General features: G+C 52.5%; 69 protein-coding genes, 2 rRNA genes and 2 other annotated features (1 of these 73 only partly in view). Of the genes, 69 read left to right on the top strand and 2 right to left on the bottom strand.

Features of this window, described 5'->3' with window-relative positions; translation table 11 throughout:
• From B1A75_RS08320 to B1A75_RS07995, 65 genes are all read left to right on the top strand, one after another.
• Positions 1-199 carry the end of a PIN/TRAM domain-containing protein gene (locus B1A75_RS08320; RefSeq protein ID WP_074043610.1) on the top strand. The gene continues 896 nt to the left of window position 1, outside the view, so only the last 199 of its 1,095 coding nucleotides appear in the window; its start codon lies off the left edge, out of view; it ends in the stop codon at positions 197-199.
• A 21-nt stretch (positions 200-220) separates the two neighbouring features.
• Positions 221-907, top strand: coding sequence for a 2-C-methyl-D-erythritol 4-phosphate cytidylyltransferase (gene ispD, locus B1A75_RS08315; protein ID WP_074043609.1), 687 nt, complete (start codon positions 221-223; stop codon positions 905-907).
• Between the two features lie 14 nt (positions 908-921).
• On the top strand, positions 922-1,398 hold the full coding sequence (gene ispF, locus B1A75_RS08310; protein ID WP_012820473.1) for a 2-C-methyl-D-erythritol 2,4-cyclodiphosphate synthase: 477 nt from the start codon (positions 922-924) through the stop codon (positions 1,396-1,398).
• A gap of 199 nt (positions 1,399-1,597) precedes the next feature.
• Positions 1,598-3,070 carry a glutamate--tRNA ligase gene (gltX, locus tag B1A75_RS08305; RefSeq protein ID WP_074043613.1) on the top strand — a complete coding sequence of 491 codons (1,473 nt, stop codon included), beginning with the start codon at positions 1,598-1,600 and terminating at the stop codon, positions 3,068-3,070.
• A gap of 72 nt (positions 3,071-3,142) precedes the next feature.
• Positions 3,143-3,378, top strand: a binding site (T-box leader).
• Positions 3,376-4,113 carry a serine O-acetyltransferase gene (gene cysE / locus B1A75_RS08300; RefSeq protein WP_074043608.1) on the top strand — a complete coding sequence of 246 codons (738 nt, stop codon included), beginning with the start codon at positions 3,376-3,378 and terminating at the stop codon, positions 4,111-4,113. (Overlaps the previous feature by 3 nt.)
• Positions 4,091-5,491 (top strand): cysteine--tRNA ligase, encoded by a 1,401-nt coding sequence (cysS, locus tag B1A75_RS08295; protein ID WP_074043607.1) that lies wholly within the window; start codon positions 4,091-4,093, stop codon positions 5,489-5,491. Before cysE ends, cysS begins: the two co-directional genes overlap by 23 nt.
• Positions 5,492-5,497: 6 nt before the next feature.
• Complete coding sequence (locus B1A75_RS08290) at positions 5,498-5,923, top strand: Mini-ribonuclease 3 (RefSeq protein WP_014194591.1); 426 nt, start codon at positions 5,498-5,500, stop codon at positions 5,921-5,923.
• Complete coding sequence (rlmB, locus tag B1A75_RS08285; protein WP_074043606.1) at positions 5,923-6,660, top strand: 23S rRNA (guanosine(2251)-2'-O)-methyltransferase RlmB; 738 nt, start codon at positions 5,923-5,925, stop codon at positions 6,658-6,660. Before B1A75_RS08290 ends, rlmB begins: the two co-directional genes overlap by 1 nt.
• Before the next feature lie 3 nt (positions 6,661-6,663).
• A complete protein-coding gene (locus tag B1A75_RS08280) occupies positions 6,664-7,176 on the top strand; it encodes an NYN domain-containing protein (protein WP_012820478.1) in 513 nt (170 codons plus the stop codon).
• Between the two features lie 36 nt (positions 7,177-7,212).
• Entirely contained in the window at positions 7,213-7,896 is a 684-nt protein-coding gene (gene sigH / locus B1A75_RS08275; protein ID WP_013143979.1) for an RNA polymerase sporulation sigma factor SigH, read from the top strand.
• Between the two features lie 61 nt (positions 7,897-7,957).
• Positions 7,958-8,137, top strand: coding sequence for a 50S ribosomal protein L33 (rpmG, locus tag B1A75_RS08270; RefSeq protein WP_074043605.1), 180 nt, complete (start codon positions 7,958-7,960; stop codon positions 8,135-8,137).
• Positions 8,138-8,177: 40 nt separating this feature from the next.
• Positions 8,178-8,360, top strand: a complete 183-nt coding sequence (gene secE / locus B1A75_RS08265; protein ID WP_074043604.1) for a preprotein translocase subunit SecE — start codon at positions 8,178-8,180, stop codon at positions 8,358-8,360.
• Between the two features lie 113 nt (positions 8,361-8,473).
• Complete coding sequence (nusG, locus tag B1A75_RS08260) at positions 8,474-9,007, top strand: transcription termination/antitermination protein NusG (RefSeq protein ID WP_012820482.1); 534 nt, start codon at positions 8,474-8,476, stop codon at positions 9,005-9,007.
• Between the two features lie 235 nt (positions 9,008-9,242).
• On the top strand, positions 9,243-9,668 hold the full coding sequence (rplK, locus tag B1A75_RS08255; RefSeq protein ID WP_011229608.1) for a 50S ribosomal protein L11: 426 nt from the start codon (positions 9,243-9,245) through the stop codon (positions 9,666-9,668).
• A gap of 202 nt (positions 9,669-9,870) precedes the next feature.
• Positions 9,871-10,572, top strand: a complete 702-nt coding sequence (gene rplA / locus B1A75_RS08250) for a 50S ribosomal protein L1 (RefSeq protein ID WP_074043603.1) — start codon at positions 9,871-9,873, stop codon at positions 10,570-10,572.
• Between the two features lie 47 nt (positions 10,573-10,619).
• Positions 10,620-10,783 (top strand) — a sequence feature (ribosomal protein L10 leader region).
• Positions 10,784-10,830: 47 nt separating this feature from the next.
• A complete protein-coding gene (gene rplJ, locus B1A75_RS08245; protein ID WP_033017249.1) occupies positions 10,831-11,331 on the top strand; it encodes a 50S ribosomal protein L10 in 501 nt (166 codons plus the stop codon).
• A gap of 54 nt (positions 11,332-11,385) precedes the next feature.
• Positions 11,386-11,754: a 50S ribosomal protein L7/L12 gene (gene rplL, locus B1A75_RS08240; protein ID WP_074043602.1), complete on the top strand. Its 369-nt coding sequence runs from the start codon at positions 11,386-11,388 to the stop codon at positions 11,752-11,754.
• 111 nt (positions 11,755-11,865) lie between these two features.
• Complete coding sequence (locus B1A75_RS08235) at positions 11,866-12,468, top strand: class I SAM-dependent methyltransferase (protein WP_074043601.1); 603 nt, start codon at positions 11,866-11,868, stop codon at positions 12,466-12,468.
• Between the two features lie 408 nt (positions 12,469-12,876).
• Positions 12,877-16,449 carry a DNA-directed RNA polymerase subunit beta gene (gene rpoB / locus B1A75_RS08230; RefSeq protein WP_074043600.1) on the top strand — a complete coding sequence of 1,191 codons (3,573 nt, stop codon included), beginning with the start codon at positions 12,877-12,879 and terminating at the stop codon, positions 16,447-16,449.
• 92 nt (positions 16,450-16,541) lie between these two features.
• On the top strand, positions 16,542-20,141 hold the full coding sequence (gene rpoC / locus B1A75_RS08225; protein ID WP_074043599.1) for a DNA-directed RNA polymerase subunit beta': 3,600 nt from the start codon (positions 16,542-16,544) through the stop codon (positions 20,139-20,141).
• Positions 20,142-20,275: 134 nt separating this feature from the next.
• Positions 20,276-20,524 carry a 50S ribosomal protein L7ae-like protein gene (locus B1A75_RS08220; RefSeq protein ID WP_011229615.1) on the top strand — a complete coding sequence of 83 codons (249 nt, stop codon included), beginning with the start codon at positions 20,276-20,278 and terminating at the stop codon, positions 20,522-20,524.
• A 96-nt stretch (positions 20,525-20,620) separates the two neighbouring features.
• Entirely contained in the window at positions 20,621-21,043 is a 423-nt protein-coding gene (gene rpsL / locus B1A75_RS08215; RefSeq protein WP_011229616.1) for a 30S ribosomal protein S12, read from the top strand.
• 39 nt (positions 21,044-21,082) lie between these two features.
• Entirely contained in the window at positions 21,083-21,553 is a 471-nt protein-coding gene (gene rpsG / locus B1A75_RS08210; RefSeq protein WP_011229617.1) for a 30S ribosomal protein S7, read from the top strand.
• A 180-nt stretch (positions 21,554-21,733) separates the two neighbouring features.
• Entirely contained in the window at positions 21,734-23,812 is a 2,079-nt protein-coding gene (fusA, locus tag B1A75_RS08205) for an elongation factor G (RefSeq protein ID WP_074043597.1), read from the top strand.
• Positions 23,813-23,940: 128 nt separating this feature from the next.
• Positions 23,941-25,128 (top strand): elongation factor Tu, encoded by a 1,188-nt coding sequence (gene tuf / locus B1A75_RS08200; protein WP_011229619.1) that lies wholly within the window; start codon positions 23,941-23,943, stop codon positions 25,126-25,128.
• A 297-nt stretch (positions 25,129-25,425) separates the two neighbouring features.
• A complete protein-coding gene (rpsJ, locus tag B1A75_RS08190; RefSeq protein ID WP_008881945.1) occupies positions 25,426-25,734 on the top strand; it encodes a 30S ribosomal protein S10 in 309 nt (102 codons plus the stop codon).
• A gap of 20 nt (positions 25,735-25,754) precedes the next feature.
• On the top strand, positions 25,755-26,396 hold the full coding sequence (gene rplC, locus B1A75_RS08185; protein ID WP_074043595.1) for a 50S ribosomal protein L3: 642 nt from the start codon (positions 25,755-25,757) through the stop codon (positions 26,394-26,396).
• A gap of 29 nt (positions 26,397-26,425) precedes the next feature.
• Positions 26,426-27,049 carry a 50S ribosomal protein L4 gene (gene rplD / locus B1A75_RS08180; RefSeq protein ID WP_074043594.1) on the top strand — a complete coding sequence of 208 codons (624 nt, stop codon included), beginning with the start codon at positions 26,426-26,428 and terminating at the stop codon, positions 27,047-27,049.
• A complete protein-coding gene (rplW, locus tag B1A75_RS08175) occupies positions 27,049-27,336 on the top strand; it encodes a 50S ribosomal protein L23 (protein ID WP_011229622.1) in 288 nt (95 codons plus the stop codon). Before rplD ends, rplW begins: the two co-directional genes overlap by 1 nt.
• Positions 27,337-27,365: 29 nt before the next feature.
• Positions 27,366-28,196 carry a 50S ribosomal protein L2 gene (gene rplB / locus B1A75_RS08170; protein ID WP_011229623.1) on the top strand — a complete coding sequence of 277 codons (831 nt, stop codon included), beginning with the start codon at positions 27,366-27,368 and terminating at the stop codon, positions 28,194-28,196.
• 33 nt (positions 28,197-28,229) lie between these two features.
• Positions 28,230-28,508, top strand: a complete 279-nt coding sequence (gene rpsS / locus B1A75_RS08165; RefSeq protein WP_011229624.1) for a 30S ribosomal protein S19 — start codon at positions 28,230-28,232, stop codon at positions 28,506-28,508.
• An 18-nt stretch (positions 28,509-28,526) separates the two neighbouring features.
• Positions 28,527-28,868: a 50S ribosomal protein L22 gene (gene rplV, locus B1A75_RS08160; RefSeq protein ID WP_011229625.1), complete on the top strand. Its 342-nt coding sequence runs from the start codon at positions 28,527-28,529 to the stop codon at positions 28,866-28,868.
• 3 nt (positions 28,869-28,871) lie between these two features.
• Complete coding sequence (gene rpsC / locus B1A75_RS08155) at positions 28,872-29,528, top strand: 30S ribosomal protein S3 (protein ID WP_011229626.1); 657 nt, start codon at positions 28,872-28,874, stop codon at positions 29,526-29,528.
• Between the two features lie 2 nt (positions 29,529-29,530).
• Entirely contained in the window at positions 29,531-29,956 is a 426-nt protein-coding gene (rplP, locus tag B1A75_RS08150; protein WP_011229627.1) for a 50S ribosomal protein L16, read from the top strand.
• Positions 29,956-30,156: a 50S ribosomal protein L29 gene (gene rpmC, locus B1A75_RS08145; RefSeq protein ID WP_011229628.1), complete on the top strand. Its 201-nt coding sequence runs from the start codon at positions 29,956-29,958 to the stop codon at positions 30,154-30,156. The genes rplP and rpmC overlap by 1 nt, the downstream gene beginning before the upstream one ends.
• Positions 30,157-30,182: 26 nt before the next feature.
• Entirely contained in the window at positions 30,183-30,446 is a 264-nt protein-coding gene (gene rpsQ / locus B1A75_RS08140) for a 30S ribosomal protein S17 (RefSeq protein ID WP_011229629.1), read from the top strand.
• A gap of 49 nt (positions 30,447-30,495) precedes the next feature.
• Positions 30,496-30,864, top strand: a complete 369-nt coding sequence (gene rplN / locus B1A75_RS08135) for a 50S ribosomal protein L14 (RefSeq protein ID WP_011229630.1) — start codon at positions 30,496-30,498, stop codon at positions 30,862-30,864.
• A 36-nt stretch (positions 30,865-30,900) separates the two neighbouring features.
• Positions 30,901-31,212 (top strand): 50S ribosomal protein L24, encoded by a 312-nt coding sequence (gene rplX, locus B1A75_RS08130; protein ID WP_011229631.1) that lies wholly within the window; start codon positions 30,901-30,903, stop codon positions 31,210-31,212.
• A 27-nt stretch (positions 31,213-31,239) separates the two neighbouring features.
• Positions 31,240-31,779 carry a 50S ribosomal protein L5 gene (rplE, locus tag B1A75_RS08125; protein ID WP_011229632.1) on the top strand — a complete coding sequence of 180 codons (540 nt, stop codon included), beginning with the start codon at positions 31,240-31,242 and terminating at the stop codon, positions 31,777-31,779.
• A gap of 29 nt (positions 31,780-31,808) precedes the next feature.
• Complete coding sequence (locus B1A75_RS08120) at positions 31,809-31,994, top strand: type Z 30S ribosomal protein S14 (RefSeq protein WP_003247599.1); 186 nt, start codon at positions 31,809-31,811, stop codon at positions 31,992-31,994.
• A gap of 33 nt (positions 31,995-32,027) precedes the next feature.
• Positions 32,028-32,426 (top strand): 30S ribosomal protein S8, encoded by a 399-nt coding sequence (gene rpsH, locus B1A75_RS08115; RefSeq protein WP_012820490.1) that lies wholly within the window; start codon positions 32,028-32,030, stop codon positions 32,424-32,426.
• 32 nt (positions 32,427-32,458) lie between these two features.
• Positions 32,459-32,995 (top strand): 50S ribosomal protein L6, encoded by a 537-nt coding sequence (rplF, locus tag B1A75_RS08110; RefSeq protein WP_011229634.1) that lies wholly within the window; start codon positions 32,459-32,461, stop codon positions 32,993-32,995.
• Positions 32,996-33,028: 33 nt separating this feature from the next.
• Positions 33,029-33,391: a 50S ribosomal protein L18 gene (rplR, locus tag B1A75_RS08105; protein WP_011229635.1), complete on the top strand. Its 363-nt coding sequence runs from the start codon at positions 33,029-33,031 to the stop codon at positions 33,389-33,391.
• A gap of 19 nt (positions 33,392-33,410) precedes the next feature.
• On the top strand, positions 33,411-33,911 hold the full coding sequence (gene rpsE / locus B1A75_RS08100; protein ID WP_011229636.1) for a 30S ribosomal protein S5: 501 nt from the start codon (positions 33,411-33,413) through the stop codon (positions 33,909-33,911).
• Between the two features lie 13 nt (positions 33,912-33,924).
• Positions 33,925-34,113 (top strand): 50S ribosomal protein L30, encoded by a 189-nt coding sequence (gene rpmD, locus B1A75_RS08095; protein ID WP_014194602.1) that lies wholly within the window; start codon positions 33,925-33,927, stop codon positions 34,111-34,113.
• Between the two features lie 24 nt (positions 34,114-34,137).
• Positions 34,138-34,578: a 50S ribosomal protein L15 gene (gene rplO, locus B1A75_RS08090; protein ID WP_011229638.1), complete on the top strand. Its 441-nt coding sequence runs from the start codon at positions 34,138-34,140 to the stop codon at positions 34,576-34,578.
• Positions 34,578-35,870 carry a preprotein translocase subunit SecY gene (gene secY / locus B1A75_RS08085; RefSeq protein ID WP_074043593.1) on the top strand — a complete coding sequence of 431 codons (1,293 nt, stop codon included), beginning with the start codon at positions 34,578-34,580 and terminating at the stop codon, positions 35,868-35,870. The genes rplO and secY overlap by 1 nt, the downstream gene beginning before the upstream one ends.
• 44 nt (positions 35,871-35,914) lie before the next feature.
• Complete coding sequence (locus B1A75_RS08080) at positions 35,915-36,568, top strand: adenylate kinase (protein WP_074043592.1); 654 nt, start codon at positions 35,915-35,917, stop codon at positions 36,566-36,568.
• Positions 36,565-37,332, top strand: coding sequence for a type I methionyl aminopeptidase (gene map, locus B1A75_RS08075; protein ID WP_074043591.1), 768 nt, complete (start codon positions 36,565-36,567; stop codon positions 37,330-37,332). Before B1A75_RS08080 ends, map begins: the two co-directional genes overlap by 4 nt.
• Positions 37,333-37,427: 95 nt before the next feature.
• Positions 37,428-37,646, top strand: coding sequence for a translation initiation factor IF-1 (gene infA, locus B1A75_RS08070; protein ID WP_031406191.1), 219 nt, complete (start codon positions 37,428-37,430; stop codon positions 37,644-37,646).
• A gap of 35 nt (positions 37,647-37,681) precedes the next feature.
• Positions 37,682-37,795: a 50S ribosomal protein L36 gene (gene rpmJ / locus B1A75_RS08065; protein ID WP_003247619.1), complete on the top strand. Its 114-nt coding sequence runs from the start codon at positions 37,682-37,684 to the stop codon at positions 37,793-37,795.
• Positions 37,796-37,815: 20 nt separating this feature from the next.
• Positions 37,816-38,181, top strand: coding sequence for a 30S ribosomal protein S13 (rpsM, locus tag B1A75_RS08060; RefSeq protein WP_015373728.1), 366 nt, complete (start codon positions 37,816-37,818; stop codon positions 38,179-38,181).
• Between the two features lie 25 nt (positions 38,182-38,206).
• Positions 38,207-38,596 carry a 30S ribosomal protein S11 gene (rpsK, locus tag B1A75_RS08055; protein WP_011229644.1) on the top strand — a complete coding sequence of 130 codons (390 nt, stop codon included), beginning with the start codon at positions 38,207-38,209 and terminating at the stop codon, positions 38,594-38,596.
• Between the two features lie 150 nt (positions 38,597-38,746).
• Positions 38,747-39,691: a DNA-directed RNA polymerase subunit alpha gene (locus B1A75_RS08050; protein WP_011229645.1), complete on the top strand. Its 945-nt coding sequence runs from the start codon at positions 38,747-38,749 to the stop codon at positions 39,689-39,691.
• 100 nt (positions 39,692-39,791) lie between these two features.
• Complete coding sequence (gene rplQ / locus B1A75_RS08045) at positions 39,792-40,154, top strand: 50S ribosomal protein L17 (RefSeq protein ID WP_011229646.1); 363 nt, start codon at positions 39,792-39,794, stop codon at positions 40,152-40,154.
• 117 nt (positions 40,155-40,271) lie between these two features.
• Entirely contained in the window at positions 40,272-41,111 is an 840-nt protein-coding gene (locus tag B1A75_RS08040; protein ID WP_074043590.1) for an energy-coupling factor ABC transporter ATP-binding protein, read from the top strand.
• The gene (locus tag B1A75_RS08035) at positions 41,087-41,959 is read left to right on the top strand and encodes an energy-coupling factor ABC transporter ATP-binding protein (protein ID WP_079936043.1); all 873 of its coding nucleotides are present in this window, start codon (positions 41,087-41,089) and stop codon (positions 41,957-41,959) included. Before B1A75_RS08040 ends, B1A75_RS08035 begins: the two co-directional genes overlap by 25 nt.
• Positions 41,952-42,749, top strand: coding sequence for an energy-coupling factor transporter transmembrane component T family protein (locus B1A75_RS08030; protein WP_074043588.1), 798 nt, complete (start codon positions 41,952-41,954; stop codon positions 42,747-42,749). Before B1A75_RS08035 ends, B1A75_RS08030 begins: the two co-directional genes overlap by 8 nt.
• 12 nt (positions 42,750-42,761) lie before the next feature.
• The gene (gene truA, locus B1A75_RS08025; RefSeq protein WP_074043587.1) at positions 42,762-43,538 is read left to right on the top strand and encodes a tRNA pseudouridine(38-40) synthase TruA; all 777 of its coding nucleotides are present in this window, start codon (positions 42,762-42,764) and stop codon (positions 43,536-43,538) included.
• A 179-nt stretch (positions 43,539-43,717) separates the two neighbouring features.
• A complete protein-coding gene (rplM, locus tag B1A75_RS08020; protein ID WP_011229651.1) occupies positions 43,718-44,155 on the top strand; it encodes a 50S ribosomal protein L13 in 438 nt (145 codons plus the stop codon).
• A gap of 20 nt (positions 44,156-44,175) precedes the next feature.
• Positions 44,176-44,568, top strand: coding sequence for a 30S ribosomal protein S9 (gene rpsI / locus B1A75_RS08015; RefSeq protein ID WP_011229652.1), 393 nt, complete (start codon positions 44,176-44,178; stop codon positions 44,566-44,568).
• Between the two features lie 119 nt (positions 44,569-44,687).
• Entirely contained in the window at positions 44,688-45,128 is a 441-nt protein-coding gene (locus B1A75_RS08010) for a YbaK family protein (protein ID WP_074043586.1), read from the top strand.
• A gap of 66 nt (positions 45,129-45,194) precedes the next feature.
• The gene (gene cwlD, locus B1A75_RS08005; RefSeq protein ID WP_074043585.1) at positions 45,195-45,911 is read left to right on the top strand and encodes an N-acetylmuramoyl-L-alanine amidase CwlD; all 717 of its coding nucleotides are present in this window, start codon (positions 45,195-45,197) and stop codon (positions 45,909-45,911) included.
• A gap of 100 nt (positions 45,912-46,011) precedes the next feature.
• Positions 46,012-46,161, top strand: coding sequence for a zinc ribbon domain-containing protein (locus B1A75_RS08000; RefSeq protein WP_371878447.1), 150 nt, complete (start codon positions 46,012-46,014; stop codon positions 46,159-46,161).
• Positions 46,162-46,457: 296 nt separating this feature from the next.
• Positions 46,458-47,474, top strand: a complete 1,017-nt coding sequence (locus B1A75_RS07995; RefSeq protein WP_074043584.1) for an Mrp/NBP35 family ATP-binding protein — start codon at positions 46,458-46,460, stop codon at positions 47,472-47,474.
• Between the two features lie 85 nt (positions 47,475-47,559).
• Here B1A75_RS07995 and gerD read toward each other — a convergent pair whose 3' ends face one another.
• Positions 47,560-48,189: a spore germination lipoprotein GerD gene (gene gerD, locus B1A75_RS07990; protein WP_074043583.1), complete on the bottom strand. Its 630-nt coding sequence runs from the start codon at positions 48,187-48,189 to the stop codon at positions 47,560-47,562.
• A gap of 149 nt (positions 48,190-48,338) precedes the next feature.
• On the opposite strand from gerD, the gene B1A75_RS07985 reads away from it, so the two are divergent.
• Entirely contained in the window at positions 48,339-48,938 is a 600-nt protein-coding gene (locus B1A75_RS07985) for a KinB-signaling pathway activation protein (protein WP_074043612.1), read from the top strand.
• A 137-nt stretch (positions 48,939-49,075) separates the two neighbouring features.
• Here the strand turns inward: B1A75_RS07985 and pdaB are convergent, their stop codons facing one another.
• Positions 49,076-49,831 (bottom strand): polysaccharide deacetylase family sporulation protein PdaB, encoded by a 756-nt coding sequence (gene pdaB / locus B1A75_RS07980; RefSeq protein WP_074043582.1) that lies wholly within the window; start codon positions 49,829-49,831, stop codon positions 49,076-49,078.
• A gap of 672 nt (positions 49,832-50,503) precedes the next feature.
• On the opposite strand from pdaB, the gene B1A75_RS07975 reads away from it, so the two are divergent.
• From B1A75_RS07975 to B1A75_RS07965, 3 genes are all read left to right on the top strand, one after another.
• A 16S ribosomal RNA gene (locus tag B1A75_RS07975) occupies positions 50,504-52,061 on the top strand.
• Positions 52,062-52,207: 146 nt separating this feature from the next.
• The gene (locus B1A75_RS19850; RefSeq protein ID WP_079936042.1) at positions 52,208-52,513 is read left to right on the top strand and encodes a hypothetical protein; all 306 of its coding nucleotides are present in this window, start codon (positions 52,208-52,210) and stop codon (positions 52,511-52,513) included.
• A 201-nt stretch (positions 52,514-52,714) separates the two neighbouring features.
• Positions 52,715-54,744 (top strand): 23S ribosomal RNA (locus B1A75_RS07965); the annotation flags it as partial.

Raw genomic sequence — 54,744 nt, 5'->3', positions numbered from 1 at the left:
GCTGAACGTACACGTCATTAAAGATGGGAAGGAGCATAACCAAGGCGTCGCCTATTTGGACGACGGGACGATGATCGTCGTCGAAGATGGCAAAGAATATATCGGCAAACGGGTTGACGTGTTAGTCACCAGCGTGTTACAAACATCTGCAGGGAGAATGATTTTTGCCAAATTGAAACTGCTGCAAAAAGCGTTGTAAAACGAATAGGGGAAACGGCCAATGAATTACGAAGCGATTGTCTTGGCGGCCGGGCAAGGAAAGCGGATGAACGCCGGCATGAACAAGCAATTCCTTGAGCTTGGCGGCGAGCCTCTCATCGTTCGGACGCTGGAAGTGTTTGAGCGCGATGAGCGGTGCGTTCGCATTGTGCTTGTCGTCAACCCGGCCGAGCGAAGCCGATTTGAGCAGCTGCTCGCCCGCTTTCGCATTCGAAAAGTCGCCGCGCTTGCCGACGGCGGCGAGGAGCGGCAGCATAGCGTCTATAACGGATTGCAGGCGCTCGAGGGGGAGGAGATTGTTCTCATCCATGACGGCGCCCGCCCGTTTGTCCGCGTCCATCATTTGCACGAGCTAGTGAACGCCGCCGTTCAGTACGGGGCGGCGATCCCGGCAGTGCGGGTGAAAGATACGATCAAAAAAGCGAACGGTTTGTTTGTCGAACAGACGATTGATCGTTCCAGCTTGTGGGCGGTGCAGACGCCACAAGCTTTTCGTCTGTCTTTGATCATGGAAGCGCACAAAGCGGCGAAACAGGCTGGCTATCTCGGCACGGATGACGCCAGCCTTGTGGAGCGAATCGGCAAGCCGGTGAAGATCATTGAAGGGGATTATCGCAATATTAAGCTGACGACGCCGGAGGACCTTTTGTTTGCTGAGGCGATTTTGGCAAGCCGCATGGCCGAATAGATGGGGGTGGAGAGATGTTTCGCATTGGACAAGGGTTTGACGTCCATCAGCTTGTTGAAGGGCGTCCGCTGATCATTGGCGGCGTCACCATTCCGTATGAAAAGGGGCTGCTCGGCCACTCAGATGCCGACGTGCTGCTTCATGCGGTGGCGGACGCATGCCTTGGGGCGATCGGCGCCGGCGATATCGGCCGACATTTTCCGGACACAGATCCGCGCTTTAAAGATGCCGACTCGGCTGAGCTGTTGGCGCACGTATGGGCGCTCGCTCGGCAGGAAGGGTATAGGCTCGTGAACGCCGACTGCACGATCATCGCACAAAAGCCGAAGATGGCGCCGTATATTGAAGAAATGAGGGCGGTGATCGCTCGGTTGCTGGAAGCCGAGCGCTCGCAAGTCAATGTGAAGGCAACGACGACGGAGAAGCTCGGATTCACTGGGCGGGGGGAAGGCATTGCCGCCCAGGCGGTCGTCTTGCTGCAAAAAAGCTAATGGAGCGGCCTTTGGCAACATCATTTGGGAGACCTCGTTCCTTAATACATAAGCGCTTTGTTCGCCGTCCTGGCTAGGAGGTGTAAAGGGGGCGTCGGCGGCGTGGCGCTGCCTAGGCGAGAGCCGTCTGTTTTGAACTTTGCCGCTATAAACGGTACAATAATAGCACAAGCTTTGATGGAAGTGGAGGGTTTGGATGATGGCAAAAGAGGTGCGCGTGCGCTATGCGCCGAGCCCAACCGGCCATTTGCATATCGGCGGTGCGCGGACAGCGCTGTTTAACTATTTGTTCGCCCGCCATCACGGTGGAAAAATGATCGTCCGCATCGAGGATACGGATATTGAACGGAACATCGAAGGCGGCGAAAAGTCGCAGCTCGAAAACTTAAAATGGCTCGGCATTGATTATGATGAATCGATTGATAAAGATGGCGGCTACGGGCCGTACCGGCAAACGGAGCGGCTCGATATTTACCGAAAATATGTGAATGAATTGCTTGAGCAAGGGCATGCGTACCAATGTTTTTGCACGCCGGAAGAGCTCGAGCGCGAGCGGGAGGCGCAGCGGGCGGCCGGCATCGCCGCTCCGCAGTATAGCGGCAAATGCCGCCATTTGACGCCGGAGCAGGTCGCGGAGCTCGAGGCGCAAGGGAAGCCGTATACGATCCGCCTGAAGGTGCCGGAAGGGAAAACGTACGAGTTTTACGATTTAGTGCGCGGCAAAGTGGTGTTTGAATCGAAAGATGTCGGCGGCGATTGGGTGATTGTAAAGGCCAATGGCATTCCGACATACAATTTCGCTGTTGTCATCGATGACCATTTAATGGAAATCAGCCATGTGTTTCGCGGTGAGGAACATTTGTCCAATACGCCGAAGCAGCTCATGGTATACGAGTATTTCGGCTGGGAGCCGCCGCAGTTCGCGCACTTGACGTTGATCGTCAACGAGCAGCGGAAAAAGCTGTCTAAGCGCGATGAATCGATCATTCAGTTCGTCTCGCAATACAAAGAACTTGGCTATTTGCCGGAAGCGATGTTCAACTTTTTCGCTTTGCTTGGCTGGTCGCCGGAAGGAGAGGAAGAAATTTTTACGAAAGACGAACTGATCCGCATGTTCGATGTCTCCCGGCTGTCAAAATCGCCGTCCATGTTTGATACGAAAAAGCTGACATGGATGAACAACCAATATATCAAAAAGCTTGATCTTGACCGGCTTGTTGAGCTGGCCTTGCCGCATTTAGTGAAAGCCGGGCGCCTGCCGGCGGATATGACTGACGAACAGCGGCAATGGGCGCGCGATTTAATTGCTTTGTATCAAGAGCAAATGAGCTACGGGGCGGAGATCGTCCCGCTGTCTGAGCTGTTCTTTAAAGAAGAAATCGACTACGAGGACGAGGCGCGTCAAGTGCTCGCTGAAGAGCAAGTGCCGGCTGTGCTTTCCACCTTCCTTGAGAGCGTGCGTGAGCTTGAGCCGTTTACGGCAGACGAGATTAAAGCGGCCATTAAAGCGGTGCAAAAGGCGACCGGGCAAAAAGGGAAAAAGTTGTTTATGCCGATTCGCGCGGCGGTGACTGGACAAACGCACGGACCGGAGCTGCCGTTTGCCATTCAGCTGCTCGGCAAAGAAAAAGTGATCGAGCGGCTGGAGCGGGCGTTGCAAGAAAAATTTTAATCGGCCTCTATGCACGTTTGCATGATGGATGTGGTATAATAATATAAAATTTCGATGGAACAAGCGCATAAGGAAAAAGCGTTGACGAGGAGAAGTAGGAAGCATCGGCATCCCAGAGAGAGCCGCCTTGGCTGGAAGCGGCTTATGTTCGGTGCTGTCCGAAGTGCGCCTCGGAGCCTCCTTTCGAACCGGAACAGAGACGTTCTGCAGTAGAGGGGAGCGGAGCATCTCCGTTATCGGAATCGAGTGAGCGAAACGGCGCCCCGTTTCGCTAAACAGAGTGGAACCGCGCCAAAAGCGTCTCTGTGTCTTCGGCACAGGGACGCTTTTTTATTCAAGACAACTTAGAGGGATGGAGGGAGGACATCATGTTTAAAACGTTAAAAGAGGATATTGAGGTCATTTTTGAGCAAGACCCGGCGGCGAGAAGCTATTTGGAAGTCATTTTAACGTATTCCGGCCTGCATGCCATCTGGGCGCATCGGATCGCCCATGCGCTTTACAAGCGGAAATTTTACTTTCTTGCCCGCTTGATTTCGCAAATCAGCCGCTTTTTCACTGGCATTGAAATCCATCCGGGCGCGAAAATCGGCCGCCGCTTTTTCATCGACCACGGCATGGGCGTGGTGATCGGCGAAACGTGCGAAATCGGCGACAATGTCACCGTCTATCAAGGGGTCACATTAGGCGGGACAGGGAAAGAAAAAGGGAAGCGGCACCCGACGATCAAAGACAACTGTTTGATCGCTGCCGGCGCGAAAGTGCTCGGTTCGATTACGATCGGGGAAAACTCGAAAATCGGCGCTGGGTCGGTCGTGTTAAAAGACGTACCGCCCAATTCGACCGTCGTTGGCATTCCGGGCCGCGTCGTTGTGCGCGACGGGGTGAAAGTGAAGAAAGATTTAAATCATACCGACCTGCCTGACCCGATCGCCGACCGGTTTCGGGAGCTTGAAGAGGAAATCGCCCGGCTGAAAAGCGAGCTTGAGGCATTGAAACAACAAGAAAGGAAGAACGAGTATGAGCAGCATCCGGCTTTATAATACGCTGACGCGAAAAAAAGAACCGTTTGAGCCGCTGGAGCCGAATAAAGTGAAAATGTATGTGTGCGGCCCGACCGTCTATAATTATATTCACATCGGCAATGCTCGGGCCGCCATCGTTTTTGACACGATCCGCCGCTATTTGGAGTTCCGCGGCTATGATGTGACGTATGTATCGAACTTTACCGACGTCGATGACAAGCTGATCAAAGCGGCCCGCGAGCTCGGCGAGAGCGTGCCGGCGATCGCCGAGCGGTTTATTGAGGCGTATTTTGAAGACATTCAGGCGCTTGGCTGCAAAAAAGCGGACATCCATCCGCGGGTGACCGAAAACATTGATACGATTATCGAATTCATTCAGGCGCTCATTGACAAAGGATATGCCTACGAAGTCGACGGCGACGTGTATTACCGGACGCGCAAGTTCCGCGAATACGGCAAGCTGTCTCATCAATCGATCGATGAGCTGCAAGCTGGGGCGCGCATCGAAATTGGGGAGAAAAAAGACGATCCACTTGATTTCGCCCTTTGGAAAGCAGCGAAGGAAGGAGAAATTTGTTGGGACAGCCCATGGGGGAAAGGGCGGCCTGGTTGGCATATCGAATGCTCGGCGATGGCGCGCAAATATTTGGGCGATACGATCGATATCCACGCTGGCGGCCAAGACTTAACATTCCCGCACCATGAAAACGAAATCGCCCAGTCGGAGGCGCTGACCGGCAAACCGTTCGCGAAATATTGGCTGCACAATGGGTATTTAAATATTAACAACGAAAAAATGTCGAAGTCGCTTGGCAATTTCGTGCTCGTTCACGATATCATCCGGCAGATCGACCCGCAAGTGCTGCGGTTTTTCATGCTGTCGGTGCATTACCGCCATCCGATCAACTACAGTGAGGAACTGCTTGAGAGCGCGCGGCGAGGACTCGAGCGCCTGAAGACGGCGTACGGCAATTTGCAGCATCGCTTGCAGGCAAGCACGAACTTAACGGACAATGACGAGGAATGGCTGTCGCGCATTGCGGACATCCGCGCCTCGTTTATCCGTGAAATGGACGACGATTTCAACACAGCCAACGGCATTGCCGTATTGTTTGAACTGGCGAAGCAGGCCAACTTGTACTTGCAGGAAAAAACGACATCCGAGAAGGTCATTCACGCGTTTTTGCGCGAGTTCGAACAGCTGGCGGACATACTAGGGCTCACCTTAAAGCAAGACGAGTTGCTTGATGAGGAAATCGAGGCGTTGATCCAAAAGCGCAATGAAGCGCGGAAAAACCGCGATTTTGCGCTGGCCGACCGCATTCGCGACGAGCTGAGGGCGAAAAACATCATTTTGGAAGACACGCCGCAAGGAACGAGATGGAAACGGGGATAGCACGCGATGATGGCGGAGTTTGAAACGGTCAACGATGTGAAGCAGTTGAATGGACTGGCGCTTGCCTATATTGGCGATGCGGTTTACGAGGTGTATGTGCGCCGCCATTTGCTTGCTGGCGGCAGCGTGCGGCCGCATGAGCTGCATCGGCGGGCGGTTCGCTATGTGTCGGCGCGGGCGCAAGCGCAAGTGATTTTGGCGTTGCTTGACGAGGGCGTCCTGACCGAGGAGGAAAAGGACATCGTCCGCCGCGGCCGCAATGCCAAATCAGGCACGATCCCGAAAAATACGGACGTGCAAACATACCGGCATAGCACGGCCTTTGAGGCGCTCATCGGTTATCATTTTTTGGTTAATAATGAAAAGCGGGTTGATGAGCTGATCGGCCGTTCGTTTGCCATTATTGAAAGAGAAGAAAGGGCGTTGGAATGATGGACTACATTATCGGCAAAAATCCGGTCATTGAAGCGCTCAAAGCCGGGCGTGACATCAATAAAATTTGGATCGCTGAAGGGGCGCAGCGCCATACCGTCGAACCTGTGCTTGAATGGGCGAAGCGGCGGGGCGTGCTCGTCCAATATGTCCCGAAGCGCAAGCTTGACCAGATGGCTGAAGGTGCTCATCAAGGGGTTGTCGCTCAGGCGGCGGCCTACCGCTACTATGAAATCGATGACTTGTTCGCTCGCGCCGCCGAGCGGGGCGAGGCGCCGTTTTTTCTCATCTTGGACGAGCTTGAGGATCCGCATAATTTAGGGGCCATTATGCGCACCGCTGATGCGGTCGGGGCGCACGGCCTCATCATTCCGAAGCGGCGTTCGGTTGGGCTGACCCAAACGGTGGCGAAGGCGTCGACCGGGGCGATTGAGCACGTTCCGGTCGCGCGTGTGACAAACTTGGCGCGGACGATTGACGAGCTGAAAGAGCGCGGAGTGTGGGTAGCCGGAACGGATGCATCGGCTCAAGACGACTACCGCTCGCTCGATGGCACGATGCCGCTGGCGCTCGTAATCGGGAGCGAAGGAAAAGGGATCAGCCGCCTAGTGCTTGAAAAGTGCGATTTCTTGTTCCGGTTGCCGATGCGCGGCCATGTCACCTCGCTCAATGCCTCTGTCGCCGCCAGCCTGCTCATGTACGAGGTGTACCGGAAGCGGTATCCGTTGGGAGAATAGCCGATGAACATTTTGATTGTCGACGGCTATAACATCATCGGAGCGTGGCCGGAGCTGCGCCGGCTGAAAGAAGAGGGCGATCTGGCAGCGGCAAGGGATTTATTGATTGAAAAAATGGCTGACTACAAAGGATTCACCGGGGACCATGTCGTAATCGTATTCGATGCCCACCTCGTGCAAGGAAACGAGAAAAAGTATAAACATTACGACGTCGACGTCATTTTTACAAAGGAACATGAGACGGCCGATGAGCGAATTGAACGGTTGGCGAAAACATTGATGAATGCGCGCACAAAAGTGTATGTCGCTACCTCCGACTACACCGAACAATGGACGGTGTTCGGCCAAGGCGCTCTGCGCAAGTCGGCGCGCGAGCTATTAGATGAAGTCGAGACGGTTGAGCGGGACATTTCCCAAAAAGTAAAAGCGATGCGGCAGCGCACTCCGATCTCCAAAGTTCCGCTAAATGATAGAATTGCTGAAATTTTTGAAAAATGGCGAAGAGGAGAAAAATGAGCGGTTGACGCTGTAAAAATTTGTCCTGTATAATACATGTTAGCGATTGATGCGGTCGGGGGGATCAGCGTGGGGGAATGCTTGAAAGCAATGAAAGGGAAAGATTATCATCAGCTGGACGATGAGCAGCTTGTTGCGCTCGTTCACGAAGGGGATGGGGAAGCACTTGATTTTTTAATCCATAAATATCAAAACTTTGTGCGCGCCAAAGCTCGCTCCTATTTTTTAGTCGGAGCTGATCGGGAAGATATCGTGCAGGAAGGAATGATCGGTCTGTATAAGGCCGTCCGCGATTTTAAGGGGGACAAGCTTTCCTCATTTAAAGCATTTGCAGAACTTTGCATCACAAGGCAAATGATTACCGCGATTAAAACGGCGACCCGCCAAAAGCATATTCCGCTCAATTCTTACGTTTCCTTGGATAAGCCGATTTATGATGACGAGTCGGATCGGACGCTGATGGATGTGTTGTCCGGCACGCAGGTGACGGACCCGGAACAATTGATTGTCAACCGCGAGGAAGTCGACGATATTGAACTAAAGATGGCGGAGCTGCTCAGCGACCTCGAGCGGAAAGTGCTCGCTTTGTATTTGGATGGGCGCTCATACCAGGAAATTTCCGAAGAGCTGAACCGCCATGTCAAGTCGATCGACAATGCTTTACAGCGCGTCAAGCGGAAGCTCGAGAAATATTTGGAATACCGCGAGATCAGTTTGTAGCATCGCACCGCCGCATCAAAAGATGTCATTGACAGCGAAACAGCCAATATGATAAATTTTTATGGACATCTCGCAGGAACGGTGGAATGCTGATGCGCAAAAAGTGACGCTGGCTTGCGCGCAGTGCGGGAGCCGAAACTATACGGCAGCAAAACAAATACGTCGCCTTGGTGAGCGCCGTATGGCCAACAAGTTTTGCTCAACATGCAACAAACATACGATCCATCGCGAGACGGAATAGGCGGTGGAGATAGTTTTGAACGATGATGGAGGTACGAGTGATGCAGCGAGTAACCAGCTTTTTAAAAGAAGTCGTACGCGAGCTGAAAAAAGTGAGTTGGCCAAACCGGAAGGAGTTAGTGAACTACACGGCGGTCGTGTTGGCCACGGTGGCGTTTTTCACCGTCTTTTTTGCCGTTGTGGACCTCGGCATTTCTGAGTTGATTCGCCTCGTGTTTGAATAAGCGGGCGAAGGATATGTTATAATGAAAGATAATCGCGCGCGTATGGAACCCGGCAACGGGTTTTTGTTTTGCGCAAAAAAACAAGACGAAAACCGCCCTGGGGAGGCTCGCTGATGGAAAAAAACTGGTATGTCGTCCATACATATTCGGGATATGAAAACAAAGTGAAAGCCAATTTGGAAAAACGCGTCGAATCGATGGGAATGCAAGATAAAATTTTTCGCGTCGTCGTTCCGGAAGAGACGGAAACGGACGTCAAAAACGGGAAACGGAAAACGACGAAAAAGAAAGTGTTCCCTGGCTATGTGCTCGTTGAGATGGTCATGACGGATGACTCATGGTATGTCGTGCGCAACACGCCGGGCGTCACTGGATTTGTCGGCTCAAGCGGGGCTGGTTCGAAACCGACGCCGCTTATGGAGGAAGAAGTGAAAATGATCTTGAAGCGGATGGGCATGCCGCTTGCCGAGGTTGACGTCGACTATGAGGTAAATGAAACGGTGCGGATCAAAGAAGGTCCGTTTGCGAACTTTACAGGGAAAATTGAAGCGATTGACCCGGATAAACATAAAGTGAAGCTGCTTGTCGATATGTTTGGGCGCGAAACACGGGTGGAACTTGAGTTTTCGCAAATAGAAAAAATCTAATGGATAAAGAACTTGCAATTGCTAGGGAAAAGTGATACTATTTTAAGGTCAGTATGTCTCTTAAACGGAGGCATATCGCGATGAACTTATACACTTGTATAAGGGAGCCATTTTGTTTTTACGCTGATCCTCTCAACTGGAACGGGAGATAGGAAAACGGCTCAGTAGACCGGAGCCGGATGAGTGGGAGGGGCAATCCCTAATACCACATCACGGACTTAAGGAGGTGTGTCTCGTGGCGAAAAAAGTAATCAAGGTCGTCAAACTGCAAATTCCTGCCGGGAAAGCGAATCCGGCGCCGCCAGTAGGTCCTGCGTTGGGTCAAGCCGGTGTCAATATTATGGCGTTTTGCAAAGAGTTTAATGCCCGTACGGCTGACCAAGCAGGGTTGATCATTCCGGTTGAAATTACGGTTTTTGAAGACCGTTCATTTACATTCATCACGAAAACGCCGCCAGCCGCTGTATTGCTGAAAAAAGCGGCGGGCATTGAATCGGGCTCCGGCGAACCGAACCGCAACAAAGTGGCGACAATTAAACGCGACAAAGTGCGCGAGATCGCCGAGCTGAAAATGCCGGATTTGAATGCGGCGAGCATTGAGGCGGCCATGCGCATGATCGAAGGCACGGCCCGCAGCATGGGTATTGTGATCGAAGATTAAGGATGAATGGTGCGTGTGGAAAGGTTGCGTATTCCGCAACCTTTCTCAATGGAGAAAGGGCCGTCCGGCAAGCGTACGGCTGGATAATGGTCAAAATGGGAATCTAATGCAATCCCTCGCTTAAGGCCTGTTGCCAGGAATAAGCACAGGAGGATCGTGGGAGGTTTTTTCCGCTAAAACCACAATCGAGGAGGAATTTCACATGCCAAAAAGAGGGAAGAAATATTTAGAAGCACTGAAGCTCGTCGACCGCTCCAAAGCATACCCGATTGCTGAAGCGATCGAGCTCGTGAAAAAAACGAACATCGCGAAATTCGATGCCACAGTGGAAGTGGCGTTCCGTTTGGGCGTTGACCCGAAAAAAGCGGACCAACAAATTCGCGGCGCCGTCGTCCTGCCGCACGGCACAGGGAAAGTGGCGCGCGTGTTGGTGTTCGCGAAAGGGGAAAAAGCGAAGGAAGCAGAAGCGGCTGGCGCTGACTATGTCGGCGATACAGAATATATCAACAAAATCCAGCAAGGCTGGTTTGACTTTGATGTTGTTGTCGCTACGCCGGACATGATGGGGGAAGTCGGGAAACTCGGCCGCATTTTAGGGCCGAAAGGGTTGATGCCAAACCCGAAAACCGGAACAGTCACGTTTGACGTAGCAAAAGCGGTGCAAGAAATCAAGGCTGGTAAAGTGGAATACCGCGTCGACAAAGCGGGCAACATCCACGTTCCGATCGGCAAAGTGTCGTTTGACAACGAGAAATTGGCTGAAAACTTCACGGCCGTTTATGAAGCAATTTTGAAAGCCAAACCGGCGGCGGCAAAAGGGACGTACGTGAAAAACGTCACGATTACGTCGACAATGGGCCCTGGCATCAAGGTTGACCCGTCCACGGTTGCTGTTGCACAATAACCGTTGACTTTTGTTTGTCCGTCTGTTAAAATGCCATTTGGCTGAACAAATGAATATCATTTGTACCGTAGACAGTAGGTGCCTGTTTGAGGCTTAATTTCCTACCGAGGTATGTGGACGATAGAACAGCGCGCCCCGCGCCGGGAACGAGCGGCGGTGCGTTGAACGACACCTCCATGTCTACGCGGCATGGAGGTTTTTTATTGAGCGAACGGTATAAGTGGTATTCTCTCATTTTCCTTACAGGAGGTGCAGGACGTGTCGAGCGCGATTGAACTGAAAAAACAAGTGGTCGCGGAAATCGCAGACAAATTCCGGGCCAGCAAGGCGACCGTCATCGTTGATTACCGCGGCCTAAACGTGGCAGAAATGACCGAGTTGCGCAAACAGCTGCGCGAGGCAGGCGTCGAGTTTAAAGTGTACAAAAACACCTTAACCCGCCGGGCGCTCGCGGAAGTCGGCTTGGAAGGACTGGATGAAGTGTTCACCGGTCCAAATGCCATCGCCTTCAGCAATGAAGATGTCGTGGCGCCGGCAAAAATTTTAAGCGAGTTTGCGAAAACGCATGAAGCATTGGAAATCAAAGGCGGCGTCATCGAAGGGAACATCGCCAGCAAAGAAGAAATCGATGCGTTGGCGAAACTCCCGTCCCGCGAAGGGTTGCTTTCGATGTTGCTTAGCGTTCTTCAAGCCCCGATCCGCAACTTTGCTCTTGCGGTTAAAGCGGTGGCTGACAAGCAAGAGGAACAAGGCGCATAATGGCGCATCGATATGTGCTTAACGATCATTCAGAAAACAAAGGAGGAAGTTGTGATGACGAAAGAACAAATCATTGAAGCAGTGAAAAATATGACGGTATTGGAATTAAACGAATTGGTGAAAGCGATCGAAGAAGAATTCGGCGTAACGGCTGCGGCTCCGGTTGTTGTTGCGGGTGGCGCAGCAGCTGGCGGTGAAGCGGCGGCAGAAAAAACGGAATTCGACGTCATTCTTGCCGACGCCGGCGCGCAAAAAATCAAAGTTATCAAAGTCGTTCGCGAAATCACTGGTCTCGGCTTGAAAGAAGCAAAAGACTTGGTCGACAACACGCCGAAGCCGATCAAAGAAGGCATTGCGAAAGAAGAAGCCGAAGAAATCAAAGCAAAACTCGAAGAAGCTGGCGCGAAAGTCGAAATCAAGTAATGGCTGCGCCATTGAAAAAAGAGGTTGGCCCGAGCAAGGGGCAGCCTCTTTTTTGTTAACACTATATAACAGAAGGCGGTGCAGCCTGCCGACAAGAAGGAGGGGATGATGATGAGCGAGCATTATTACTCAGTCAATCCGACGTCGGAGCGAAACCCGCAAACGTGGACGTACGTGCTGCGGGGGCATGAATTCCGCTTTACGACCGACAGCGGAGTGTTTTCGAAGCGCGAAGTCGACTTTGGCACACGCCTGTTAATTGAAACGTTCGAGGAGCCGGGAGTGGCTGGGGATTTGTTGGATGTCGGCTGCGGATATGGGCCGATCGGGCTTGCCTTGGCCAAATCGTTTCCAGACCGGCGCATCCATATGATTGATGTCAACGAGCGAGCGCTCGAGCTGGCGCAGGAAAACAAACAGGCAAACGGGATTGACAATGCGGTGATTTACAAAAGCGATCTTTTTTCGGAAGTCGGAGAACAGCGATTTGCAGCGGTCGTCACCAATCCGCCGATCCGGGCTGGCAAACGGGTTGTTCACGCGATTTTTGAACAAAGCCGCGATCATCTGCTCGATCACGGCGAGCTATGGGTCGTCATTCAAAAAAAGCAAGGCGCCCCATCTGCCTTGCAAAAACTGAACGAATGCTTTCCCGCTGTAGAAGTCGTCGCGAAGAAAAAAGGATATTATATCATAAAGGCGAAAAAATGTTGACACCGTTTTTTTATTGTGGTAACATTATAAAATGCTAAATATGCACATTTCCCGTGCAGAGGGGATGACGTATAATTTTGGACGCAATGGAAACAATGATAAAATCAATAAGCAACGAACCATATGGTTTTCTATTGGAATAGAAACCATTTTCTTTTTTTCTCCGTTCAACGCCTGGTTTCCTCGCGCCGGGAGCGTGTTAAATCCCCTAAATGAAACGGCGGTGCACGCAACGAAGCCGTTTCCGTCCGGATGGCGGGGGCCGGCCGCATGCATGCCTAGCGCTTTGCCCCGGAATGACGGAGCGGCCAGTCCGCCTTGACGGCATTGATTGCTGAGCGGGGCGGATGATGGAGCTGTTCCGGTTCCGGTTTTCACTAATGTCTACATTTGAGGGGTGAATCACTCTTGACAGGCCGACTAGTTCAATACGGGCGACACCGCCAACGCAGAAGCTATGCACGCATCAGCGAAGTGCTGGAATTGCCGAACTTGATCGAAATTCAAACGTCCTCCTACCAATGGTTTCTCGATGAAGGACTGCGGGAAATGTTTAGGGAAATTTCCCCGATTGAAGACTTTTCCGGCAATCTCTCGCTTGAATTTATCGACTATAGTTTAGGAGAACCGAAATATACGGTCGAAGAGGCGAAAGAACGCGACGTTACATATGCGGCGCCGCTTCGCGTCAAAGTTCGCCTGATCAATAAAGAAACGGGCGAAGTGAAGGAACAAGACGTGTTTATGGGCGATTTTCCGCTCATGACGGAAACCGGAACGTTTATTATCAACGGGGCGGAACGCGTCATCGTTTCCCAGCTCGTCCGTTCGCCAAGCGTTTATTACAGCGACAAAGTCGATAAAAACGGCAAACGCGGCTACTCGGCGACAGTGATTCCGAACCGCGGCGCATGGCTTGAATATGAAACCGATGCGAAAGACGTCGTTTACGTTCGCATCGACCGCACCCGTAAACTGCCGGTTACGGTGCTTCTCCGTGCGCTTGGGTTCAGCTCCGATCAAGAAATCATCGATCTGCTCGGCGACAACGAATACTTGCGCAATACGCTTGAAAAAGATAATACCGACAGCACGGAAAAAGCGTTGATTGAAATTTACGAGCGTCTTCGTCCGGGAGAGCCGCCGACGCTTGAGAATGCGAAAAATTTGCTGGCGTCGCGCTTTTTTGACCCGAAACGCTATGACTTGGCGAGCGTAGGGCGCTATAAAATCAACAAAAAACTTCATATTAAAAACCGTTTGTTCAATCAACGGATCGCCGAAACGATTGCCGATCCGGAAACAGGAGAAGTCATCGCCGAAGCTGGAGCGATGATCGACCGCCGTATGCTCAATCGTCTGCTTCCGTACTTGGAAAAAGGTGTAGGCCTAAAGACGTACCGCCCGGCCGAAGGGGTGGTGGACGGGGACATTTCGGTGCAAACGATCAAAATTTATGCCCCGAATGACCCGGAAGGCCAAAAAGTGATCAACGTCATCGGCAACGGCTTTATCGCCGAGGATGTCAAACATATTACACCGGCTGACATCATTGCATCGATCAGCTATTTCTTCAACTTGCTCCACGGCGTCGGCGATACGGATGACATCGACCATTTAGGCAACCGCCGCCTCCGTTCGGTCGGTGAGCTGCTGCAAAACCAATTCCGCATCGGCCTGTCGCGCATGGAGCGCGTCGTGCGCGAGCGCATGTCGATCCAAGATACGAACACGATTACGCCGCAGCAACTCATCAACATCCGTCCAGTGATCGCGGCGATCAAAGAGTTTTTCGGCAGCTCGCAGCTGTCACAGTTCATGGACCAAACGAACCCATTGGCCGAACTGACGCACAAGCGGCGTCTGTCCGCGCTTGGCCCTGGCGGATTGACACGCGAGCGCGCCGGGTTTGAGGTGCGCGACGTTCACTATTCGCACTACGGGCGGATGTGTCCGATCGAAACGCCGGAAGGTCCGAACATCGGGCTCATCAACTCGCTATCCACCTACGCGAAAGTGAACAAGTTCGGCTTTATTGAAACCCCATACCGGCGCGTCGATCCGGAAACGGGGCGGGTGACGGACCAAATCGATTATTTGACAGCTGATGAAGAGGACAATTACGTTGTAGCGCAGGCGAACGTACCGCTTGCGGAGGACGGCACGTTCCTTGAAGAAAACGTTGTCGCCCGTTTCCGCGGCGAGAACATCGTCGTCAAGCGCGATCGCGTCGACTACATGGACGTTTCGCCGAAGCAAGTCGTCTCGGCAGCGACGGCGTGCATCCCATTTTTGGAAAACGACGACTCGAACCGCGCGCTGATGGGGGCGAACATGCAGCGGCAAGCCGTGCCGCTGTTGGAACCGGAAGCGCCGATCGTCGGCACGGGGATGGAGTATGTTTCGGCGAAAGACTCGGGCGCAGCGGTCATTTGCAAGCACCGCGGCATCGTCGAGCGCGTCGAAGCAAAGGAAATTTGGGTGCGTCGGCTGGTTGAAGTGGACGGCAAAGAAGTCAAGGGTGATCTAGATAAATATCGGCTGCTGAAATTCGTTCGTTCGAACCAAGGCACGTGCTACAACCAGCGGCCGATCGTGAAAAAAGGCGATATCGTTGAGAAGGGCGAAATTTTGGCCGATGGCCCGTCGATGGATAAGGGCGAATTGGCGCTTGGCCGCAACGTGCTTGTCGCCTTTATGACATGGGACGGTTACAACTACGAAGATGCGATCATCATGAGCGAACGGCTCGTCAAAGAAGACGTGTATACGTCGATCCATATTGAAGAGTATGAAGCCGAATCGCGCGATACGAAGCTCGGTCCGGAAGAAATTACGCGCGACATTCCAAACGTCGGTGAGGATGCGCTGAAAAACTTGGATGAACGCGGCATCGTCCGCATCGGCGCAGAAGTGAAAGACGGCGACTTGCTCGTCGGCAAAGTGACGCCAAAAGGAATGACCGAGCTGACAGCGGAAGAGCGGCTTTTGCACGCGATCTTCGGCGAAAAAGCGCGCGAGGTGCGTGATACGTCGTTGCGCGTCCCGCACGGCGGCGGCGGCATCGTCCTTGACGTGAAAGTATTCAACCGCGAAGACGGCGACGAGCTTCCGCCGGGCGTCAATCAACTGGTTCGCGTCTATATTGTGCAAAAGCGGAAAATTTCCGAGGGCGACAAAATGGCAGGCCGCCACGGGAACAAAGGGGTTATTTCCCGCATTTTGCCGGAGGAAGATATGCCATTCTTGCCGGATGGCACGCCGATTGACATCATGTTAAACCCACTCGGCGTTCCGTCGCGGATGAACATCGGGCAAGTATTTGAGCTGCACCTTGGCATGGCGGCGAAAAAACTCGGCTTGCACATCGCCTCCCCGGTCTTTGACGGGGCGACGGAGGAAGACGTTTGGAACATCCTCGAAGAGGCAGGTCTAGCGCGCGATGCAAAAACGGTGCTGTATGACGGACGGACGGGCGAACCGTTTGACAACCGCGTGTCAGTTGGGATCATGTACATGATCAAGCTCGCCCACATGGTCGACGACAAGCTTCATGCCCGTTCCACCGGTCCGTACTCACTCGTCACTCAGCAGCCGCTCGGTGGCAAGGCGCAGTTCGGCGGCCAGCGCTTTGGCGAGATGGAAGTATGGGCGCTTGAGGCGTATGGGGCGGCATACACGCTGCAAGAAATTTTGACCGTCAAGTCCGACGATGTCGTCGGCCGTGTCAAAACGTACGAGGCGATTGTCAAAGGGGAAAACATTCCGGAGCCGGGTGTGCCGGAGTCGTTTAAAGTGTTGATCAAAGAGTTGCAAAGCTTGGGCATGGACGTCACGATTTTGACGAGCGATGAACAAGAAGTGAACATGGAAAACTTTGATGATGATGATGACCATGCACCGGATGCCATCATGGTGGACGTCAAACCGGCCGAACGGGAAGAAGCCGGCGAAGAGAAAGATGCGGTGACGAAAGAATAAACCGGCCATAACGGCCAGGCGGGGAGCTATTCCCCGCCATTGGCCGCTTGAGCGAACGGAAAACCGACGGATCAAAAAGGGAGGTATACCCCTTGCTAGATGTCAATAAGTTTGAGTACATGAAAATTGGGCTCGCTTCCCCGGAGAAAATTCGTTCTTGGTCGTATGGCGAAGTCAAAAAGCCGGAGACAATCAACTATCGGACGTTAAAGCCGGAAAAAGACGGCTTGTTTTGCGAGCGCATTTTCGGCCCGACGAAAGACTGGGAGTGCCATTGCGGCAAATATAAACGCGTTCGCTACAAAGGCGTCGTCTGCGACCGCTGCGGCGTCGAAGTGACGCGCTCGAAAGTCCGCCGCGAACGGATGGGCCATATCGAGCTGGCTGCCCCGGTTTCGCACATCTGGTATTTCAAAGGCATCCCGAGCCGGATGGGATTGGTTCTTGACATGTCGCCGCGGGCGCTCGAAGAGGTCATTTATTTTGCATCCTATGTCGTCACCGACCCGGGCGATACGCCGCTTGAGAAAAAGCAGCTGTTGTCGGAAAAGGAATACCGCGCCTATCGCGAGAAGTACGGTCAATCGTTCCAAGCGTCGATGGGGGCGGAGGCGATCAAAAAGCTGCTCCAAGACATCGATTTGGATAAAGAAGTGGCCGCGCTGAAAGAAGAGCTGAAAACGGCGCAAGGGCAACGGCGCGCCCGCATCATTAAGCGGCTTGAAGTGCTTGAAGCGTTCCGCAGTTCAGGGAACGACCCGGCTTGGATGGTCCTTGATGTACTGCCGGTCATTCCGCCGGAGCTGCGTCCAATGGTTCAGCTTGATGGCGGGCGGTTTGCAACATCGGATTTGAACGATTTGTACCGCCGCGTCATCAACCGTAACAACCGGCTGAAACGGCTGCTTGATCTCGGTGCGCCGAACATTATCGTCCAAAATGAGAAGCGGATGTTGCAAGAGGCGGTTGATGCTTTGATCGATAACGGCCGCCGCGGCCGTCCGGTGACCGGTCCGGGGAACCGTCCGTTAAAATCGCTTTCTCATATGCTGAAAGGGAAGCAAGGGCGCTTCCGGCAAAACTTGCTCGGCAAACGCGTTGATTATTCCGGCCGCTCCGTCATCGTCGTCGGCCCAAACTTAAAAATGTATCAATGCGGGTTGCCGAAAGAAATGGCGCTTGAGCTGTTCAAGCCGTTCGTCATGAAGGAGCTTGTGGAGCGGGGGTTGGCGCATAACATTAAAAGCGCGAAACGGAAAATCGAGCGCGTTCATCCGGAAGTGTGGGATGTGCTTGAAGATGTCATCAAAGAACATCCGGTGCTGTTAAACCGCGCCCCGACGCTGCACCGTCTCGGCATTCAGGCGTTTGAACCAACGCTTGTGGAAGGGCGGGCGATCCGTCTTCATCCGCTTGTTTGCACGGCGTACAACGCTGACTTTGACGGCGACCAAATGGCGGTGCACGTGCCGCTGTCAGCTGAGGCGCAAGCCGAAGCACGTTTGTTGATGCTGGCGGCGCAAAACATTTTGAACCCGAAAGACGGGAAGCCGGTCGTGACACCATCACAAGACATGGTGTTGGGCAACTACTACTTGACGATGGAGCGCGAGGGAGCCATCGGCGAAGGCATGGTGTTCAAAGACACAGACGAGGCGTTGCTTGCCTACCATAACGGCTACGTCCATCTCCATTCGCGCATCGCCATTCATGCCGGCTCGCTGAAAAACGAAACGTTCACCGAAGAGCAAAACAACAAACTGCTCTTAACGACGGTCGGCAAACTGATTTTCAACGAAATTTTGCCGAACTCGTTCCCGTACATTAACGAACCGACGACAGAAAACATCGAAGGACGGACGCCAGACAAGTACTTCCTTGACAAAGGGGTTAACGTGCGCGAAGAAATTCGCAAGCGCGAACTCGTGCCGCCGTTTAAGAAAAAAGTGCTCGGGCAAATTATCGCTGAAGTGTTCAAACGGTTCAAAATCACCGAAACATCGAAGATGCTCGACCGCATGAAAGACCTTGGTTTCCAATATTCGACAAAAGCCGGCATCACGATCGGCGTGGCCGATATCGTCGTCCTGCCGGAAAAACAAGAAATTTTGGATGAAGCGCAAGCGAAAGTCGATACGGTTTTGAAGCAGTTCCGCCGCGGGTTGATTACGGATGAAGAGCGGTACGAGCGCGTCATCTCGATCTGGAGCGCGGCGAAAGACAAAATTCAAGACCGGTTGATGAAGTCGCTTGATAAACGCAACCCGATCTTTATGATGAGCGATTCTGGGGCGCGCGGGAACGCGTCGAACTTTACGCAGCTTGCGGGGATGCGCGGTTTGATGGCCAACCCGGCCGGCCGGATCATCGAGCTGCCGATCAAGTCGTCGTTCCGCGAAGGCTTGACGGTATTGGAATACTTTATCTCGACGCACGGCGCGCGGAAAGGATTGGCGGATACGGCGCTCAAAACGGCCGACTCAGGCTATCTCACGCGACGCCTTGTCGACGTGGCGCAAGACGTCATCGTCCGCGAAGAAGATTGCGGCACCGACCGCGGCATTTTGGCTCGGGCGCTGACGGATGGCACGGAAGTCGTCGTCAAGCTCGAAGAACGGCTTGTCGGCCGCTATGCGCAGAAAACGGTGCGCCATCCGGAAACAGGTGAAGTGATCGTCCGCAAAGACGAGATGATCACCGAAGATATCGCCAATGAGATCATTAAAGCCGGCATTACGGAAGTATGGATTCGCTCCGTATTCGCCTGCAACACGCGCCATGGCGTCTGCAAAAAATGTTACGGCCGCAACATGGCGACCGGCATGGACGTCGAAGTTGGCGAAGCCGTCGGCATTATCGCCGCTCAGTCGATCGGCGAGCCGGGCACGCAGCTGACAATGCGGACGTTCCATACAGGCGGCGTCGCCGGCGACGATATCACTCAAGGTTTGCCGCGGGTGCAAGAGCTGTTTGAAGCGCGCAACCCGAAAGGGCAAGCGGTCATTTCTGAAATCGACGGCACGGTTATTTCGATTAATGAAACGCGCGACAACCAATATGAAATCGTCGTGCAAAGCGAGGTCGAAACGCGTACGTATGTAGCGCCGTACAACGCGCGGCTGAAAGTCGAAGAAGGTCAGCGCGTCGAACGCGGCCAAGAGCTGACAGAAGGCTCGGTCGACCCGAAACAGTTGCTGCGCGTGCGCGATATTACATCCGTTCAAGAGTACTTGCTTCGTGAAGTGCAAAAAGTGTACCGGATGCAAGGGGTGGAAATCAGCGATAAGCATATCGAGGTCATGGTGCGGCAAATGCTACGCAAAGTGCGCGTCATCGATGCCGGCGACACCGATGTGCTGCCGGGTACGCTTTTGGATGTCCACCAGTTTACGGATGTCAACGCCAAAGCTCTTCGCGAAGGGAAACGGCCGGCGACGGCCCGCCAGGTGTTGCTCGGCATCACGAAAGCGTCGCTTGAGACAGATTCATTCTTGTCTGCTGCTTCGTTCCAAGAAACGACGCGCGTCTTGACCGATGCAGCGATCAAAGGAAAACGTGATGAACTGCTTGGCTTAAAAGAAAACGTCATTATCGGCAAACTCGTCCCGGCTGGAACGGGTATGGCCCGCTATCGCAAAGTGAAGCCGGCCGTCAAAAAGGAAACGGCTGGCGACACGGTGTCGTCCAAATAACGCGAACCAAGTGGCCGGCTAAGGCGCTCCTTGGCCGGCCATTGCCAAATAAAAAATCCAGTTGACAATCGGCAAAGAAAATGGTAGTCTAATAAAGGTGTTCCAACAACCTGGTACTTTGGAGGATATGTTACATGTCTTATGAAAAAGTATTACAGGCTGGAAAAATTGTCATTGGAACCAAACAAACGATAAGGGCTTTAAAGGAAGGGAAAGCAGCGGAAGTGATCGTGGCGGAGGATGCCGACTTGCCGATCATCGAGAAAGTGACCGCCGCCGCCAATGAGGCAAACGTGCCGGTCACAAAAGTCGATTCGATGAAAAAGCTTGGCAAGGCGTGCAAAATCCAAGTCGGCGCGGCCGCGGTGGCGATCCTTCGGTAACGTTTTGCCTTTCTCCCCTAAAACCTTTATTTGCATAAACAATGAACCACCTGGATATGTGGGCTTAAACGATACATGCGAAAGGAGGATCTTTTCATGCCTACAATCAACCAATTGGTCCGCAAAGGACGCGAGAAAAAAGTTGTTAAATCGAAATCCCCTGCGTTGAACAAAGGGTATAACAGCTTCAAAAAAGAGCAAACGAATGTGTCGTCTCCGCAAAAACGCGGCGTTTGCACGCGTGTCGGCACGATGACGCCGAAAAAACCGAACTCGGCGTTGCGGAAATACGCCCGTGTCCGCCTGACAAATGGGATTGAAGTTACGGCGTACATTCCGGGGATCGGCCATAACTTGCAAGAACACAGCGTTGTGCTCATCCGCGGCGGACGTGTCAAAGACTTGCCGGGGGTGCGCTACCATATCATCCGTGGGGCGTTGGATGCCGCAGGCGTAGCGAATCGGATGCAAGGTCGTTCGAAATACGGCGCGAAAAAACCAAAAGCAGCGAAAAAATAATGAAATGAAGAGAATGTTTTCCTGAAGGGAGGAAACACTATGCCACGTAGAGGCCCTGTTGCTAAACGTGACGTACTGCCGGATCCAATTTACAATTCGAAGCTTGTTACCCGTTTGATCAATAAAATTATGATCGACGGCAAAAAATCGAAAGCGCAAAAAATTCTTTACACCGCGTTTGATATTATCCGTGAGCGCACGGGTAAAGATCCAATGGAAGTGTTTGAGCAAGCGTTGAAAAACGTTATGCCGGTGTTGGAAGTGCGCGCTCGCCGCGTTGGTGGGGCGAACTACCAAGTTCCGGTTGAGGTTCGTCCGGACCGCCGCGTTTCTCTCGGTTTGCGCTGGCTCGTGCAATATGCGCGTCTTCGCAACGAAAAAACGATGGAAGAGCGCTTGGCAAATGAAATTATGGACGCTGCCAACAACACGGGTGCAGCGGTGAAAAAACGCGAAGATACGCATAAAATGGCTGAAGCGAACCGCGCGTTTGCCCACTACCGCTGGTAAGGAGCGTCGCCTAAAGGAAATAGGTGAGAAGGCACTGCGGTTGCCTATTCACCTATCTTCCTATATATTGCGGCCTTTCCGGCCGCACGTCGGACAACTTCAAAGACAAGGGGATTGCGCCATCGATGGCGGCGCCATCTACTTATATTTCATATTTGAAGGAAGGAGAAAATAACCACTATGGCAAGAGAGTTCTCCTTGGAAAAGACTCGCAACATAGGGATTATGGCGCACATTGACGCCGGGAAAACGACGACGACTGAACGGATCTTGTTCTATACCGGCCGCGTTCATAAAATCGGGGAAGTGCATGAAGGCGCGGCAACGATGGACTGGATGGAACAAGAACAAGAGCGCGGAATTACGATCACGTCGGCGGCGACAACGGCGCAATGGAAAGGCCATCGCATCAACATCATCGACACGCCGGGGCACGTCGACTTTACGGTCGAGGTTGAGCGTTCGTTGCGCGTATTGGACGGGGCCATCACGGTCTTAGACGCGCAATCGGGCGTTGAACCGCAAACGGAAACCGTTTGGCGCCAAGCGACGACATATGGCGTCCCGCGGATCGTGTTCGTCAACAAAATGGATAAAATCGGCGCCGATTTCTTGTATTCGGTGAAAACGCTCCATGACCGCCTGCAAGCGAACGCCCATCCGGTGCAGCTGCCGATCGGCTCTGAGGATCAATTCTCCGGCATTATCGACTTGGTTGAAATGTGCGCGTACCATTACCATGATGAGCTTGGCAAAAACATTGAGCGCATTGACATTCCGGAAGAATACCGCGATATGGCAGAAGAGTACCATAACAAGCTGATTGAGGCGGTCGCTGAGCTGGACGAAGAATTAATGATGAAATATTTAGAAGGGGAAGAAATCACGACGGAAGAGCTGAAGGCCGCGATCCGCAAAGCGACGATCAGCGTTGAATTCTTCCCGGTCTTCTGCGGCTCGGCATTCAAAAACAAAGGTGTTCAGCTGCTTCTTGACGGCGTTGTCGACTACTTGCCGTCTCCGGTTGACATCCCGGCGATTCGCGGCGTCGTTCCGGATACCGAAGAAGAAGTGACACGCGAAGCAAGCGACGACGCTCCGTTTGCCGCTTTGGCATTTAAAATCATGACTGACCCGTATGTCGGGAAATTGACGTTCATTCGCGTCTACTCTGGAACGCTTGATTCCGGTTCATATGTGATGAACACGACGAAAGGGAAGCGCGAACGGATCGGCCGCTTGTTGCAAATGCACGCGAACCACCGTCAAGAAATTTCGAAAGTCTATGCCGGTGATATTGCCGCAGCGGTAGGTTTAAAAGATACGACGACCGGTGATACTCTATGTGATGAGAAGCATCCTGTCATTTTAGAGTCGATGCAATTCCCAGAACCGGTCATTTCGGTGGCGATCGAGCCGAAGTCGAAAGCCGACCAAGACAAAATGAGCCAAGCGCTGCAAAAATTGCAAGAAGAAGACCCGACTTTCCGCGCTCACACCGACCCGGAAACGGGACAAACGATCATCTCCGGGATGGGCGAGTTGCATCTTGACATCATCGTCGACCGGATGCGCCGTGAATTCAAAGTCGAAGCGAACGTCGGGGCGCCGCAAGTTGCCTACCGCGAAACGTTCCGCAAATCAGCGCAAGTCGAAGGCAAATTCATCCGTCAATCCGGCGGCCGCGGTCAATACGGCCACGTTTGGATCGAATTCTCGCCGAACGAGCGCGGCAAAGGCTTCGAATTCGAGAACGCCATCGTCGGTGGGGTTGTTCCGAAAGAGTATGTGCCGGCCGTCCAAGCTGGATTGGAAGAAGCGATGCAAAACGGCGTCTTAGCCGGCTATCCGGTTGTCGACATTAAAGCGAAACTGTTTGACGGATCGTACCACGATGTCGACTCGAGCGAAATGGCGTTCAAAATCGCTGCTTCCTTGGCATTGAAAAACGCCGCGACGAAGTGCGATCCGGTTCTTTTGGAACCGATCATGAAAGTCGAAGTCGTCATCCCTGAAGAGTACCTCGGTGATATCATGGGCGACATCACGTCCCGTCGCGGCCGCATCGAGGGGATGGAAGCGCGCGGCAACGCCCAAGTCGTCCGGGCGATGGTGCCGCTGGCTGAAATGTTCGGTTATGCGACATCGCTCCGTTCGAACACGCAAGGACGCGGAACGTTCTCGATGGTGTTTGACCACTATGAAGAAGTTCCGAAAAACATCGCCGATGAAATTATCAAAAAAAATAAAGGCGAATAATTGATTTCTCTTGCTAGTTTCGCTATAAATACTTATGTAAGTACGACTTGGGAACATTTTGTTCCCAAGCATCCTATACTTACCTAACCATATAAATTCATATCTTACTTTTAAGGAGGATATCTCTCATGGCTAAAGCGAAATTTGAGCGCACGAAACCGCACGTCAACATTGGCACGATCGGCCACGTTGACCACGGGAAAACGACGTTGACAGCTGCGATCACGACGGTTTTGGCGAAACAAGGCAAAGCCGAAGCAAAAGCGTACGACCAAATCGACGCTGCTCCGGAAGAGCGTGAACGCGGGATTACGATTTCGACGGCGCACGTCGAGTATGAAACAGATGCTCGCCACTATGCGCACGTTGACTGCCCGGGCCACGCTGACTACGTCAAAAACATGATCACGGGCGCGGCGCAAATGGACGGCGCAATCCTTGTTGTATCGGCGGCTGACGGTCCGATGCCGCAAACGCGCGAACACATTCTTCTCTCCCGCCAAGTCGGTGTTCCGTACATCGTTGTATTCTTGAACAAATGCGACATGGTGGACGACGAAGAATTGCTTGAACTTGTTGAAATGGAAGTTCGCGATCTTCTCTCTGAATACGACTTCCCGGGCGATGAAGTGCCGGTCATCAAAGGTTCGGCATTAAAAGCGCTTGAAGGCGACCCGCAATGGGAAGAAAAAATCATTGAACTGATGAATGCGGTTGACGAATACATCCCGACGCCGCAACGTGAAGTGGACAAACCGTTCATGATGCCAATCGAGGACGTCTTCTCGATCACGGGCCGCGGTACGGTTGCAACAGGCCGTGTTGAACGCGGTACGTTGAAAGTTGGCGACCCGGTTGAAATCATCGGTTTGTCGGATGAGCCGAAAACGACGACCGTTACGGGTGTAGAAATGTTCCGCAAACTTCTCGACCAAGCGGAAGCCGGCGACAACATCGGTGCGCTTCTCCGCGGCGTATCGCGCGATGAAGTCGAGCGCGGCCAAGTGTTGGCGAAACCTGGTTCGATCACGCCGCACACGAAATTCAAAGCGCAAGTATACGTCCTGACGAAAGAAGAAGGCGGACGCCATACTCCGTTCTTCTCGAACTACCGTCCGCAATTCTACTTCCGTACGACGGACGTAACGGGCATTATCACGCTTCCGGAAGGCGTCGAAATGGTTATGCCTGGCGACAACGTTGAAATGACGGTTGAACTGATCGCCCCGATTGCGATCGAAGAAGGTACGAAATTCTCGATCCGCGAAGGCGGCCGTACGGTTGGCGCCGGCTCTGTATCGGAAATCATCGAGTAATCGCGGCAAAAAAGGGTGTCCAGCAATGGACATCCTTTTTTTTGATGCCATCTTGACTGTCTGATTGGCGGCCGTGTTGAAAACGGGATGGCAGCTATGTATAATAGAAGAAGTGTGGGAAAAGCGAAGAAATCACTTGCAATCTCGCTTACATACCAGTATAATATCAAATGTTGGTCTTTGACTGCGATGAAGCGGAAGGTTGCTGACACACCCGGCCGCTTTGCCACGGCGGTGTGCAGGAAATTTCCGTGGAGAAGTCTATTTTCAAAATAGGCGAAGAAGGAGGGAAACGAAATGGCAAAAGAAAAAATTCGCATTCGTTTAAAAGCTTACGATCATCGGATTTTAGATCAATCGGCGGAGAAAATTGTGGAAACCGCAAAACGTTCCGGAGCAAAAGTGTCGGGCCCGATCCCGTTGCCGACGGAGAGAACGGTGTATACGATCTTGCGCGCCGTTCATAAGTACAAAGACTCCCGTGAACAATTCGAAATGCGGACGCATAAACGTTTGATCGACATCATCAACCCGACTCCGCAAACGGTGGATTCGTTAATGCGTCTCGATTTGCCGTCGGGCGTTGACATTGAAATTAAACTTTAATCGACTAGGAGGTGTGACAAATGACGAAAGGAATCTTAGGAAGAAAGATCGGTATGACGCAAGTATTTGCGGAAAACGGCGATTTGATTCCGGTAACCGTCATCCATGCGACGCCGAACGTCGTCCTGCAAAAGAAAACGATCGAAAATGACGGTTACGAAGCGATCCAATTAGGTTTTGAGGATATTAGCGAAAAACGCGCCAATAAACCGCAAATTGGCCATGCTGCCAAAGCAAATACGGCACCTAAGCGCTTCATTCGTGAAATCCGCGGCGCCAACATTCATGAATACGAAGTGGGCCAAGAAGTGAAAGTCGACATCTTCAGCGAAGGCGACATCGTCGATGTCACGGGCATTTCCAAGGGGAAAGGCTTCCAAGGCGCGATCAAACGCCACGGTCAATCGCGCGGGCCAATGGCTCACGGTTCCCGTTACCATCGCCGTCCGGGTTCGATGGGGTCCATCGCGCCTAACCGCGTTTTCAAAACGAAAAACTTGCCGGGCCGCATGGGTGGTGAGCGCGTCACGATCCAAAACTTGAAAATCGTCAAAGTGGATCCGGAGCGCAACTTGCTGCTCATTAAAGGCAATGTGCCGGGTCCGAGAAAAGGCTTAGTCATCGTCAAAAGCGCCGTGAAAGCGGCGAAGAAGGCGAAATAACATTCGGCCAAGAAAGGAGGAACTACGTAATGCCAAAAGTAGCATTATACAACCAAAACGGTCAGATGGTCGGCGAAATCGAGTTGAACGACGCCGTTTTTGGGATTGAACCGAATAAGCATGTGTTGTTCGAAGCAGTGATTATGCAACGCGCCTCGATGCGTCAAGGAACGCATAAAACGAAAAACCGCGCTGAAGTGAGCGGCGGCGGTCGTAAGCCATGGCGCCAAAAAGGGACAGGACGCGCCCGTCAAGGTTCGATTCGCGCTCCGCAATGGCGCGGCGGCGGTACGGTCTTTGGTCCAGTTCCGCGCAGCTACAGCTACAAACTGCCGAAAAAAGTTCGCCGTTTGGCGATCAAATCAGCGCTATCGTCAAAAGTGCTGGAAAATGAGATTGTAGTCTTGGATCAACTGTCGCTCGAAGCACCAAAGACGAAAGAAATGGTCAAAATTTTAAACAATCTCGCAGTGGATCGGAAAGCACTTATTGTGACCGACGAGCTGAATGAGAATGTATATCTGTCGGCGCGCAACATCCCGGGCGTAAAAGTGGTTGCTGCCAACGGCATCAATGTGCTCGATGTGCTCAACCATGACAAACTCGTCATTACGAAGGCGGCCGTGGAGAAAGTAGAGGAGGTGCTTGCATAATGAAAGACCCTCGCGACATTATTAAGCGCCCCATCATCACGGAAAATACAATGAACTTGATCGGGCAAAAAAAATATACGTTTGAGGTCGACGTCAAAGCGAACAAGACGGAAGTGAAAGACGCCGTCGAGAAAATTTTTGGCGTTAAAGTAGCTAAAGTGAACATTATGAACTATAAAGGGAAATTCAAACGCGTCGGCCGTTACAGCGGCTATACGAACCGCCGCCGCAAAGCGATCGTAACGCTGACGCCGGACAGCAAAGAGATCGAACTGTTTGAAGTGTAACATTATACCAACGAAGGAGGGACATTCCGATGGCGATCAAAAAGTACAAACCGACATCGAACGGCCGTCGCGGCATGACGGTACTTGATTTCTCGGAAATTACGACGGATCAGCCGGAAAAATCGTTGCTTGCTCCGTTAAAGAAAAAGGCGGGCCGCAACAATCAAGGGAAAATTACGGTGCGCCATCAAGGCGGCGGCCATAAACGCCAATATCGGATTATCGACTTTAAACGCGACAAAGACGGAATTCCGGGACGCGTTGCTACGATTGAATACGATCCGAACCGTTCCGCCAACATCGCGCTCATCAACTATGCAGACGGTGAAAAACGCTACATCATTGCGCCGAAAAACTTGAAAGTCGGCATGGAAATCATGTCCGGTCCAGATGCGGACATTAAAATCGGCAATGCGCTTCCGCTTGAGAACATCCCGGTCGGTACGCTCGTTCACAATATCGAGCTGAAACCAGGCCGCGGCGGGCAATTGGTGCGTGCAGCTGGTACGTCGGCGCAAGTGCTCGGGAAAGAAGGAAAATACGTCATCGTTCGTTTGGCTTCCGGCGAAGTGCGCATGATTTTAGGCAAATGCCGCGCAACGGTTGGTGAAGTCGGCAACGAGCAACACGAACTTGTCAACATCGGGAAAGCAGGACGAGCTCGCTGGTTGGGGATTCGTCCGACAGTTCGCGGTTCGGTTATGAACCCGGTTGACCACCCGCACGGCGGTGGTGAAGGGAAAGCGCCAATCGGACGCAAGTCGCCAATGACGCCATGGGGCAAACCGACGCTTGGGTACAAAACCCGCAAAAAGAAAAACAAATCGGATAAATTCATCATCCGTCGCCGCAAGAAATAATGAACGAGCGCAATTCAGAAGGGAGGTTCACTTATGGGTCGCAGCTTGAAAAAAGGTCCGTTTTGCGATGAGCATTTGATGAAAAAAATCGAAAAACTGAATGCAACTGGGCAAAAACAAGTGATCAAAACGTGGTCTCGCCGTTCGACGATCTTCCCGCAGTTTGTTGGGCATACGATCGCGGTGTACGACGGCCGCAAACACGTTCCGGTCTACATTACGGAAGACATGGTCGGGCACAAACTCGGTGAATTTGCGCCGACGCGCACGTTCCGCGGCCATGCTGGCGATGACAAGAAAACGAAACGGTAATGAGAGGAGGTTTTAGATATGCAAGCTAAAGCTGTTGCGAGAACCGTTCGCATCGCTCCTCGTAAAGCGCGCTTAGTCATTGATTTGATTCGCGGGAAAGAAGTGGGCGAAGCGTTCGCCATTTTGCGCCATACGCCAAAAGCGGCTTCCCCAATCATTGAGAAAGTGTTGAAATCGGCAGTTGCCAACGCTGAACACAACTATGACATGGACGTCAACAACTTGGTCATCACTCAAGCGTATGTCGACGAAGGCCCGACGCTGAAACGTTTCCGTCCGCGCGCCATGGGACGGGCAAGCGCCATTAACAAACGCACAAGCCATATTACGATCGTCGTTTCAGAAAAGAAGGAGGGATAATCCGTGGGTCAAAAGGTCAACCCGATCGGTCTGCGCATCGGCATCATTCGTGACTGGGAATCAAGATGGTATGCGGAAAAAGACTATGCAGATCTGTTGCACGAAGACTTGAAAATCCGTGAATACATTAGCAAACGCCTGCAAGACGCGGCCGTCTCCCGCGTGGAGATTGAACGGGCAGCCAACCGCGTCAACGTAACGATCCATACCGCCAAACCGGGCATGGTCATCGGGAAAGGCGGTTCGGAAGTGGAAGCGCTCCGTAAAGCGCTCGCACAATTGACCGGTAAACGCGTCCATATCAACATTGTAGAAATCAAAAAACCGGACTTGGATGCACGTCTTGTTGCTGAAAATATCGCTCGTCAGCTTGAAAACCGCGTATCGTTCCGTCGGGCGCAAAAACAAGCGATCCAACGTGCGATGCGCGCTGGGGCGAAAGGAATCAAAACGATGGTATCCGGCCGTTTAGGCGGGGCTGACATCGCTCGTTCGGAGCATTACAGCGAAGGGACGGTTCCACTCCATACGTTGCGCGCTGACATTGACTATGGAACAGCAGAAGCGGATACGACGTACGGAAAAATCGGCGTGAAAGTATGGATTTATCGTGGAGAAGTCCTTCCGACCAAGAAAAAAGCTGAGGAAGGAGGAAAATAATCATGTTAATGCCAAAACGCGTCAAATATCGCCGTGAACATCGCGGACGGATGAAAGGCCGGGCGAAAGGCGGCACGGAAGTTCATTTCGGTGAATTTGGGTTGCAAGCATTAGAATCAGCTTGGATTACGAACCGGCAAATCGAAGCAGCCCGTCGGGCGATGACCCGTTACATGAGACGGGGCGGGAAAGTATGGATCCGCATTTTCCCTTCCAAACCGTATACGGCAAAACCGCTTGAAGTGCGGATGGGTTCCGGTAAAGGGGCGCCGGAAGGCTGGGTCGCCGTTGTCAAACCGGGCAAAGTGATGTTTGAAGTGGGTGGTGTTTCTGAGGAAGTGGCACGTGAAGCATTGCGTCTCGCTTCTCACAAACTTCCGATCAAATGCAAATTTGTAAAACGTGAAGAAACTGGTGGTGAAGCGTAATGAAAGCGAAAGAAATCCGTGAGTTGACCACTGCCGAAATCGAACAAAAAATTAAAGCATTGAAGGAAGAATTGTTCAACCTTCGCTTCCAACTGGCCACAGGTCAATTGGAAAACACGGCGCGCATCCGCCAAGTGCGCAAAGACATCGCCCGCATGAAAACGATCATTCGCGAACGTGAGCTCGCTGCCAATAAATAATGTGTGTTTGAGAGGAGGTTTGTGGAATGAGCCAACGCAATCAACGCAAAGTGTACGTTGGGCGGGTTGTATCGGACAAAATGGACAAAACGATCACCGTGTTGGTCGAAACGTACAAAAAACATCCGCTGTACGGCAAACGCGTGAAATATTCGAAAAAATATAAAGCGCATGATGAACATAACATCGCTAAAGTCGGCGATATCGTAAAAATTATGGAAACTCGCCCGCTGTCGGCCACAAAACGCTTCCGCTTAGTGGAAGTCATCGAAAAAGCGGTTGTTCTGTAATCGTTCTTCGCTTAGGTCGGAGAGATAATTCCGAAAGGAGGTTTCGTCGATGATTCAACAAGAATCTCGCTTAAAAGTAGCTGATAACTCTGGTGCACGTGAAGTGCTTGTCATTAAAGTGCTCGGAGGTTCGGGCCGCCGCTATGCGAACATCGGTGACGTCGTTGTGGCGACGGTCAAAGATGCGACACCAGGTGGCGTTGTTAAAAAAGGTCAAGTCGTTAAAGCGGTTGTTGTCCGCACGAAACGCGGGGTGCGCCGTCCGGACGGCTCGTACATCCGTTTTGACGAAAACGCCTGCGTCATCATCCGCGATGACAAAAGTCCGCGCGGCACGCGTATTTTTGGACCGGTTGCCCGCGAATTGCGCGATAAAGACTTCATGAAAATCATTTCTTTAGCTCCGGAAGTTATTTAATGGAACGGAACAGCGTTTCAAGGAGGTGCGAATGCGATGCATGTAAAAAAAGGCGATAAAGTGCAAGTAATCTCCGGCAAGGACAAAGGCAAACAAGGCGTCATTCTGGCGGCGTTTCCGAAGAAAAACCGCGTCATCGTCGAAGGCGTCAACATTGTGAAAAAGCATGCGAAACCGTCGCAAGCGAATCCGCAAGGTGGCATCATTGAAAAAGAAGCGCCGATCCACGTTTCGAAAGTCATGCCGCTCGACCCGAAAACGGGTGAACCGACGCGCATCGGCTACAAAATTGTCGATGGCAAAAAAGTGCGCTATGCGAAAAAATCCGGTGAGATTTTGGATAAATAACCGTGACGCAGGAAGGGAGGTACTTTTATGAACCGCCTGAAAGAGAAGTATTTAAACGAAGTCGTACCCGCTCTCATGAGCAAGTTCAACTATAAATCGATCATGCAAGTGCCAAAAATCGAAAAAATCGTCATCAACATGGGTGTCGGCGATGCGGTGCAAAACCCGAAAGCATTAGACAGCGCCGTTGAGGAGCTGACGTTGATCGCCGGCCAGCGTCCGGTGGTAACGCGTGCGAAAAAATCGATCGCCGGCTTCCGTCTTCGTCAAGGGATGCCGATTGGTGCGAAAGTGACGCTGCGCGGCGAACGGATGTATGAGTTTCTCGATAAGTTGATTTCGGTCTCGCTTCCGCGCGTGCGCGACTTCCGCGGCGTATCGAAAAAGTCGTTTGACGGCCGCGGCAACTATACGCTCGGCATTAAAGAGCAGCTCATTTTCCCTGAGATTGACTATGATAAAGTGAACAAAGTGCGCGGCATGGACATCGTGATCGTCACAACGGCCAACACGGATGAAGAAGCTCGTGAACTGCTGGCGTTGCTCGGCATGCCATTCCAAAAATAATGATCCCATAACGCAAGGGAGGCGAAATCGTGGCTAAAAAATCGATGATCGCGAAACAAAAACGGACGCCGAAGTTTAAAGTGAGAGCGTACACCCGTTGCGAGCGCTGCGGCCGCCCGCACTCGGTCTACCGCAAATTTAAATTGTGCCGTATTTGTTTCCGTGAGCTCGCATACAAAGGTCAACTTCCAGGCATCAAAAAAGCCAGCTGGTAATCAACCCATTGATTGGGAAGGAGGTAAAACATAATGGTGATGACAGATCCAATTGCTGATATGCTGACTCGCATCCGCAATGCGAACATGGTGCGTCACGAAAAGCTCGAAGTCCCGGCTTCGAAAATCAAGCGGGAAATCGCCGAAATTTTAAAGCGCGAAGGGTTTATTCGTGATTATGAATATATCGAAGACAACAAACAAGGCATTCTCCGCATCTTCTTGAAATACGGTCCGAACAACGAACGTGTCATTACCGGGCTGAAACGCATCAGCAAACCGGGGCTGCGCGTTTACGTCAAAGCCCATGAAGTGCCGCGCGTCCTGAACGGCTTAGGGATCGCGATTCTTTCGACATCGCAAGGCATCTTAACAGACAAAGAAGCACGGCAAAAAGGCACGGGCGGCGAAGTAATCGCCTACGTTTGGTAATCTATCTGCTCAAGAATGGAGGTGTTTTTGACATGTCACGTGTCGGCAAAAAACCAATTGAAATTCCTGCCGGTGTCACCGTTACGGTCAACGGCAACACGGTTACGGTCAAAGGGCCGAAAGGGGAACTGACCCGCACGTTCCATCCAGATATGACGATCACTGTTGAGGGCAATGTGATCACCGTTACGCGTCCAAGCGATGAAAAGCATCATCGCGCGCTCCATGGCACGACGCGCAGCTTGCTCGCCAACATGGTCGAAGGCGTTTCGAAAGGTTATGAAAAAGCGCTCGAACTCGTTGGTGTCGGGTACCGGGCGTCGAAACAAGGGAAAAAGCTCGTATTGAGCGTTGGTTATTCTCATCCGGTAGAAATTGAGCCGGAAGAAGGGCTTGAAATTGAAGTGCCATCCCAAACGAAAATCATCGTCAAAGGGGCAGACAAACAGCGCGTCGGCGAACTGGCCGCCAACATTCGCGCGGTTCGTCCGCCAGAGCCGTATAAAGGCAAAGGCATCCGCTACGAAGGCGAACTTGTGCGCCTGAAAGAAGGCAAAACTGGTAAATAACGCGGCATAGCGAAGCGAAAGGAGTGACATTCGATGATCACGAAAGTTGACCGAAACGCGGTTCGGAAGAAAAGACACGCGCGCATCCGCAAAAAAATCTTCGGCACGGCTGAACGTCCGCGGTTGAGCGTGTTCCGTTCAAATAAACATATTTACGCGCAAATTATCGATGATACAAAATCGTCAACGATCGTCAGCGCCTCGACGTTGGATAAAGAGTTTGGCTTAGATTCGACGAACAACATTGAGGCAGCGAAAAAAGTCGGCGAACTTGTCGCCAAACGTGCGTTGGAAAAAGGCATTAAAAAAGTCGTGTTCGACCGTGGCGGATATTTGTATCACGGACGGGTAAAAGCATTGGCAGACGCCGCCCGCGAAGCCGGCTTGGAATTCTAATTACAAAGGAGGGACAACGATGCGTCGTATCGATCCAAACAAACTTGAATTGGAAGAGCGTGTAGTCGCGGTCAACCGTGTAGCAAAAGTCGTGAAAGGCGGACGTCGCCTGCGCTTTTCAGCTCTCGTCGTCGTCGGCGATAAAAACGGCCATGTCGGATTTGGCACCGGAAAAGCACAAGAGGTTCCAGAAGCGATCCGCAAAGCGATTGAAGATGCGAAGAAAAACTTGATTGAAGTGCCGATCGTCGGCACAACGATTCCGCATGAAGTCATCGGCCATTTCGGTGCCGGGGAAATCATTTTGAAACCCGCTTCCGAAGGTACCGGGGTCATCGCTGGGGGTCCGGCGCGTGCTGTATTAGAGCTGGCGGGCATCAGCGACATCTTGTCGAAATCGATCGGCTCGAACACGCCAATCAACATGGTGCGCGCAACGTTTGATGGGCTGAAACAATTAAAACGCGCCGAAGACGTAGCGAGATTGCGCGGCAAAACAGTCGAGGAACTGTTAGGATAAGGAGGGAACGATCATGGCAAAAAAACTGGCGATTACCCTCACGCGCAGCGTGATTGGCCGTCCGGAAGACCAACGCGTTACCGTCAGAACGCTCGGCCTGCGGAAAATGCACCAAACGGTCGTCCATAATGACAATCCTGCGATCCGCGGGATGATCAATAAAGTGGCCCACCTTGTCAAAGTCAAAGAAATTGAAGAATAATGAATCATAAGGAGGTGCTTTGCCATGAAACTTCATGAATTGCAACCAGCGCCGGGATCCCGGAAGAAAGCTGTGCGCGTCGGCCGCGGGATCGGTTCGGGCAACGGCAAAACGTCCGGCCGCGGTCAAAAGGGTCAAAATGCTCGCTCTGGCGGAGGAGTTCGCCTTGGATTTGAAGGAGGACAAACCCCGCTGTTCCGCCGCTTGCCGAAACGCGGGTTTACGAACATCAATCGGAAAGAATATGCGGTCGTGAATTTGGAAAAACTGAACCGCTTTGAAGACGGAACGGAAGTAACGCCTGAATTGCTCCTTGAAACGGGCGTCATCAGCAAGCTGAAATCGGGCGTGAAAATTTTGGGCAAAGGCCAAATCGAGAAAAAACTGACGGTCAAAGCGCATAAGTTCTCGGCATCGGCGAAAGAGGCCATTGAAGCGGCTGGCGGTAAAACTGAGGTGATTTAATGTTTCGGACAATCTCCAACTTTATGCGCGTCAGTGATATTCGAAACAAAATCATTTTCACTCTTCTTATGCTGATTGTGTTCCGCATTGGAACATTCATCCCCGTTCCGGGCGTGAACACGGATGTGTTGAAAGTGCAAGATGAATTGAATGCATTCGGCGTCCTGAACATTTTTGGCGGCGGGGCGTTGCAAAACTTTTCAATCTTTGCGATGGGCGTGATGCCCTACATTACGGCATCGATTATCGTTCAGCTGCTGCAAATGGACGTCGTTCCAAAATTTACGGAGTGGTCGAAGCAAGGCGAAGTTGGCCGGCGTAAATTAGCTCAGTTTACCCGCTATTTCACGGTCGTGCTCGGGTTTATCCAAGCCATCGGCATGTCGTACGGCTTTAACAATTTAGCCGGGGGGATGCTGATCAAAAATCCGGGCATCGGCACGTATTTGCTGATCGCGGTTGTCTTGACCGCCGGCACCGCATTTTTAATGTGGCTTGGCGAACAGATCACCGCGAAAGGCGTGGGCAATGGCATTTCGATCATTATTTTCGCCGGGATTGTCTCAGGCATTCCGACGGTCTTGAATCAAATTTACGCCCAACAGTTTGAAAATGTCGGGGAAGATGTGTTTTTGCGCATCGTCCGGCTCCTGCTTGTGGCGTTGGCGGTCGTTGCCGTCATCGTTGGCGTCATTTACATCCAGCAGGCGTTCCGGAAAATTCCGATTCAATACGCGAAGCGGCTTGAGGGCCGGAGCCCGGTCGGCGGCCACTCGACCCATTTGCCGCTCAAAGTGAACCCAGCGGGAGTCATTCCGGTCATTTTCGCTGTATCGTTTTTGATTGCACCACCGACGATTGCATCGTTTTTTGGCACGAATGATGTAACATTGTGGATTCGCCGAACGTTTGATTATACGCATCCGGTTGGGATGATCATTTACGTCGTGCTCATCATCGCGTTTACGTACTTTTATGCGTTTGTTCAAGTCAATCCGGAGCAAATGGCGGATAATTTGAAAAAACAAGGCGGCTATATCCCTGGTATTCGTCCTGGAAAAAATACGCAAGAGTATGTGACGAGAATTTTATACCGGCTGACGCTGGTCGGATCAATCTTTTTGGCGGTTGTCGCCGTGCTGCCGGTGTTCTTTGTGAACTTTGCCAACTTGCCACCTTCCGCACGAATCGGCGGTACGAGCTTGCTTATTGTCGTCGGCGTGGCGCTTGAGACGATGAAACAGCTTGAGAGCCAGCTGGTGAAACGCCATTACCGTGGATTCATCAAATAAAGAAGGCAAGAACGGACGTCCCTTGCCGATAGGGGGGAGTTAGGATGAATTTAGTGCTGATGGGGCTGCCGGGTGCCGGCAAAGGCACGCAGGCCGAGAAAATTGTCGAGGCTTACGGAATTCCGCATATTTCAACGGGAGATATGTTTCGAGCGGCGATCAAAGAAGGGACGCCGCTAGGGTTGCAGGCAAAGCAGTATATGGACCGCGGCGATCTTGTCCCGGATGAGGTGACGATCGGCATCGTCCGCGAACGGCTGAGCAAAGAGGATTGCCAAAATGGTTTTTTGCTCGATGGATTCCCGCGCACGGTCGCCCAAGCAGAAGCGCTCGAAACAATGCTAGTGGAAATTGGGCGCAAGCTTGATTATGTCATCCATATCGACGTTCGCCAAGAGGTCTTAATGGAGCGCCTGACCGGCAGACGCATTTGCCGCAATTGCGGAGCAACGTACCATCTTGTCTTTCATCCGCCGGCGAAACCGGGTGTATGTGATAAATGCGGGGGAGAGCTGTACCAGCGCCCCGATGATAATGAAGCAACGGTGGCTAACCGGCTTGAGGTCAATATGAAACAAATGAAGCCGCTCCTCGATTTTTACGAGCAAAAAGGCTATTTGCGCCACATTAACGGCGAACAGGAAATGGAAAAGGTGTTTGCTGATATTCGTGAATTGCTCGGGGGACTTGCTCGATGATTCGTTGCAAAACCGCGCAGGAAATTGCTTTGATGCGCGAGGCGGGAAAAATCGTTTCCCTTACATTGAAAGAATTGCAAAAGCACATTCGTCCCGGGATCACAACAAAGGAACTGGACGCCATCGCGGAGGAAGTGATTCGTTCCCATGGCGCCATTCCGTCGTTTAAAGGGTATCAAGGGTTTCCGGGAAGCATTTGCGCCTCGGTGAATGAAGAGCTCGTGCACGGGATTCCCAGCGGCCGCGTATTGCGGGAAGGCGATATTATTACGATCGATGTCGGCGCGCAGTATGAAGGCTATCATGCTGACTCGGCCTGGACGTATCCAGTTGGGGACATCGACGCCGAGACGAAACGATTGCTTGACGTGACAGAGCAATCGCTGTATGTCGGGCTCGCCGAGGCAAAGCCGGGCGCTCGTTTAACGAACATCTCCCATGCGATTCAAACGTACGTCGAAGCGCATCACTTTTCCGTTGTTCGCGAGTATGTCGGGCATGGAATTGGTCAACACTTACATGAAGACCCACAAATCCCACATTATGGGCCACCGAACAAAGGCCCAATTTTGCGGCCAGGGATGGCGCTGTGCATCGAACCGATGGTCAATGCCGGCAGCCGTTACGTGAAAACGTTGGCCGACGATTGGACCGTCGTCACGGCCGATGGAAAACGGTGCGCCCATTTCGAACATACGATTGTCATTACAGAAGATGGCTACGAAATTTTAACACATTGTGGAAATGAGTCCCCCACTTCATAAGTGGGAAGGGGCGAACGTCTTCTCGATCATCATGGACATCACGTTCGGTTTTGCGTAACACAATGTTACTCATTCGAAGGAGGGAGAGCCGCTCGATGGCGAAAGATGATGTAATTGAAGTGGAAGGCACCGTCGTCGAAACATTGCCAAATGCGATGTTTCGTGTAGAATTAGAAAATGGGCACACGGTGTTGGCTCATGTATCGGGCAAGATCCGCATGCATTTCATTCGCATTTTGCCTGGCGACCGGGTGACGGTGGAGCTGTCGCCGTATGATTTGACGCGTGGACGGATCACGTATCGATATAAATAAAGGAATGCACTCCGTTCAATAGGGAGGTAAACAACATGAAAGTAAGACCATCTGTTAAACCGATTTGCGAAAAGTGCAAAGTTATTCGCAGACGCGGCAAAGTTATGGTGATTTGCGAAAATCCGAAGCATAAACAACGCCAAGGGTAATTTTCAAGGAGGTGTATCATATGGCACGCATTGCAGGTGTCGATATTCCGCGTGATAAACGGGTAGTCATTTCGTTAACATACATTTATGGGATCGGCAAACCGACAGCACAAAAAATCTTAAAAGAAGCCGGCGTATCGGAAGACACACGCGTTCGCGACTTAACGGAAGAAGAGCTTAGCCGCATTCGTGAAATCGTCGGCCGCTTAAAAGTGGAAGGCGATTTGCGCCGTGAAGTATCGTTAAATATTAAACGGTTGATGGAGATCGGCTGCTATCGTGGTCTTCGCCATCGCCGCGGATTGCCGGTTCGCGGCCAAAACACGAAAAACAATGCCCGCACGCGCAAAGGTCCGCGCCGCACGGTAGCGAACAAGAAAAAATAATCACGCAAAGGAGGTCATTTGACGAATGGCACGCAGAACAAACACTCGTAAACGCCGGGTAAGAAAAAATATTGATACAGGCATCGCCCATATCCGTTCAACGTTCAACAACACGATCGTAACGATTACGGATGTTCATGGCAACGCCATTGCTTGGGCGAGCGCTGGTTCGCTGGGGTTCAAAGGTTCGCGCAAATCAACGCCGTTTGCGGCGCAAATGGCGGCTGAAGCAGCAGCGAAAGCGTCGATGGAACATGGCATGAAAACGGTCGAAGTGAACGTCAAAGGTCCGGGGGCTGGCCGTGAGGCAGCGATCCGTGCATTGCAAGCAGCCGGGTTGGAAATTACGGCGATCAAAGACGTCACTCCAATCCCGCACAATGGATGCCGTCCGCCAAAACGTCGCCGCGTGTAACGCCCCTGTATAGAATTTGCGCCATTGTCAATAATGGGATATGATAAAGACCATGGCAGGCAAGCGTAAAGAGAGATTCATGGGGGAATGTAGTTAGGCGTGTACCGTTTGATCGGGGTCTCGACGTTTTGAAGGAGGGTATAATAATCGATGATTGAAATTGAAAAGCCGAAAATTGAAACGGTCGAACTGAGCGAAGATGCCAAATACGGCAAATTCGTCGTCGAACCGCTTGAGCGTGGATATGGTACAACCTTAGGGAACTCCTTGCGTCGTATCCTATTGTCTTCACTCCCTGGTGCAGCTGTAACATCGGTGCAAATCGACGGCGTCTTGCATGAGTTTTCAACGATTGACGGCGTCGTTGAAGATGTGACAGCCATCATTTTGAATATCAAAAAACTAGCGTTGAAAATTTATTCAGACGAAGAGAAAACGTTGGAGATTGATGTGCAGGGTGAAGGAGTTGTCACGGCTGCCGATATCACTCACGACAGCGATGTAGAAATTTTAAACCCGGACCTTCATATCGCGACGCTGGCGGAAGGCGGCCGCCTGCGCATGCGCATGACCGCTAAGCGGGGGCGCGGATATGTTCCTGCTGAGGCGAATAAGCGCGAAGACCAGCCCATCGGCGTCATTCCGATCGATTCCATTTATACGCCGGTCTCCCGAGTTTCTTATCAAGTCGAGAATACAAGGGTCGGCCAAGTGACCGACTATGACAAGCTGACCATTGATGTGTGGACGGATGGAAGCATCGGGCCGAAAGAGGCCATTTCCCTTGGAGCGAAAATTTTAACGGAGCACTTGAACATTTTTGTCGGCTTGACGGATGAGGCGCAAAACGCGGAGATCATGGTCGAGAAAGAGGACGATCAAAAAGAAAAAGTGCTCGAAATGACGATCGAGGAACTCGATCTTTCGGTTCGTTCCTACAATTGCTTGAAGCGGGCCGGCATCAACACTGTTCAAGAACTGACGCAAAAAACGGAAGAAGATATGATGAAAGTGCGCAACCTCGGCCGCAAGTCGCTTGAGGAAGTGAAAGCGAAACTGGCTGAGCTTGGCCTCAGCCTGCGCAAAGACGACTAAGCGCCGGCCTCCGCCGGCAAGCCGGAAACACACTTTCACCATATCGCTTTGATGATGACCACCATGAGGAACACATCACTTTAAAAGGGAGGGACATTTGATGTCGTACAGAAAATTAGGACGCACGACTTCGCAACGAAAAGCACTGCTTCGCGACTTGGCAACAGACTTAATCATCAACGAACGCATTGAAACGACGGAAGCGCGGGCGAAAGAACTGCGCTCGGTCATGGAAAAAATGATTACGCTCGGCAAACGCGGCGATTTGCATGCCCGCCGCCAAGCAGCGGCATTCATCCGCAAGGAGGTCGCCAACAGCGAAACCGGCCAGGATGCGTTGCAAAAGCTGTTCAGTGACATTGCGCCGCGCTACCAAGATCGCCAAGGCGGCTATACGCGCATTATGAAACTTGGTCCTCGCCGCGGTGACGGGGCGCCGATGGTCATTATTGAACTCGTGTAACGGTTTCATTTCAACAAGGGCGAGACAGTTTCGTTTGAACTGGATCTATGCCCTTTTTTTGTTTACCATCATTTAGCAGGCTGCGTTTGCAACGCGGCGAAGCAAGGGGAAACGATCATGGCCGAACCAATCTTGTCGATCGAGGGAGTATCCTTTCGCTATCCAAATCAATCCGACTATGCGGTGCAAAACGTCAGCTTCACGGCCGAGCGCGGGGAGTGGCTGGCGATCGTCGGTCATAACGGATCCGGCAAATCAACCATCGCCCGGATGCTAATCGGCTTGCTTCGGCCGGAGCGGGGCGCCATTCGCTTGTTTGGACGCCTTTTGAACGACGCGACCGTTTGGGAGGTGCGCCGCCGCGTTGGCCTTGTGTTCCAGAACCCGGACAACCAGTTTGTCGGTGCGACCGTTGAAGACGACATCGCTTTTGCCCTTGAAAACAACGGCATTCCGCGTTCGGAAATGGTCGAGCGCATTCGCGAGGCCATTCGCCAAGTCCATATGGAGCCGTTTCTCCATTATGAGCCGCACCGATTGTCTGGGGGGCAAAAACAGCGCGTCGCCATCGCTGGCATTTTGGCGCTCCGCCCCGATATGATCATTTTGGACGAAGCGACATCGATGCTTGACCCGCGTGGAAGGGAAGAAGTGCTTGAGACGGTGCGCCGCCTGAACCGCCAGCAGCGCATTACTGTCTTGTCGATCACCCATGATTTGGAAGAGGCAGCGAAGGCGGACCGCCTCATTGTGATGAACAAAGGCGAAGTGATGGCAGAAGGGACGCCGGAGCAAATCTTTCGGCTCGGAAGCAAGCTCGAGCGAATCGGTCTTGATTTGCCGTTTGCCGTGAAAATGGGCAGCCGCTTGCGGGAACAAGGCATTCCGCTTCGGGCTGGATATTTCACGACAGAGGAGTTGGTCGAGGAGCTATGGACATTGTATTCGAAAAAGTAGAGCATGTGTACAACGCCCGTTCACCGCTTGCCCGCCGGGCGCTCTATGATGTCAATGTCGCAATCCGAAGCGGGGCGTACGTCGCCGTGGTTGGGCATACGGGTTCAGGAAAATCGACCCTCCTTCAGCATTTAAACGGGTTGCTGCAACCGACAAGCGGCGCGGTGAAGATCGGCGAAGAGACGATCACGAGCAATAAGCGGCCAAAGCAGCTGAAACCGCTGCGCAAAAAGGTCGGGGTCGTCTTCCAGTTCCCGGAGCATCAATTGTTTGAAGAAACGGTGGAGAAAGATATTTGTTTTGGCCCGCTCAATTTTGGCGTGCCGGAAGACGAGGCGAAACGGAAGGCGCGGGAGCTCATTAAGCTCGTCGGGTTGAGTGAAGACGTATTGGCGAAATCGCCGTTTGATTTGAGCGGAGGGCAAATGCGGCGCGTCGCCATCGCCGGCGTGCTCGCGCTTGAACCAGAAGTGCTTGTGCTCGATGAACCGACCGCGGGCCTTGATCCGCGCGGGCGCAAAGAGATGATGGAGATGTTTTATCGCCTCCATCGTGAGAAGCAGTTGACAACCGTTCTCGTCACCCACAGCATGGAAGATGCCGCCCGCTACGCTGATGAGATCGTCGTCATGCATGAAGGGACGGTGTGGGGGCATGGAACGCCGGAAGAGATGTTTCGCGACGCTGACAAACTGGCTGCCATCGGTTTGAGCGTGCCGGAAACGGTCAAATTGAAACAGCAGCTCGAAAAGCGGTTCGGCGTTGTCATTCCGTCGCCATGCTTGACGTTGGAACAGACAGCGGAAGCCATCCAGCAATTGTTCTCCAAGGTGAGCGTCCATGACTAATCATTTGATTATCGGGCAATATGTGCCTGGTCATTCCGTCATTCATCGCTTAGACCCGCGCGCCAAACTATTGATCGTGTTTGCCTACGTCCTGATCGTCTTTTTGGCGAACAATGCGGCGACGTATGCACTGCTGTCGCTGTTTGCGCTTGCCTTTGCAGCGCTGTCTCGCATCCCGTTTTCGTTCATTGCCCGCGGCTTGAAACCGATTTTATGGGTCGTTTTGTTTACATTGCTGTTGCATCTCTTCATGACGAAAGAAGGAGATGTCATCTACCAAATCGGTGCGCTCTCTGTATATGAAGGCGGCATCAAGCAAGGGATCTTTATTTCCCTAAGGTTTTTGCTCCTTGTATTGATGACGACGATGTTGACGTTGACGACGACGCCGATTGAAGTGACCGATGGCGTCGAAAGCTTGCTTGGACCGCTCAAAAAGATGCGCGTTCCTGTCCATGAGCTCGCCTTGATGATGGCCATTTCGCTTCGATTCATTCCAACATTGATGGAAGAGACGGAAAAAATTATGAAAGCACAGGCGGCCCGCGGCGTTGATTTTTCTGGCGGCCGTTTTTCCGAACGGATGAAAGCCATTGTCTCACTGCTTGTGCCTCTGTTTATCAGCTCGTTCAAACGAGCCGATGAGCTGGCGACAGCCATGGAGGCGCGCGGCTATCGCGGCGGGGAAGGGCGGACGAAATTCCGCCAGCTCGCTTGGAAGCCGGTGGACACCGTGTTTTTAGCGGCCGTGGCGTTGCTGGCTGCATTGCTTTGTCTATTACGATCATAGCGGAGGAAGGCCATGACAACACGGATCAAATGCATCATTGCCTATGATGGCACCCACTTTTCCGGCTACCAAATCCAGCCGGGAAAGCGGACGGTGCAAGGCGAGTTTGAGGAAGTGCTTCGGCGGATGCATAAAGGGACGGAAGTGCGTGTGGCGGCTTCCGGAAGGACGGATGCCGGCGTTCATGCCTATGGGCAAGTGATCCACTTTGATACGCCGCTTTCCCTTTCCTCGGAGCAGTGGAAAAAGGCGTTGAACGCCCAGCTGCCGGATGATATCGTCGTTCGCTTTGTACAGGAGGCCGATGCAGACTTCCACGCCCGTTTTTCGGCGAAAGCGAAAGAATACCGCTATAAAGTATGGACGGCTGCCGAACGCGACGTGTTTCGCCGCCATTATTGCGCATGGCACCCATATTCGCTGCATATCAGCGCGATGAACGAGGCGCTCCGTTTGCTTCATGGAACGCACGATTTTACAAGCTTTTGTTCCGCAAAAACGTCGATCGAAGACCGGGTGCGCACCATGTATCGGGCTGAAGTGAAGGCCGACGGCCCGATGCTCGAGTTTCGGTTTGTCGGCAGCGGCTTTTTATACAACATGGTGCGCATTATCGTTGGCACGGTGCTTGAAGTCGGTCAAGGGAAGCGTTCTCCCGCCGACATTTCGATGTTGCTTGCGGCGAAAGATCGGCGCCTCGCTGGTCCAACCGCGCCGGCCGAAGGGCTGTATTTATGGCGCGTATACTATGAGGATGAATGTTTGGACCACTCATTGGCGTACGGCTGATGGTTTTCCCCCGGCTTTCGAAGACAACGAGTCCTTGTGTAACATCTTCTTGACATTGGCGCGCCGGCAAGCTATTATATCATATGGCATGTATTTTCCACGATTAGCCCCGGACAATAATCGTGTTGAAATAAACGACCCATTTGTTTGTTCATTTTTTATTTTAGGAGGGAATTGCATTGCGTACGACTTACATGGCGAAACCGAATGAAGTAGAGCGTAAATGGTACGTTGTCGACGCAGCTGGCAAAACGTTAGGCCGCTTAGCCAGCGAAGTAGCGGCGCTGTTGCGCGGCAAACATAAACCGACGTTCACTCCGCACGTTGACTGCGGAGATCACGTCATCGTCATCAATGCGGACAAAGTCGAACTGACTGGGAAAAAGTTGACGAAAAAACTGTACTATCGCCACAGCTTATATCCGGGTGGCTTAAAAGTAAGAACAGCGCTGGAAATGCGTACGAACTACCCGGAACAAATGATCGAACGTGCGGTGCGTGGCATGCTTCCAAAAGGCAGCCTTGGCCGGCAAATGTTCAAAAAGTTGCACGTTTACCGTGGAAGCGAACATCCGCATCAAGCACAAAAACCAGAAGTGTATGAACTTCGCGGATAATCATAAGGGAGGGTATGATTTTGGCACAAGTACAATATTACGGCACAGGTCGTCGCAAAAGCTCGGTCGCCCGTGTCCGCCTTGTCCCGGGCGATGGTCGCATCATTGTCAATAAGCGTGACATTCGCGAGTACATCCCGACGGAAGCGCTCATTGAAATGGTCAAACAGCCGCTCGTATTGACGGAAACGCTTGGCAGCTACGACGTTTTGGTGAACGTCCAAGGCGGTGGATTTGCCGGCCAAGCTGGTGCGATTCGCCATGGCATCGCCCGCGCGTTGCTTGAAGTCGATCCGGAATTCCGCACGGTGCTGAAACGGGCCGGTTTGCTGACGCGCGATGCCCGCGTTAAAGAGCGCAAAAAATACGGGCTCAAAGGCGCTCGCCGCGCTCCACAATTCTCGAAGCGTTAATCGCGTGATGTTTCAACCCAGCCAATGTGGCTGGGTTTTTTGCTTATTTCTGCCTTTCGCCCGCGCGTATGATTGCGAGCGATCGTTAAACACTACATCGTAAAGGAGCGTGAAAGACGATGGCAGTCATCACTTCATTGGCGGAAAAAAGGCAGGAAAAGCAGCTTCGCTATGAACGGAACATGTTGCGCGAACTGTCGCTTGAGAAACTACGGAACAAAGCGCTTGAGCACTTTGTTCCGTTTTATACGGCGTATCGGATATTCCCATCCGTTGTTGAGGAAGGCTGCATTGATCTGGCCATTGAAGCGTATTTGCTCGGCGCTCGCTACAGCCGATTCGGCTATTATGGGGAGCCGGCGGACAGCGTACGCTGTCGATGTGCTCAGGAAGAGGAATATTTGATCGATACGCTGTTTGATTTTCTTTGCTTTTGGGGCAATATCGACGACGATTTCCTCAGCCAGTTGCTATATGACGCGTGTGAACAATATATCGCCAACTGGTGGACGGAAGGGTTTGAGCGGGGAAAAAAACGGCGCCGTCTAAAACTTCGCTGAATGAGTTCTATTCCCGCGCCTTGTCCCATATAAGATAGAGAAGGGAAACGTGCGGGAGGAGAAACAATGAGAGAAAAATGGAAGTGGCTGGTCGCTTTTGCTGCCGTCGCCCTTATGAGCACTTTGCTATTTCCGTCTTTATTTTCCGATCTGACATCAACGAAACCATGGAATCTCCCGTTATCGGGGAGAATCATCGTATTGGACCCTGGCCATGGCGGGCCGGACGGCGGCGCCGTCGGTGGTGAGGTGGTGGAAAAGGACATCGCGCTCAACGTGGCGAAAAAGCTGCGCGATTATCTGCAGCAGCAAGGGGCGCTCGTCCTGATGACACGCGAGACGGATCGGGACTTGGCCAGCCCGTCAACACGCGGCTACAGCCGACGAAAAACGGAGGATTTGCTCGAACGAACGGCTTTCGTCAACCGATCGAATGCCGATCTTTTTATCAGCATCCATCTCAACGCCATCCCATCGCCGCGTTGGCGGGGGGCGCAGACGTTTTATTACGGCTCGTTCATCGAAAACGAGCGGCTGGCGAGATTTATCCAAGCGGAATTGCGGCGCAATTTGGAGAACACCCATCGGCTGGCAAAAATGATTGATACCGTCTATTTGCTCAAGCATGCGAAAATCCCCGGCGCGCTCGTCGAGGTCGGGTTTTTGTCGAATCCCGACGAGCGAGAGCTGCTTGCGTCTGATGGCTACCAAACGAAGCTGGCCGCCTCGATTTATAAAGGAGTGCTCCGCTATTTTTCCAACGAACATACGCCCCGCGAGTAGCGGGGATTTTTTATCATCTCGCGCCGAGAAGACCCCCACTTCCACGCATGAGCGCAAGGGGGGATGAATCGGTATTCGCCATCGATCTCCCTCTTGCCAATTGTGCTCGTGCTGCGGGCATCGGCAGGTTGAGGTGAAGTCGCTCGACATCCGCGAGTGGGTGTGCCCGAACTGCGGAGCCGAACATGACCGGGACCATAACGCCGCCCGGAATATCCTGAATGAAGGGCTTCGTTTGCTGTCTTTGTAAGTAAGGCAACCCAACCGTGGGACGCACGGGGATGGCTTGGTTGACAGCCTGCCGTAGGGCGGGTGTTCCCAAGAATCTCCCGCCTCTAAGCGTTAGCGTAGGTGGGAGAGCGTTCAAGGTCGGAACAGAGGAGACAGACAGCCGACCGGTCTTGTTTCGCCAAAAGAAATTAGAAATTCCCCCTTTTCAACTGCAGGGGTGTGAGGGAGCAAGTCAAACATGGCGGCCGTCTGCCGATTTATGGTATGATAACATGTAGAAACGACCATTGATTTGTAAAAGGGTTGGTGAATACGATGTTGACGGAAACTGAAGTGCGCTCCATTCTTGAAAAGATGAAAGATCCCTTTTTAAACAAAACGTTTAAAGAGACGAATGCCATTCAAGAAATCAAAATTAAGGAAGAGAAAAGCCATGTCAGCGTGAAAATCGCGCTCGCCAAAACCGGCACGCCCGAGCAGCTTCGTGTGCAAACGGCGATCGTCCAGCAGCTGAAAGACGCGGGCGCTGCGACGGTCGGGCTGCGGTTCGCCGAACTGCCGCGCGACGTGGTGGAGAAATATAGCGAAAACAAGCAAAAAACGACGTATATCGCCATCGCCAGCGGCAAAGGTGGAGTCGGCAAATCGACCGTTTCCGTCAATTTAGCGGTCGCGCTCGCCCGGCTCGGCAAAAAAGTCGGGTTGATTGACGCGGACATTTACGGGTTCAGCGTTCCGGACATGATGGGAATCACTGAGCGCCCGACGGTGAGGGGCGACAAAATCATCCCAGTCGAACGGTTTGGCGTAAAAGTCATTTCGATGGCCTTTTTCGTCGAGGACAACGCCCCAGTCATTTGGCGCGGCCCGATGCTTGGGAAAATGTTGAACAACTTTTTCAAAGAGGTCGAATGGGGGGATTTGGATTACTTGCTGCTCGACTTGCCGCCTGGCACGGGCGACGTCGCCTTGGACGTCCATACGCTCTTGCCGTCGTGCAAAGAAATTATCGTCACGACTCCGCATCCGACCGCTGCGTTTGTCGCTGCCCGAGCTGGGGCTATGGCGTTGCGCACTGAACACGAAATTATCGGCGTGATCGAAAATATGTCGTACTACGAAAGCCGGAAAACAGGGGAGCGGGAGTATGTCTTCGGCAAGGGTGGCGGAGAAAAGCTGGCCAAAGAGCTGCAAACCGAGCTGTTAGGACAGCTGCCGCTTCAGCAGCCGGATTGGAACGACGACGACTTTGCCCCGTCCGTTTACGCAGAAGATCATCCGATTGGGAAAATTTATATGGATATTGCCCGCAAAATCGTTGCGAAATATTAATCGGTTTCACAAAAAGCGTCCGATGGCGAGAAACCGCCGATTAGAGCGTTGGCGGTTTTCAGCGCACGGACGCTTTTTCGCTTGATTAACCTCCTCCGCCTTGCTGGTTGCCGGTGCTTTCTTCTCCCTCTCCCCCTTCTCCTCCGCCTTCTTCTCCTTGTTTTTCTCCGCCTTGCTGAACCGTTTCAGCTGCTTTCATCAACATGTCTTGAATTTTCGCCTGATACAGCGGGCTGTTCAACGTTTCAGTGATCACCTTTTGCAAATGCTGGCGGAACTCTTTGCTTTTTAAGACATCGATCATGGCTTTTTCCATTTCCGGATCTTTTAAAATATCGATCATTAGCGCCTGGTAATCGGGATCTTTCATGAGTGCCTTCATCATTTTTTCATGTTCTGCCTGCAGCCCTTTGGCAAAACTTTCAGCGAATTTCGGGTCTTTTAACGCACTTTCCCAGAACTTTTTTCCTTGATCGGATGTCAGCATTTGCTGCAGCGTTTCTTTTACAGCTTTTTGATCTATGACCAGCTGCTGCTTCATCTGATCTTCCGACATAATATCTTGAATCGCCTTTTTCCCCTCGTCGGTTTTTAAAATGTCAACAACCATCTTTTTCGTTTCGTCATAATCCGGGGGAGGGGGGCTGATTTCTTGAGGGGCACAGGAACCAAGAACGAGAAAACTGAGCAAGAGGAGCGGTAGGTATTTGTTCATGAAAGTGAGCTCCTTTCTGCAAAAATCCCTCACCCTTAATATGAATGTTGGCGAAAAAAATATGCATGGAGGAGATCAGAGCTGGCTTTTTCACAAGGGCGCTGGTAAAATGGTAAGCGGGTTATGCTGAAATGATGGAGGATGAAGCTGTGAACAGCCGCAAATGGGTGCGTTTATTTTTATCGACGCTGCTGATCGGCGGTATTGCCACGGCGGCCGTCGGCATTGTTTTCAACTGGGAGGAGTTCGGGCGCTTGTTGTTGCGCCTGGAAATGGTCGAATTTATGGCTGTTTTGTTATGGCATATCGGCGTTGGCTTTATTTTCAGCGTTATCAGTCAGGCGGGGTTTTTTGCTTATTTAACCGTCCACCGGTTCGGGCTTGGCATCTTCCGTTCGCTATGGAACGCTGTGCAGGTTGTTTTGATCATGTTCGTGCTGTTCGATTTAGTGTATTTCCGCTACATGACGTTTGCGGACAAGGGCGATTCAATCATTCCGTATCTATTGACCGCATTGTTCATTTTGGTGGTTGGTCTCGTTGTTGCCTACGTCAAGAGCGCACAGACGAACAAAGGGGCGTTCGTTCCGGCTTTGTTCTTTATGGTCGTCGTTACGGTCATTGAATGGTTTCCCGTGTTGCGCATCAACGACCGCGATTGGCTGTATTTGATGTTGATTCCTTTATTAGTATGCAATGCATACCAGCTTCTTATACTGCATAAATTGACAGGCGGCGCGAAACAATAAAGAAAGCAAGGCGCCGCCTGTTTTCTTATGGCAGCCGCGAAAAAAACGGCGTGTTCGCCAAAAGCCAATCATTCCAATTGGCGGCTTGTCTGCCGCCGCAATCCAAGCGCACCGGCGCAGGCCGTTGTCGGAACGTGTCACTCGATCCCACGGCTTTCGGCTTCGCCATTCGCCAACAGCTCGGAGAGGTTGACGTTTTTGTAGCCGTTTTCTTTCATGGAAGCGATAATTTTCGGCAGCGCTTTGGCTGTCTGTTTTGCCGAATCGGATGCGTGAAGGAGCACGATATCGCCCGGTTCCAGGTCCCTCGTGACGTTCTCAACAATTTGGTCTGTCCCAGGGTTGAGCCAGTCTTTCGAGTCAATGCTCCAATGGACGACAGTGTAGCCGAGGGACTGAGCAACCTTTAACACATTTTTGTTGAAGTTCCCCCCAGGGGGGCGCAGCAGCTCAACCTGTTTAATTCCCAACATGTCAAACACTTTTTTCGCCATGATTAAATCTTGACGGATTTTGGCGTTCTCAAGTTCCGTATAGTTGACAAAGTTATATCCCATACTGCCAATCTCATGCCCCTCCTCTTTGATCCGCTTCACCACGGCTGGATGGCGTTCGGCCCATGAGGCGGATAAAAAAAAGGTCGCGTTTTGAATCCCGTGCTGCTTCAAGACATCCAAAATTTTGTCTGCATTCTCATCTCCCCAGCTGATATCGAACGTCAACGCCACCTCATTGCGGGCGTTGTCCACTTTATATACCGCCTTCGGCCCAGAAGGAAGCGAAAAAACTGGACGGTTCATTTCATAAGCGTACAAGACGACGGCGGTGAAAAAGGCGGAGCAGATAATAATGAGAGCTTTTTTCAGCGCCCGTCCGTTCAACGCGTAAAACATGACATCGGCCCCCCTTTTTTGCATTGTAAAATCGTTGTCCTAATAACATCTTATGCGGACAGCCATGGCGGTTATGAAACTTATTTGCCAGTCCTCTTACCGTCGAAGAGATGGAGGAAGCCTCCAGGAACAGTCTGGCGTCGGTTCCTGAAATTCCCTTAAAAAAGATATTGCATTTTTGATTGGTAAGTGGTATATTAAAAATCGTCGCTAATCGGACAGAGTGTTCGATAGCGGTGAGTGACGAAAAGCAACGGAAAAGATCTTGACAAGAAAAAAGAGGCATGTTAGTATAAAAGAGCTGTTTGCAAGAGGAAGCTTCAACTATTCTTCAGTTCAAGACTGCAAACCAGCAGAGAAGTTGTTTCAATGCAGCAACTTTGCGCCTGTGTCTTCTAGTGAATTCGGGGGAATTGGGTTCCTCGGCGCAAAGCTGCAAAGGAGTAAGTCTAGGCAGCAATCTCGTTCCTTGAAAACTGAACGAAACGAAGCGCGAAAGAAAAGCTGAGGCCGCTTTGGCCGAAGCTGGACAATCCGAAAAGCGGAGGCCGCTTGCCTATCGGCGAAACGCGCTGAGAGGCCCGCGAGGAGGCTGTCGCCGTCGTAGCGGGACACGAAGCGTCGCGAGCCGATAGCGGCCGAAGCTGGACAATGCAAAAGCCAATCAACTTTCTTTTGGAGAGTTTGATCCTGGCTCAGGACGAACGCTGGCGGCGTGCCTAATACATGCAAGTCGAGCGGACCAAATCGGAGCTTGCTCTGATTCGGTCAGCGGCGGACGGGTGAGTAACACGTGGGCAACCTGCCCGCAAGACCGGGATAACTCCGGGAAACCGGAGCTAATACCGGATAACACCGAAGACCGCATGGTCTTCGGTTGAAAGGCGGCCTTTGGCTGTCACTTGCGGATGGGCCCGCGGCGCATTAGCTAGTTGGTGAGGTAACGGCTCACCAAGGCGACGATGCGTAGCCGGCCTGAGAGGGTGACCGGCCACACTGGGACTGAGACACGGCCCAGACTCCTACGGGAGGCAGCAGTAGGGAATCTTCCGCAATGGGCGAAAGCCTGACGGAGCGACGCCGCGTGAGCGAAGAAGGCCTTCGGGTCGTAAAGCTCTGTTGTGAGGGACGAAGGAGCGCCGTTCGAAGAGGGCGGCGCGGTGACGGTACCTCACGAGGAAGCCCCGGCTAACTACGTGCCAGCAGCCGCGGTAATACGTAGGGGGCGAGCGTTGTCCGGAATTATTGGGCGTAAAGCGCGCGCAGGCGGTYCCTTAAGTCTGATGTGAAAGCCCACGGCTCAACCGTGGAGGGTCATTGGAAACTGGGGGACTTGAGTGCAGGAGAGGAGAGCGGAATTCCACGTGTAGCGGTGAAATGCGTAGAGATGTGGAGGAACACCAGTGGCGAAGGCGGCTCTCTGGCCTRCAACTGACGCTGAGGCGCGAAAGCGTGGGGAGCAAACAGGATTAGATACCCTGGTAGTCCACGCCGTAAACGATGAGTGCTAAGTGTTAGAGGGGTCACACCCTTTAGTGCTGCAGCTAACGCGATAAGCACTCCGCCTGGGGAGTACGGCCGCAAGGCTGAAACTCAAAGGAATTGACGGGGGCCCGCACAAGCGGTGGAGCATGTGGTTTAATTCGAAGCAACGCGAAGAACCTTACCAGGTCTTGACATCCCCTGACAACCCAAGAGATTGGGCGTTCCCCCTTCGGGGGGACAGGGTGACAGGTGGTGCATGGTTGTCGTCAGCTCGTGTCGTGAGATGTTGGGTTAAGTCCCGCAACGAGCGCAACCCTCGCCTCTAGTTGCCAGCATTCRGTTGGGCACTCTAGAGGGACTGCCGGCGACAAGTCGGAGGAAGGTGGGGATGACGTCAAATCATCATGCCCCTTATGACCTGGGCTACACACGTGCTACAATGGGCGGTACAAAGGGCTGCGAACCCGCGAGGGGGAGCGAATCCCAAAAAGCCGCTCTCAGTTCGGATTGCAGGCTGCAACTCGCCTGCATGAAGCCGGAATCGCTAGTAATCGCGGATCAGCATGCCGCGGTGAATACGTTCCCGGGCCTTGTACACACCGCCCGTCACACCACGAGAGCTTGCAACACCCGAAGTCGGTGAGGCAACCCGCAAGGGAGCCAGCCGCCGAAGGTGGGGCAAGTGATTGGGGTGAAGTCGTAACAAGGTAGCCGTACCGGAAGGTGCGGCTGGATCACCTCCTTTCTAAGGACGAAAAGCRGAAGCGCCGTAATTTCGCCTAAAGACAGCCCGCGTCCTGCGGGCAACGGCGAAATATCGCCATCCTGGCGATCTCGAAGCCAAATGTTCTTCACCCGCWGGGGTGCTTGCACCCCGAGGGGGAAGGTTATTTGGCAGAAGAGAGCCAGGCGCTGGAGCTAGACATTAGTCGTGATTCGGTGCACAACCGCGCTTTCGTTTCGTTCGGTTTTGAAGGAATGAGCAATTCCTTCAGTTGCTTTGCATCTGTGCCTGCGTCTGCTAGCAGGTTCAGGGAAGCAAGATTCCTCGGCACAAGACTGCAGAGAAGCAAATTCAAGAAGCATTCTCGTTTGCGTCTGCGTCTACAAGCGGATTCGGAGAAGCCGAATTCCTCGACGCAAACCAGCGAAGAAGCGAATTCAAAGGAGCTACTTCGTTCCTTGAAAACTAGATAACCGGAAAAGCGGAGGCTCGTTATTTCGCCTAAAAGCGGCCCGCGTCCTGCGGGCAACGGCGAAATATCGCCATCCTGGCGATCGCGATGGGCAAATGTTCTTCGCCTAGAGGGATGTTTACATCCCGAAGGCGAAGGTTATTTGCCCCCGAGCGGCGGCGAGCCGAAGCTAGACAGTAAGGAAGAAGCCGAGAGCGCAATAGGTTAAGCTGGAAAGGGCGCACGGTGGATGCCTTGGCACTAGGAGCCGATGAAGGACGGGGCAAACGCCGAAACGCTTCGGGGAGCTGTAAGCAAGCGTTGATCCGGAGATGTCCGAATGGGGGAACCCACTGTCCGTAATGGGGCAGTATCCATGCCTGAATCCATAGGGCATGGAGGGCACACCCGGGGAACTGAAACATCTTAGTACCCGGAGGAGAAGAAAGCAACCGCGATTCCCTGAGTAGCGGCGAGCGAAACGGGAACAGCCCAAACCAAGAGGCATGTCCTCTTGGGGTTGTAGGACCGCTCACTGTGGGAGTGAGAAAGGAACGGGGTAGACGAACCGGTCTGGAACGGCCGGCCGGAGAAGGTGAGAGCCCTGTAGTCGAAACTTCGTTCCCTCCCGAGCGGATCCTGAGTACGGCGGGACACGGGAAATCCCGTCGGAAGCAGGGAGGACCATCTCCCAAGGCTAAATACTCCCTAGTGACCGATAGTGCACCAGTACCGTGAGGGAAAGGTGAAAAGCACCCCGGGAGGGGAGTGAAAGAGAACCTGAAACCGTGTGCCTACAAGTAGTCAGAGCCCGTTGATGGGTGATGGCGTGCCTTTTGTAGAATGAACCGGCGAGTGACGATGGCGTGCGAGGTTAAGCCGAAGAGGCGGAGCCGCAGCGAAAGCGAGTCTGAATAGGGCGTGAAGTACGTCGTCGTCGACCCGAAACCAGGTGATCTACCCATGTCCAGGGTGAAGGCCGGGTAACACCGGCTGGAGGCCCGAACCCACGCACGTTGAAAAGTGCGGGGATGAGGTGTGGGTAGGGGTGAAATGCCAATCGAACTTGGAGATAGCTGGTTCTCCCCGAAATAGCTTTAGGGCTAGCCTCGGGTTTAAGAGTGTTGGAGGTAGAGCACTGATTGGGCTAGGGGCCCTCAACGGGTTACCGAACCCAGTCAAACTCCGAATGCCAACGACTTATGCCCGGGAGTCAGACTGCGAGTGATAAGATCCGTGGTCGAGAGGGGAACAGCCCAGACCGCCAGCTAAGGCCCCGAAGTGCACGTTCAGTGGAAAAGGATGTGGAGTTGCCGAGACAACCAGGATGTTGGCTTAGAAGCAGCCACCATTTAAAGAGTGCGTAATAGCTCACTGGTCGAGTGACTCTGCGCCGAAAATGTACCGGGGCTAAACGTGCCGCCGAAGCTGCGGGATGACCGTTGGTCATCGGTAGGGGAGCGTTCTAAGGGCAGAGAAGCCAGACCGGAAGGACTGGTGGAGCGCTTAGAAGTGAGAATGCCGGTATGAGTAGCGAAAACAGAGGTGAGAATCCTCTGCGCCGAAAGCCTAAGGGTTCCTGAGGAAGGTTCGTCCGCTCAGGGTTAGTCGGGACCTAAGCCGAGGCCGAAAGGCGTAGGTGATGGACAACAGGTKGAGATTCCTGTACCACCTTCTTCCCGTTTGAGCGATGGGGGGACGCAGGAGGATAGGGCGAGCAGGCGGCTGGAAGAGCCTGTCCAAGCCGTGAGGCTGATCCGCAGGCAAATCCGCGGATCGWAAGGCYAAGCGGTGACGGCGACGGACRYRGTCCGGAAGTCCCCGATTTCACACTGCCAAGAAAAGCCTCTAGCGAGGGAAGAGGTGCCCGTACCGCAAACCGACACAGGTAGGCGAGGAGAGAATCCTAAGGCGCGCGGGAGAACTCTCGTTAAGGAACTCGGCAAAATGACCCCGTAACTTCGGGAGAAGGGGTGCTCTTTGGGGTGAAGAGCYCTGAAGAGCCGCAGTGAAAAGGCCCAAGCGACTGTTTATCAAAAACACAGGTCTCTGCGAAGCCGAAAGGCGACGTATAGGGGCTGACACCTGCCCGGTGCTGGAAGGTTAAGGGGAGCGCTTAGCGGAAGCGAAGGTGCGAACCGAAGCCCCAGTAAACGGCGGCCGTAACTATAACGGTCCTAAGGTAGCGAAATYCCTGGTCGCGTAAGTTCCGACCAGAACGCAGGGGGTAACGACAGGGGCGCTGTCTCAACG

The organism is Geobacillus sp. LEMMY01 (assembly GCF_002042905.1).
GTDB lineage: Bacteria > Bacillota > Bacilli > Bacillales > Anoxybacillaceae > Geobacillus > Geobacillus proteiniphilus.
Note: the sequence above shows the minus strand (reverse complement) of the source record. Positions and strands in the feature narration are given on the sequence as shown.

Excerpts from the sequence above, each read along its gene's own strand:
- B1A75_RS07995 (WP_074043584.1), top strand. The coding sequence starts at position 46,458 with ATGTTGACGGAAACTGAAGTGCGCTCCATTCTTGAAAAGATGAAAGAT.
- B1A75_RS08280 (WP_012820478.1), top strand. The coding sequence starts at position 6,664 with ATGAACATTTTGATTGTCGACGGCTATAACATCATCGGAGCGTGGCCG.
- rpmC (WP_011229628.1), top strand. The coding sequence starts at position 29,956 with ATGAAAGCGAAAGAAATCCGTGAGTTGACCACTGCCGAAATCGAACAA.
- infA (WP_031406191.1), top strand. The coding sequence starts at position 37,428 with ATGGCGAAAGATGATGTAATTGAAGTGGAAGGCACCGTCGTCGAAACA.
- B1A75_RS08220 (WP_011229615.1), top strand. The coding sequence starts at position 20,276 with ATGTCTTATGAAAAAGTATTACAGGCTGGAAAAATTGTCATTGGAACC.
- B1A75_RS08050 (WP_011229645.1), top strand. The coding sequence starts at position 38,747 with ATGATTGAAATTGAAAAGCCGAAAATTGAAACGGTCGAACTGAGCGAA.
- secE (WP_074043604.1), top strand. The coding sequence starts at position 8,178 with ATGCAGCGAGTAACCAGCTTTTTAAAAGAAGTCGTACGCGAGCTGAAA.
- B1A75_RS08030 (WP_074043588.1), top strand. The coding sequence starts at position 41,952 with ATGACTAATCATTTGATTATCGGGCAATATGTGCCTGGTCATTCCGTC.
- rpsE (WP_011229636.1), top strand. The coding sequence starts at position 33,411 with ATGCGTCGTATCGATCCAAACAAACTTGAATTGGAAGAGCGTGTAGTC.
- secY (WP_074043593.1), top strand. The coding sequence starts at position 34,578 with ATGTTTCGGACAATCTCCAACTTTATGCGCGTCAGTGATATTCGAAAC.
- rpsQ (WP_011229629.1), top strand. The coding sequence starts at position 30,183 with ATGAGCCAACGCAATCAACGCAAAGTGTACGTTGGGCGGGTTGTATCG.
- ispF (WP_012820473.1), top strand. The coding sequence starts at position 922 with ATGTTTCGCATTGGACAAGGGTTTGACGTCCATCAGCTTGTTGAAGGG.
- rplV (WP_011229625.1), top strand. The coding sequence starts at position 28,527 with ATGCAAGCTAAAGCTGTTGCGAGAACCGTTCGCATCGCTCCTCGTAAA.
- B1A75_RS08010 (WP_074043586.1), top strand. The coding sequence starts at position 44,688 with ATGGCAGTCATCACTTCATTGGCGGAAAAAAGGCAGGAAAAGCAGCTT.
- rplQ (WP_011229646.1), top strand. The coding sequence starts at position 39,792 with ATGTCGTACAGAAAATTAGGACGCACGACTTCGCAACGAAAAGCACTG.
- rpsJ (WP_008881945.1), top strand. The coding sequence starts at position 25,426 with ATGGCAAAAGAAAAAATTCGCATTCGTTTAAAAGCTTACGATCATCGG.
- gerD (WP_074043583.1), bottom strand. The coding sequence starts at position 48,189 with ATGAACAAATACCTACCGCTCCTCTTGCTCAGTTTTCTCGTTCTTGGT.
- rplF (WP_011229634.1), top strand. The coding sequence starts at position 32,459 with ATGTCACGTGTCGGCAAAAAACCAATTGAAATTCCTGCCGGTGTCACC.
- rpsS (WP_011229624.1), top strand. The coding sequence starts at position 28,230 with ATGGGTCGCAGCTTGAAAAAAGGTCCGTTTTGCGATGAGCATTTGATG.
- rpsL (WP_011229616.1), top strand. The coding sequence starts at position 20,621 with ATGCCTACAATCAACCAATTGGTCCGCAAAGGACGCGAGAAAAAAGTT.
- rplN (WP_011229630.1), top strand. The coding sequence starts at position 30,496 with ATGATTCAACAAGAATCTCGCTTAAAAGTAGCTGATAACTCTGGTGCA.
- rpsM (WP_015373728.1), top strand. The coding sequence starts at position 37,816 with ATGGCACGCATTGCAGGTGTCGATATTCCGCGTGATAAACGGGTAGTC.
- rpmG (WP_074043605.1), top strand. The coding sequence starts at position 7,958 with ATGGACATCTCGCAGGAACGGTGGAATGCTGATGCGCAAAAAGTGACG.
- rplD (WP_074043594.1), top strand. The coding sequence starts at position 26,426 with ATGCCAAAAGTAGCATTATACAACCAAAACGGTCAGATGGTCGGCGAA.
- rplW (WP_011229622.1), top strand. The coding sequence starts at position 27,049 with ATGAAAGACCCTCGCGACATTATTAAGCGCCCCATCATCACGGAAAAT.
- rpmD (WP_014194602.1), top strand. The coding sequence starts at position 33,925 with ATGGCAAAAAAACTGGCGATTACCCTCACGCGCAGCGTGATTGGCCGT.
- cwlD (WP_074043585.1), top strand. The coding sequence starts at position 45,195 with ATGAGAGAAAAATGGAAGTGGCTGGTCGCTTTTGCTGCCGTCGCCCTT.
- rlmB (WP_074043606.1), top strand. The coding sequence starts at position 5,923 with ATGGACTACATTATCGGCAAAAATCCGGTCATTGAAGCGCTCAAAGCC.
- rplB (WP_011229623.1), top strand. The coding sequence starts at position 27,366 with ATGGCGATCAAAAAGTACAAACCGACATCGAACGGCCGTCGCGGCATG.
- rpsK (WP_011229644.1), top strand. The coding sequence starts at position 38,207 with ATGGCACGCAGAACAAACACTCGTAAACGCCGGGTAAGAAAAAATATT.
- B1A75_RS08290 (WP_014194591.1), top strand. The coding sequence starts at position 5,498 with ATGATGGCGGAGTTTGAAACGGTCAACGATGTGAAGCAGTTGAATGGA.
- nusG (WP_012820482.1), top strand. The coding sequence starts at position 8,474 with ATGGAAAAAAACTGGTATGTCGTCCATACATATTCGGGATATGAAAAC.
- gltX (WP_074043613.1), top strand. The coding sequence starts at position 1,598 with ATGGCAAAAGAGGTGCGCGTGCGCTATGCGCCGAGCCCAACCGGCCAT.
- rplA (WP_074043603.1), top strand. The coding sequence starts at position 9,871 with ATGCCAAAAAGAGGGAAGAAATATTTAGAAGCACTGAAGCTCGTCGAC.
- rplO (WP_011229638.1), top strand. The coding sequence starts at position 34,138 with ATGAAACTTCATGAATTGCAACCAGCGCCGGGATCCCGGAAGAAAGCT.
- rplC (WP_074043595.1), top strand. The coding sequence starts at position 25,755 with ATGACGAAAGGAATCTTAGGAAGAAAGATCGGTATGACGCAAGTATTT.
- pdaB (WP_074043582.1), bottom strand. The coding sequence starts at position 49,831 with ATGTTTTACGCGTTGAACGGACGGGCGCTGAAAAAAGCTCTCATTATT.
- B1A75_RS08235 (WP_074043601.1), top strand. The coding sequence starts at position 11,866 with ATGAGCGAGCATTATTACTCAGTCAATCCGACGTCGGAGCGAAACCCG.
- B1A75_RS08035 (WP_079936043.1), top strand. The coding sequence starts at position 41,087 with ATGGACATTGTATTCGAAAAAGTAGAGCATGTGTACAACGCCCGTTCA.
- rplL (WP_074043602.1), top strand. The coding sequence starts at position 11,386 with ATGACGAAAGAACAAATCATTGAAGCAGTGAAAAATATGACGGTATTG.
- B1A75_RS08040 (WP_074043590.1), top strand. The coding sequence starts at position 40,272 with ATGGCCGAACCAATCTTGTCGATCGAGGGAGTATCCTTTCGCTATCCA.
- map (WP_074043591.1), top strand. The coding sequence starts at position 36,565 with ATGATTCGTTGCAAAACCGCGCAGGAAATTGCTTTGATGCGCGAGGCG.
- rpmJ (WP_003247619.1), top strand. The coding sequence starts at position 37,682 with ATGAAAGTAAGACCATCTGTTAAACCGATTTGCGAAAAGTGCAAAGTT.
- truA (WP_074043587.1), top strand. The coding sequence starts at position 42,762 with ATGACAACACGGATCAAATGCATCATTGCCTATGATGGCACCCACTTT.
- ispD (WP_074043609.1), top strand. The coding sequence starts at position 221 with ATGAATTACGAAGCGATTGTCTTGGCGGCCGGGCAAGGAAAGCGGATG.
- rpsG (WP_011229617.1), top strand. The coding sequence starts at position 21,083 with ATGCCACGTAGAGGCCCTGTTGCTAAACGTGACGTACTGCCGGATCCA.
- fusA (WP_074043597.1), top strand. The coding sequence starts at position 21,734 with ATGGCAAGAGAGTTCTCCTTGGAAAAGACTCGCAACATAGGGATTATG.
- sigH (WP_013143979.1), top strand. The coding sequence starts at position 7,213 with ATGTTAGCGATTGATGCGGTCGGGGGGATCAGCGTGGGGGAATGCTTG.
- rplX (WP_011229631.1), top strand. The coding sequence starts at position 30,901 with ATGCATGTAAAAAAAGGCGATAAAGTGCAAGTAATCTCCGGCAAGGAC.
- rplE (WP_011229632.1), top strand. The coding sequence starts at position 31,240 with ATGAACCGCCTGAAAGAGAAGTATTTAAACGAAGTCGTACCCGCTCTC.
- cysS (WP_074043607.1), top strand. The coding sequence starts at position 4,091 with ATGAGCAGCATCCGGCTTTATAATACGCTGACGCGAAAAAAAGAACCG.
- rpsH (WP_012820490.1), top strand. The coding sequence starts at position 32,028 with ATGGTGATGACAGATCCAATTGCTGATATGCTGACTCGCATCCGCAAT.
- rplR (WP_011229635.1), top strand. The coding sequence starts at position 33,029 with ATGATCACGAAAGTTGACCGAAACGCGGTTCGGAAGAAAAGACACGCG.
- rplP (WP_011229627.1), top strand. The coding sequence starts at position 29,531 with ATGTTAATGCCAAAACGCGTCAAATATCGCCGTGAACATCGCGGACGG.
- tuf (WP_011229619.1), top strand. The coding sequence starts at position 23,941 with ATGGCTAAAGCGAAATTTGAGCGCACGAAACCGCACGTCAACATTGGC.
- B1A75_RS08080 (WP_074043592.1), top strand. The coding sequence starts at position 35,915 with ATGAATTTAGTGCTGATGGGGCTGCCGGGTGCCGGCAAAGGCACGCAG.